This window comes from Cupriavidus sp. a3, assembly GCF_051015765.1.
GTDB classification, from domain to species: domain Bacteria; phylum Pseudomonadota; class Gammaproteobacteria; order Burkholderiales; family Burkholderiaceae; genus Cupriavidus; species Cupriavidus oxalaticus_A.
The window spans coordinates 1-57671 of record NZ_CP170645.1; the positions used below are offsets into that span (position 1 = coordinate 1).

38 protein-coding genes, 1 other RNA gene and 10 pseudogenes (1 of these 49 running past the window's edge) are annotated in these 57671 nt (G+C 63.0%); 11 read left to right on the top strand and 38 right to left on the bottom strand.

Translation table 11 applies throughout. From position 1 onward, the window contains the following. Positions 1 to 64 precede the first annotated feature (64 nt). From ssrA to ACAD63_RS32900, 4 genes are all read right to left on the bottom strand, one after another. Positions 65 to 425: a transfer-messenger RNA gene (gene ssrA / locus ACAD63_RS32885) on the bottom strand. A gap of 4 nt (positions 426 to 429) precedes the next feature. Beyond that, positions 430 to 702: an H-NS histone family protein gene (locus ACAD63_RS32890; RefSeq protein WP_434034914.1), complete on the bottom strand. Its 273-nt coding sequence runs from the start codon at positions 700 to 702 to the stop codon at positions 430 to 432. Between the two features lie 174 nt (positions 703 to 876). Beyond that, on the bottom strand, positions 877 to 1989 hold the full coding sequence (locus tag ACAD63_RS32895; protein WP_434034915.1) for an H-NS family nucleoid-associated regulatory protein: 1113 nt from the start codon (positions 1987 to 1989) through the stop codon (positions 877 to 879). Positions 1990 to 2152: 163 nt separating this feature from the next. Next, the gene (locus ACAD63_RS32900; RefSeq protein ID WP_434034916.1) at positions 2153 to 3367 is read right to left on the bottom strand and encodes a DNA-binding protein; all 1215 of its coding nucleotides are present in this window, start codon (positions 3365 to 3367) and stop codon (positions 2153 to 2155) included. 170 nt (positions 3368 to 3537) lie between these two features. Between ACAD63_RS32900 and ACAD63_RS32905 the strand changes: the two are divergent. Next, positions 3538 to 3981, top strand: a pseudogene (locus tag ACAD63_RS32905) (tyrosine-type recombinase/integrase); the annotation flags it as partial. 90 nt (positions 3982 to 4071) lie between these two features. Here ACAD63_RS32905 and ACAD63_RS32910 read toward each other — a convergent pair. The 4 genes from ACAD63_RS32910 to ACAD63_RS32925 form a co-directional block, all read right to left on the bottom strand. Further along, complete coding sequence (locus tag ACAD63_RS32910; RefSeq protein WP_434034917.1) at positions 4072 to 4716, bottom strand: hypothetical protein; 645 nt, start codon at positions 4714 to 4716, stop codon at positions 4072 to 4074. Positions 4717 to 5809: 1093 nt separating this feature from the next. After that, positions 5810 to 6868 (bottom strand): AAA family ATPase, encoded by a 1059-nt coding sequence (locus ACAD63_RS32915; protein WP_434034918.1) that lies wholly within the window; start codon positions 6866 to 6868, stop codon positions 5810 to 5812. 96 nt (positions 6869 to 6964) lie between these two features. After that, positions 6965 to 8917 (bottom strand): Mu transposase C-terminal domain-containing protein, encoded by a 1953-nt coding sequence (locus tag ACAD63_RS32920; protein ID WP_434034919.1) that lies wholly within the window; start codon positions 8915 to 8917, stop codon positions 6965 to 6967. Between the two features lie 10 nt (positions 8918 to 8927). Next, a complete protein-coding gene (locus ACAD63_RS32925; RefSeq protein ID WP_434034920.1) occupies positions 8928 to 9434 on the bottom strand; it encodes a hypothetical protein in 507 nt (168 codons plus the stop codon). A gap of 428 nt (positions 9435 to 9862) precedes the next feature. Here ACAD63_RS32925 and ACAD63_RS32930 point away from each other — a divergent pair. Further along, positions 9863 to 10099, top strand: a pseudogene (locus ACAD63_RS32930) (NAD(P)(+) transhydrogenase (Re/Si-specific) subunit beta); the annotation flags it as partial. Positions 10100 to 10247: 148 nt separating this feature from the next. Here ACAD63_RS32930 and ACAD63_RS32935 read toward each other — a convergent pair. From ACAD63_RS32935 to ACAD63_RS32970, 8 genes are all read right to left on the bottom strand, one after another. Next, positions 10248 to 11240: a Bug family tripartite tricarboxylate transporter substrate binding protein gene (locus tag ACAD63_RS32935; protein WP_434034921.1), complete on the bottom strand. Its 993-nt coding sequence runs from the start codon at positions 11238 to 11240 to the stop codon at positions 10248 to 10250. Positions 11241 to 11293: 53 nt separating this feature from the next. Beyond that, positions 11294 to 12055, bottom strand: coding sequence for a cupin domain-containing protein (locus tag ACAD63_RS32940; protein ID WP_434034922.1), 762 nt, complete (start codon positions 12053 to 12055; stop codon positions 11294 to 11296). A gap of 32 nt (positions 12056 to 12087) precedes the next feature. After that, entirely contained in the window at positions 12088 to 12903 is an 816-nt protein-coding gene (locus tag ACAD63_RS32945; protein ID WP_434034923.1) for a GntR family transcriptional regulator, read from the bottom strand. Then, positions 12900 to 14702 carry an acyclic terpene utilization AtuA family protein gene (locus ACAD63_RS32950; protein WP_434035071.1) on the bottom strand — a complete coding sequence of 601 codons (1803 nt, stop codon included), beginning with the start codon at positions 14700 to 14702 and terminating at the stop codon, positions 12900 to 12902. Before ACAD63_RS32950 ends, ACAD63_RS32945 begins: the two co-directional genes overlap by 4 nt. 10 nt (positions 14703 to 14712) lie before the next feature. Continuing rightward, entirely contained in the window at positions 14713 to 15480 is a 768-nt protein-coding gene (locus ACAD63_RS32955) for an enoyl-CoA hydratase/isomerase family protein (RefSeq protein WP_434034924.1), read from the bottom strand. Then, positions 15473 to 16726, bottom strand: a complete 1254-nt coding sequence (locus ACAD63_RS32960) for a CaiB/BaiF CoA transferase family protein (RefSeq protein WP_434034925.1) — start codon at positions 16724 to 16726, stop codon at positions 15473 to 15475. Before ACAD63_RS32960 ends, ACAD63_RS32955 begins: the two co-directional genes overlap by 8 nt. A 45-nt stretch (positions 16727 to 16771) precedes the next feature. Next, a complete protein-coding gene (locus tag ACAD63_RS32965; protein WP_434034926.1) occupies positions 16772 to 17593 on the bottom strand; it encodes an SDR family oxidoreductase in 822 nt (273 codons plus the stop codon). 866 nt (positions 17594 to 18459) lie between these two features. Further along, positions 18460 to 19194, bottom strand: a complete 735-nt coding sequence (locus ACAD63_RS32970) for a GntR family transcriptional regulator (RefSeq protein WP_434034927.1) — start codon at positions 19192 to 19194, stop codon at positions 18460 to 18462. Between the two features lie 143 nt (positions 19195 to 19337). On the opposite strand from ACAD63_RS32970, the gene ACAD63_RS32975 reads away from it, so the two are divergent. The 5 genes from ACAD63_RS32975 (at position 19338) to ACAD63_RS32995 (ending at position 25445) form a co-directional block, all read left to right on the top strand. Continuing rightward, positions 19338 to 20723: a class-II fumarase/aspartase family protein gene (locus ACAD63_RS32975; RefSeq protein ID WP_434034928.1), complete on the top strand. Its 1386-nt coding sequence runs from the start codon at positions 19338 to 19340 to the stop codon at positions 20721 to 20723. 27 nt (positions 20724 to 20750) lie between these two features. After that, a complete protein-coding gene (locus tag ACAD63_RS32980) occupies positions 20751 to 22172 on the top strand; it encodes a cation:dicarboxylate symporter family transporter (RefSeq protein WP_434034929.1) in 1422 nt (473 codons plus the stop codon). Between the two features lie 36 nt (positions 22173 to 22208). Next, complete coding sequence (locus ACAD63_RS32985) at positions 22209 to 23195, top strand: tripartite tricarboxylate transporter substrate binding protein BugD (RefSeq protein ID WP_434034930.1); 987 nt, start codon at positions 22209 to 22211, stop codon at positions 23193 to 23195. A 5-nt stretch (positions 23196 to 23200) separates the two neighbouring features. Continuing rightward, positions 23201 to 24595, top strand: coding sequence for a class II fumarate hydratase (locus tag ACAD63_RS32990; RefSeq protein WP_434034931.1), 1395 nt, complete (start codon positions 23201 to 23203; stop codon positions 24593 to 24595). Positions 24596 to 24734: 139 nt separating this feature from the next. Continuing rightward, positions 24735 to 25445, top strand: a complete 711-nt coding sequence (locus ACAD63_RS32995; protein WP_434034932.1) for a Bug family tripartite tricarboxylate transporter substrate binding protein — start codon at positions 24735 to 24737, stop codon at positions 25443 to 25445. Positions 25446 to 25793: 348 nt separating this feature from the next. Here the strand turns inward: ACAD63_RS32995 and ACAD63_RS33000 are convergent, their stop codons facing one another. Together ACAD63_RS33000 and ACAD63_RS33005 are read right to left on the bottom strand one after the other, a co-directional pair. Continuing rightward, positions 25794 to 26027, bottom strand: coding sequence for a DUF6429 family protein (locus tag ACAD63_RS33000; protein WP_434034933.1), 234 nt, complete (start codon positions 26025 to 26027; stop codon positions 25794 to 25796). A 23-nt stretch (positions 26028 to 26050) separates the two neighbouring features. After that, positions 26051 to 28985: pseudogene (locus tag ACAD63_RS33005) on the bottom strand (Tn3 family transposase). 159 nt (positions 28986 to 29144) lie between these two features. Here ACAD63_RS33005 and ACAD63_RS33010 point away from each other — a divergent pair. Both ACAD63_RS33010 and tnpC read left to right on the top strand, forming a co-directional pair. After that, positions 29145 to 31973 (top strand): annotated as a pseudogene (locus ACAD63_RS33010) (Tn3 family transposase); the annotation flags it as partial. After that, positions 31966 to 32310, top strand: a complete 345-nt coding sequence (gene tnpC, locus ACAD63_RS33015; RefSeq protein ID WP_116322789.1) for a Tn3 family transposase post-transcriptional regulator TnpC — start codon at positions 31966 to 31968, stop codon at positions 32308 to 32310. The pseudogene ACAD63_RS33010 and the gene tnpC, both read left to right, overlap by 8 nt. Before the next feature lie 113 nt (positions 32311 to 32423). Here the strand turns inward: tnpC and ACAD63_RS33020 are convergent. The 4 genes and pseudogenes from ACAD63_RS33020 to ACAD63_RS33035 all read right to left on the bottom strand — a co-directional run. Beyond that, positions 32424 to 33178: pseudogene (locus ACAD63_RS33020) on the bottom strand (DUF4158 domain-containing protein); the annotation flags it as partial. Positions 33179 to 33918: 740 nt separating this feature from the next. Then, positions 33919 to 34155 (bottom strand): hypothetical protein, encoded by a 237-nt coding sequence (locus ACAD63_RS33025; protein WP_135707100.1) that lies wholly within the window; start codon positions 34153 to 34155, stop codon positions 33919 to 33921. A 725-nt stretch (positions 34156 to 34880) separates the two neighbouring features. Further along, on the bottom strand, positions 34881 to 35399 hold the full coding sequence (locus tag ACAD63_RS33030; protein ID WP_135706617.1) for a hypothetical protein: 519 nt from the start codon (positions 35397 to 35399) through the stop codon (positions 34881 to 34883). A gap of 1371 nt (positions 35400 to 36770) precedes the next feature. Continuing rightward, positions 36771 to 36859 (bottom strand): annotated as a pseudogene (locus ACAD63_RS33035) (H-NS histone family protein); the annotation flags it as partial. On the opposite strand from ACAD63_RS33035, the pseudogene ACAD63_RS33040 reads away from it, so the two are divergent. After that, positions 36859 to 36990: pseudogene (locus tag ACAD63_RS33040) on the top strand (M23 family metallopeptidase); the annotation flags it as partial. The pseudogenes ACAD63_RS33035 and ACAD63_RS33040 overlap by 1 nt on opposite strands. Positions 36991 to 37828: 838 nt before the next feature. Here the strand turns inward: ACAD63_RS33040 and ACAD63_RS33045 are convergent. The 14 genes and pseudogenes from ACAD63_RS33045 to ACAD63_RS33110 form a co-directional block, all read right to left on the bottom strand. Next, positions 37829 to 38307, bottom strand: a pseudogene (locus ACAD63_RS33045) (DUF1016 N-terminal domain-containing protein); the annotation flags it as partial. A 314-nt stretch (positions 38308 to 38621) separates the two neighbouring features. Further along, positions 38622 to 39665: a 4-hydroxy-2-oxovalerate aldolase gene (gene dmpG / locus ACAD63_RS33050; RefSeq protein ID WP_434034934.1), complete on the bottom strand. Its 1044-nt coding sequence runs from the start codon at positions 39663 to 39665 to the stop codon at positions 38622 to 38624. Positions 39666 to 39682: 17 nt separating this feature from the next. Continuing rightward, positions 39683 to 40627: an acetaldehyde dehydrogenase (acetylating) gene (locus tag ACAD63_RS33055; protein ID WP_434035072.1), complete on the bottom strand. Its 945-nt coding sequence runs from the start codon at positions 40625 to 40627 to the stop codon at positions 39683 to 39685. Positions 40628 to 40643: 16 nt separating this feature from the next. Next, positions 40644 to 41441, bottom strand: coding sequence for a 2-keto-4-pentenoate hydratase (locus ACAD63_RS33060; RefSeq protein WP_434034935.1), 798 nt, complete (start codon positions 41439 to 41441; stop codon positions 40644 to 40646). Positions 41442 to 41477: 36 nt separating this feature from the next. Then, the gene (locus ACAD63_RS33065) at positions 41478 to 42038 is read right to left on the bottom strand and encodes a flavin reductase family protein (protein WP_434034936.1); all 561 of its coding nucleotides are present in this window, start codon (positions 42036 to 42038) and stop codon (positions 41478 to 41480) included. An 18-nt stretch (positions 42039 to 42056) separates the two neighbouring features. Continuing rightward, positions 42057 to 44504 (bottom strand): efflux RND transporter permease subunit, encoded by a 2448-nt coding sequence (locus ACAD63_RS33070; RefSeq protein WP_434034937.1) that lies wholly within the window; start codon positions 44502 to 44504, stop codon positions 42057 to 42059. Continuing rightward, entirely contained in the window at positions 44501 to 45574 is a 1074-nt protein-coding gene (locus ACAD63_RS33075; protein WP_434034938.1) for a WD40/YVTN/BNR-like repeat-containing protein, read from the bottom strand. Before ACAD63_RS33075 ends, ACAD63_RS33070 begins: the two co-directional genes overlap by 4 nt. 80 nt (positions 45575 to 45654) lie before the next feature. After that, the gene (locus tag ACAD63_RS33080; RefSeq protein WP_434034939.1) at positions 45655 to 46998 is read right to left on the bottom strand and encodes a DUF1329 domain-containing protein; all 1344 of its coding nucleotides are present in this window, start codon (positions 46996 to 46998) and stop codon (positions 45655 to 45657) included. A gap of 34 nt (positions 46999 to 47032) precedes the next feature. Beyond that, positions 47033 to 48763 carry a DUF1302 domain-containing protein gene (locus tag ACAD63_RS33085; protein WP_434034940.1) on the bottom strand — a complete coding sequence of 577 codons (1731 nt, stop codon included), beginning with the start codon at positions 48761 to 48763 and terminating at the stop codon, positions 47033 to 47035. A gap of 142 nt (positions 48764 to 48905) precedes the next feature. Further along, positions 48906 to 50120: an acyl-CoA dehydrogenase family protein gene (locus ACAD63_RS33090; protein ID WP_434034941.1), complete on the bottom strand. Its 1215-nt coding sequence runs from the start codon at positions 50118 to 50120 to the stop codon at positions 48906 to 48908. A 37-nt stretch (positions 50121 to 50157) separates the two neighbouring features. After that, positions 50158 to 51036, bottom strand: coding sequence for an alpha/beta fold hydrolase (locus tag ACAD63_RS33095; protein ID WP_434034942.1), 879 nt, complete (start codon positions 51034 to 51036; stop codon positions 50158 to 50160). 66 nt (positions 51037 to 51102) lie between these two features. Continuing rightward, positions 51103 to 52005, bottom strand: a complete 903-nt coding sequence (locus ACAD63_RS33100; protein ID WP_434034943.1) for a VOC family protein — start codon at positions 52003 to 52005, stop codon at positions 51103 to 51105. Between the two features lie 375 nt (positions 52006 to 52380). Next, the gene (locus ACAD63_RS33105) at positions 52381 to 54177 is read right to left on the bottom strand and encodes a sigma 54-interacting transcriptional regulator (RefSeq protein WP_434034944.1); all 1797 of its coding nucleotides are present in this window, start codon (positions 54175 to 54177) and stop codon (positions 52381 to 52383) included. A gap of 217 nt (positions 54178 to 54394) precedes the next feature. Next, positions 54395 to 54922, bottom strand: a pseudogene (locus ACAD63_RS33110) (efflux RND transporter permease subunit); the annotation flags it as partial. 6 nt (positions 54923 to 54928) lie between these two features. Between ACAD63_RS33110 and ACAD63_RS33115 the strand changes: the two are divergent. Next, a pseudogene (locus ACAD63_RS33115) lies at positions 54929 to 55072 on the top strand (tyrosine-type recombinase/integrase); the annotation flags it as partial. 229 nt (positions 55073 to 55301) lie between these two features. On the opposite strand, the gene ACAD63_RS33120 reads toward ACAD63_RS33115, so the two are convergent. Further along, positions 55302 to 57038: a dipeptide ABC transporter ATP-binding protein gene (locus tag ACAD63_RS33120; protein ID WP_434034945.1), complete on the bottom strand. Its 1737-nt coding sequence runs from the start codon at positions 57036 to 57038 to the stop codon at positions 55302 to 55304. Continuing rightward, positions 57032 to 57671 carry the 3' portion of an ABC transporter permease gene (locus ACAD63_RS33125; protein ID WP_434034946.1) on the bottom strand. 320 nt of this gene lie beyond the right edge of the window, so the window shows 640 of its 960 coding nt (coding positions 321-960); its start codon lies off the right edge, out of view; its stop codon occupies positions 57032 to 57034. Before ACAD63_RS33125 ends, ACAD63_RS33120 begins: the two co-directional genes overlap by 7 nt.

The window sequence follows — 57671 nt, forward strand, 5'->3', positions numbered from 1 at the left end:
CCCCCGTGAAGTCAAAGCCCTGCCTAAGCGCTACACCGTCCGGTTCCTCAGAAAGGACCTTAACTGAACGGCATTACCCCCGAAGGAGCCCTTGTCAGTAACTTTTCTGTTTCGAGGTCAGTTACAACCCAAGGCGGCTGTTAGGCGGCCAATGCGAACTTTTCGTCGTTAGCATTTACTTCGATTTAGTTTTAACGTCTTCTCTGACGGGTTGCCTCACGACCCTATCTCCCCCTGTCGAAACCAAGTCAGGCCCATCAGAAGCGCACTACCAGTGCAATGTGCTTCTGGTGGACCTGGGCGGAATCGAACCGCCGTCCAGAAGGCCTTCAAGAAGAAGGTTCACAACCATTATCGGGAACCTTGCGGCCCCAACGCTCCAGATTCTACGCCCCCTGCCCGCAGCGTCAAGGCAGTTTGCGTGCGGCTCTATAAGGACCCGACCCGGTAAAACTCCACGCTTTGCCCCGCATTGACCGCCCGCTTGAGCCACGACGGCATCTCGCCCTGCCCGTCCCAGGTCAGCCCTTCCGCGTTGCGGTAGCAGACCACCGGAGGCGGAGGCGGCGGTGGGGGTGGCTCGGGTGGGGCCGGCGGCGCGAAGCACCCCGCCGCGTCGAGCTCTTCGAGGGTGAGCCCGTAGTCGTCCATCTGCGTCTGGATCCAGCGGATTGCGTCCGCCCGCTCAGTCTTTGCTGTCATCGCTGCCGTCACTGCTGTCGTTGCCTTCGTCCTGATTGCCAGGCAGCGCCGCCGCCCCCTGCTCGTTGCCCAGCTCTTCCCCTTGGTCTTCCTACGCAGTGGCCGCCGAACTTCGGCCTGCCGAGTTTGCTAGTCAGAAGGGGGGCGGACCGGCCGCGCCCGCCAACCTGTCGTTCAGTACAAGAGATCGATTAGGAAACGCTCGGGCTTCTTGCCAATCCACGCGGGAGCCCGACCGCGCCCCGACCAGGTCTGGCCCGTCTTGGGATTGCGGTACCTTGGAGGCGGCGCGGCCTTCTTCTTGGTCGGAACAGCACGGGGAGCGGGCTCAACACTGGGCTTGCCCGCAATGTCCTCAATGCTGAGGTCGTACTCCTGCATCAACTGCTGAATTTCCTCCACGACCTTTGGCACTTCCGTGGCTCGCAACTGCTCAAGTTGCGCATTGACAGATGCCAGTTGAGCGAGCAGTGAGGATTGGGACGGGCTTTGAGTTGCGGTAGGCGCTTTTTGCTCCTGTCGCGGCTTCCGGGTTGGGGTCTCTTGAGTCGTGACTTCCGGGGCGGCAACTTCAGCTAGGATTTTCGGCTTCCGACCGCGCTTCGGGGTCCGCCTCTCTTCCGGCGCGGCTTCCGGAGCGGCGGTTTCGGTGAGCGCTTTCGGCTTCCGACCGCGCTTCGGGGCCCGCGTCTCTTCCGGCGCAGCTTCCGCAGCGGCAGTTTCGGTGAGCGCTTTCGGCTTCCGACCGCGCTTCGGGGCCTGCATCTCTTCAGGCGCAGCTTCCGGAGCTGGGGCGTAAAGCGGTGCTACCGGGGCAGCCGTTTCGGTCAGTTCGTCCTGGGTGGCAGCTTCCGTCGGTTCGTCCGTGGCCAGGACTTCAACCGGAGCTTCGGCCACGGCTTCAGTGGTCGCTTCCGAGGGCATGGCTTTAATGGGCGCTTCCGGCGCGTCAGAATCAGTCAACGCTTCCGAGGCGGTGGCTTCCACCGATTTTTCCGGTGCCACGTCTTCCGTTGAAGCGTCCGGGGCTGTGTAAGGCCGCCGGCGCCGATATGACACCGTCGCCGTCGGGCCGCTGACCAGGCTTGTGGACCAGAAGTCCATGCGTCGGGCCTGAGTGTCATTGCTGCCACTACCGACGCCTGCACCACTGGCTTCACCACTGACGGGATCCGCGTCGCGCATCGCCTCAGCGATGGGAAGCTCCATCTGACCAAGTCCGTCCGTCGCATTGCTCGCGACAACGGGTTCAACCACTTGCTTCGGGGCCAATTCGCTCTCCTTCATTGAAGACACTGCAGGTGCAGACGCTTCCTTATTCCATGGACGGTGAGACCTTGTCTCTTGCGTGTCGTTCGAACTTACCCATCGGCGTTTATGTGATGCAAGGTTGGGGGATTGCCCGTCGTCGTCCATCTGCGCCTGGATCCAGCGGATCGCGTTCGCCCGCTCAGCCTTTGCTGTCAGCGCTGCCGTCACTGCTGTCGTTGCCTTCGTCCTGATTGTTGGGTAGCGCCGCCCCCGGCTCGTCGCCCTGTTCTTCGCCCAGCTCTTCCTGCTGAGCTTCCCCCTGACCGTCGCCCTGCTCTTCCGGCGCGGTCGCCACCGAACTGCCGCCCTTGCGCCGCCTTCCACCACCGCCGCCGCCACCGCCGTCGCGTTCGCGCGGCGCGACGCGCAGGGTGGCCAGCAACTGGCGCGCGAGCGCCGCTTCCGCTTCGCCGCGCTCGGCCCGGCGCAATGCCGCGGCGAGTTCCGCCTGCACTGCCTCCAGGTCGCCCGCCGCCTTGCGTTGCGCCTGTTCGGCTACCGCGAGCCGATCGGCCAGCGCCGCAGCCTGCGCTTCGAGCTTGGCGCGGCCCTCCGCCTGCGCCACGGCCGCATCGCGCGCTTCGCTGCGTGACGCCGCCAGTTCGGCGCGCAGGTCTTCGGCCGTGCGCTCGCTCTTCTGGCGCGCGGTGCGCTCCTGGTCCAGTTCGCGCAGGCTGCGCCGCTCGCTGGCTTCCGCCCGTTCCTGCGCGAGCGTCACGGCCTCGCGCGCCCGCTCCAGCTCCGTCGAGAATTGGGTACGCAGTTCCGCCAGTTGCCGGCGCGCGGCGTCCAGTTCCGCCCGCCCCGCCTCCAGCCGGGCCTGGGTCGCCGCGTGCCCCTGCCGCTCCGCCGCCAGCGTCGCCTGACCCTCCTCGATGGTTTGGCGCGCGGTGTCCAGTTGCGCGACGAGCGCCGCGGCGTCCTCGCGCGCGGCAGCCGTCTCCGCGCGCGCCGCATCGCGCTCGGCTTCCGCTTCGCTCGCGGCGTGACGCGCCTCCGCGCGCAACGTGGCCAGCTCGGCGGACGCGGCCTCGTTGGCCGCCTGCCAGATCGTCTGGACCGCCCCGGCCGCAATGTCCTTCAACGCCTCCGGCAGGTCGGGATGGTCGATGGTGACGCGCGTACGCCCGCGCAGTTCCTGCCAGAACGCCTGCAGCACCTCGGCCGGCGTGCCCATGCTGCCCTTGCGCACCAGGCTGTAGAGCTTGTTGGCGGTGGGCGTGACGCCGTAGCGGAAGAACAGCAGGCCGCAGACCTCGCGGTAGAGCGCGCGGGTCTCGGGGAAGCGCCCGCGCAGCTCGGCCAAATCAGCCTGTAGCGCAGTGTCGGTCAGATCCAGGTCGGCAGCGGCCATCGGGAGAAAAACGGAAAAGTGATGACAAATATTACATCGTAATACGTAATAAAGCTAATTTCTCCGACAATAGTTTAGACATAACTGCGCTTATGTCTATAATAACAGCTCGAACCGCCTCCCACGCTGACCCGACCTTGGAATCGCCCGCCCATCCGCCCTGCCCGCCTGTGTCCGGCCTCCTCACCGCATTGCCCACGCCACTGGAGCAGCTGCGGCTGCCGTTGGCGCTGTCCGGCGCGGCCGGCAGCAACCGCGCACCGGCCACGGCCACCCGCATTGCCGCGACCGACGACCTCGCCGCCGTCACCGCCTGGCTCGCGCGCTATACCGACAGCGCGGCGACGCTCTCCGCCTACCGCCGCGAGGTCGAGCGACTGATCCTGTGGGCCGTGCTGCAACTGGGCAAGCCACTGTCTTCACTGACGCACGAAGACCTGCTCGTTTATGAACGCTTCCTGGCCGCCCCCCAGCCGGCCGCGCGCTGGGTCCTGACCGGCAGCAAGAAGCTCGCGCGCAGCCACCCCGACTGGCGCCCGTTTGCCGGGCCACTGTCGCCCGCCAGCGTGCGACACGCCCTGGTCATCCTGAATGCGCTCTTTGCCTGGCTGACCGTGAACTGTAGTAATCGCAGTACGTTTACGTAGTAATTTCGCTCCGCACCATGGGCTGTGCAGGTTTCGTCTCTCACGACTCAAGTTTTCTCACTGCAGCAGCTCAGGCAGCAACGCGACAACTTGCCTTTCGGCCCTCATCGCAACAACGAGTTGGCGGCTATGTCGTTCGACCCGCCCTACCCTTTCCGCCAGCTTCGTTAGGATCTCTCGCGAACGCTCATGCTGTTCGACAATGTCAAAGCCGCTGAGCCAACGCACCACTCCAGTCAGCGGATGCAGGGGCTTGCACCAGAGAGCGCTGGGATGCCGACAGCCGTTCCAGTGCATCGCGGCGAGCAGCCACGCCGTCGCGTTGACCTGAGTGGCTGCCACCTTGATGGCGGGATTGTTCGGATCGAAACATCGAACGGCGAGACGAAGCAGCCGCTGTTGGCGACGCGGCACGTTTGCCCACGCCCGGCGCAGCAATAATCTTGTCAAATGCTCGCTGTCGTGCAGCAACGCACTCGATTCGCCGCCGGCCATCGCCTCGTATGTCCAGTCGCACGATGCGCGGGTCCGATAGCGCCCGCTGTTGGTCATAGACGCTCGGCTGCCCAGGATCTGGCGCCATTGACGGATGAGCTTATCGCGCTTACTCGTTGGCGGTGGAACAGCCTTGCGTTTGTGCGGTATCGGCTCGTACGCGGGGTTGGGCTCAGACAGCTCCAACACGAGGATCGGCAAGACCATGATCTATACCTCCAGCCTTACTCTCTGTCACGGGGCGACGTACCCGGACTCTCGCACTGCTTTGGGCCTCCGCTTTCCGACGGGCGGCCCAGCGCCGCGAAATCGTAGGTCTGCTTGGCGGATTAACACTTGCTCCTGCGCATCGCTTCCGGATCTCGACACAGAGCTCGAGAAGCGGATAGGCAAGATGACGCTGCCGCGGCAGCCAATCGGTAAGCACCTCACTCACGATCTCCTCGACCGTCTCCGCTAGACGCAAACTACCCACTTTGGGACCCCGGTTGTGAGGTATCAACGCGCTCGCCACAGGATCTGCGAGGAAGCGCCGGCGCAAGCGATACACCGTAGACCAATGGATTCCAAGCAGCTCGCCAACCTTCGTAGCCTGCTGACGCGAGAGGGGCCCCATCCCCAGCGGACGTAGGACCTTCACGATCGCCCGTTCGCGCTCCGTTGCAATCCCCACCGCCGAGTTCAGAACCGTGGTCTTACACAGCCGAGACGATTGTCTGAGCGGACGCTTGACTCTCGCACTGCTCGCCGCCTCCGCTTTCAGATGGGCAGCCCAGCGTCGCGAAATGGTAGCTCTACTTGGCGGATTAACATTTGCTCCTGCGCATCGCTTCTGGATTTCGGCGCAGAGCTCGAGAAGCGGATGCGCGAGACGACCCTGTCGCGGCAACCAATCGGTAAGCACCTCACTCACAATATTCTCGACCGTAGCTGTTAGACGCAGATCTCCCACCTTGGGACCCCGGTCATGAGGTATCAGCGCGCTCGCTACAGGATCCGCGAGGAAGCGCCGGCGCAAGCGATAGACCGTAGACCAATGGAGACCAAGCCGTTCGCCAGCCTTCTTAGCTTGCTTCTGCGAGAGGGGCCCAATTCCCAGCGGACGTAAGACCCTCACAATCGCTCGTTCGCGCTCCGTTGCAATCTTCACCGCTATGTTCGAGTCCGTCGTCGTACGCACCCGAGGCGATCGATTGAGCGGAGCAACCGGCGTGGCGGAATCAGTAGACGGGCGCGGTATCCACACCTTCGCTGGGCTGGGCTCAGCCAGGTCCGGCACAAGGATCGGCAAGACCATGGTCTATACCTCCGGCTGGACGGTCTGTTGCGCGGCGACGTACCCCGACTCCCGCACTGCTCGCTCCCAATGCGCCGAATCTAGTACTAGTCCTGCACTGTCCCACTGAGGACCGTTCAGTAGCACCGACTCAACGGCACGGGTGAAGTAGTCCATATGCAACTCTACCGGTCCAGCCAGTTGCGCGACCGTGTGGGCGTTCACGAAGCCATTCCACAGCGCCGCGGCCGATTGCTCCAGTCTTAAGCCGGCGGCGTACGCGTCGGGATAGAAAAAGGCCGTGAAGGTGCTCCCGGTGTCCTCTGGATAGCGAGTCATATCGTAACTAGCCAGGCAGGTTGCTGCTTCAACGGCGCCTGTAATGCCTCTGAAGTGCATTTGCTCGATCATGAAGCGAGCGACGATTTGCTCGTCACCGGACAGCTGATATTGCGCCTTCTGCTCCATCAGCTGCGGCTGCCCTACCAGAAAGGTGATCAGGCGCACGCCGTGGTGGGCAAGCTGATCATGGACATCGCGCAGCCATTCCAGTGCATGCTTGGACAGTCGCTGTGCTTCGTCGCAAAAGAGCACCACAATGTGACCCGAGCGCTTTTGTAGTTGCTCGTTAATCCGACGCATCAAGGCGAAGCGCTTGTCGGCAATGCACCTGGGCTGTGGGTCCCTGATACCAGCGGCGCTCAACAATGCACTGAAGAACGCCCCCTCGTAGTCGCTGCGATGATATTCGCAAGACATCCTCATCACGAGAATGTCACCCCGATTCCTGCCAAGATGCAATGCCAAGTAATCAATGGCGTGAGTCTTGCCCATACGAGGACGGGCGTAGATTAGCGCGCCCGGGATCAATACGCGCACGCAGTGTTCGACGAGGTCGACGAAACCTTCGATCGCTGCCGTCGCCACCCGATAGTGACGGCGAGCGAGCGGGTGATTGTGTACCGTCAGGTCTGCCGGATTCACCGTCGTTGCGTGAGGCGTGCGGCTGGCTGAGCGGACTCGGGTCGCCCTGACGCGTGCACGCGGTGCGCCTTTCGGAGCCGTGGTGGTCTTCTCGTTCATGCCTGCTCCTTGCCGGCGAGATCAGTTCCTCCTCGCCCTTCATGGCCGGCAACAGTCGGGCCCGGCCAGCGCCCGTTTTCGCGCGTGCCCCAACGATCAGCGGGTGTACCCCCTGGTAATGCGCAACGCCTTGCCTTTAACGGGTCCCGTGGCCAGCGGCGAAGATGGCTGTGCCGTTGTCACCGTTTCATTTTCGGCAGCTGAGGGAGGAGGCTTTGCTGTCCGGCGCTCGCGCTGCACCTGCGCGATATCGCTGGCCGCCCTCCTGCGCTTTGCGGCCTGCTTGCGTCTGAGGGCAAGGAAGACCTCGATGGGATTGTCGCCTGGGCCGAAGTCGAGCTCGCGCGCCCGCTTGGCCTTGAAGATCTGCTGGCGCACCCGCAGCGAATGCGGTTCGTCGCGCCACTTGCCGCTAGCGAACAGACTGCCCAACATGTGACCGTCTTCAGTACTGGCCCACAGCTGTCGCAAGTCTGACGGATCATAGTGGATGCGCAGCCGCTGGCCGATCAATCCACTGCTTCGGGCAAGCTTCTCGCTCGTGTAGCGCACGTGATAGAAGGTTATGTATGGTCGTTCACCGCGGCCGAGGTTTCCATGGACGCGGCACGTTACCGGGTCATGCAGCTGTTCGGGATGTTCCCGTAGCGGCTTGGGGATCAGACGCAATCGGATCGCGTCGCGACCGATGCCAAGCACGTGCCGGTGCATCATCTCCAATGGGGTGAGACCACCCAGGCCAGCGTGAGGCGAGCCGTGGTAGTTCCACACCGTCACATGCAGCAGCTCCTCCAGTTCCTGAGAGGTGACGAGCAGCCGCAGAGTGTCGTCCGGGTCGCGCAGACGTTTCAGCATGGCCTTTGCCGCATCCTTTCCTCGTATCGCCCCCGGGAGCCGCCGCGAAAGTGTTGCGGCGACCGTGCCAAAGTAGCGCTCGATGAATGGTCGGTCATCGGGCTGATACGCCGGACCGAAATCGGCTGCGCAACCCAACGCCTCGCAGACGACATCGAGGCTGGTGGCCGCCAAGTGCGCTCGCGCATTGTCTAGCCGGATCTGTCGCCAGCAGGCGTAGCTGGTTTGCTCCAAGGCCTGCGAGACGAACCCACCGGTAGGCAGCAGGCGTAGGCCCGGCAACGTGAGTTCGGGGACCTTCGCCGGTGTCACGGCGCGCTTGAAGGTTTCGATGGCGTCAAAGCGATTACATTCCCGACCCAACGACATGGTGTAGCCCAGGAGACAGCGCGTGGCAACATCGATGATGGCCAGCAACCAGACGCGCTCGATCTCATAGCTTTGTTCGCCGCCCAGTGGATCGTTATCGATTACCTTCAGGCGAACGTCCATCTTATGGGCGTCAAATTCGACCGTATCGAACGCGTCTGCGCTACCCCGCTCAGGCAGCTGCCGCAGCGCCGATGCGGGCTTGATCCTTTGGCCGGCAGCGCGCGCAGCTAAGTCGAAATCATCCTGAAGCCACTCCCTGAGTGTGCGGGCCAGTGAACGAACAGCTTTGTCATGCTGGTTCAGCGGATAGTCGCCAGCGCCGAGACCCAATTCACGGCAGGACTGGTGGAAGCGTTGTATCACTGCCTTGAGGCCAACCAGACGGCCCTTCTCACCGGGCTGCAAATGGACCTTTCTCGTTTCGATCTCTTTCCGCAACTGCGTGGCCAGATTACGGTGACGCCGCAGCAACTGTCCGAAGGCCCCTGCGTTTCCCGCTTTTCCGTGCGCAATCGCATGAGGCGCCTTGCTTCGTTCATAGGTCTGTACGTGGACATGCGGCACCAATGCGCGATAGCCCCACAGGCGACCGTCCGGGTGTGCGCTCAGTGCTCGACGGACCAAACGGTGTAGCGTGGAACGGTGGATGCCCCAGGTCTTGTAGATATGCAGAAGGGAGCTACCGCTGGTATAGGCCTCAATCGCGTCGCGACGCTGTCCAAACGTCGTCCGCGCTTCGTCGTTGAGAGCTCGGTCGTCCAATTGGGGCCAATCCGACAAACGAATTGCGTTCGGATCGATTCGGCGAAACGGCTCGACCATTTGCACCCCCCTATGCCCTTTGAAACGAAGTCGCTCCGCTCAGTGCCGCTACCACCAAGTCAGGACTGACTACGCGGCCGGATGCCAACAAGGCAAAAAGTGAAGCCTCCACGCTCGCCGGGTCGTGTTCGGGGAAGCGCTCAAGGATCGCATCCAACTCCCTCGGCTTATTCAGGTAGACCACGATGGCCTGCTCGAGCACAGGGGCGCGAAATTGCCGGTAGCTGACGAGGTACGGGACAATGCGCGACCAGTTGGCGATCGGCACAGACAAGGTTTGCAGTTCAGATTGATGAATGACGCGGACAGGGAGACCATGCAAGGTATTGGTCTCAAACAAGAGTTCATCAGGTTCTGGCTCGCTACCATCCTCGGCACGACGGCGCTCTATCAGCCAGAACTCCCCGGCCGTCGCGTCTCGGGATCGAACCCAAAAATCAATCACTGCGCTACCGTCATCGCCGACCCGGGCCGGACGCTCTGTGAACGTTTCGATTGCAGGATTGGCTTCGATCATCAACCAGGTCCGATAAGCGTCATAGCTGCCGAGGCTCAACCGACGCCCAAGCTTTGGGCTAAACACCTCAATGCGCCGCCGCCATCCATTGCGGGCGAAGGCTAGTGGACGGCTGTACTGGCGTGAGGGATCCGGGTCGACATCGGACACAGTAGTAAAGATGCTACGAAGCAAGCGACGAGCGAGAGTTTCAACATTACTCCGCGAAGTCAGAGAGGACCAAGATTGCTACTCGCAAAATCGTCGCAATGTTGGTACGCACGCCCACACAAGAAACGCGAACTCATTGATTTAATTAGTCTTGTGACCGGCTTCGGAGGTACTACTCCTACTACACTTCACGAAATCGCTTATGGATCAATCAGTTAGATCGATGATCATTGGCGGATTTAGTGGTCACCGTTTGCCGAATTAATGGTCGGCAACAGCTGGGCTTCGGCATCGTCTTCTTCATGTCGCTGGACTGGCAGCCATTCCTGGTCACGCTGGCGATCGTCTTGGTGCTGGGCGCGCTGATCATCATCCCGATCGGCAGCGCCGACACGCCGGTGGTGTAGTCGATGGTGAACTCGTGCTCGGGCGGGGCGGCAGCGGGCGTCAACTTCTCGCTGAAATACCCGATGCTGTTCATCGCCGGTTCGCTGGTCGGCTCCTCCGGTGTGATCCGGCTGGCAATGCAGTATCAGCGTGTCCCTCTGTCGCGCATGAAGGGGGACTGAACGCAAGTTGATGCCGACTCAAGCACCGCCGACTATGGCTATGTTTCTTGAGGAGTCATTTAGTATCAGCGCAGGTCTACCGCCCTGGGAACATTTATTCTGGTTGAATGCCCGCGGCCTTGATCGTCTTGGCCCATTTCAAGGTCTCGCTGCGAACGAATGCCGTCAGTTCTTCTGGTGTCGAAGAGAGAGCCTGCCCGCCGGTTCTGGCGAAATGATCGACCGCGGCGCGATTGCCCACGGCTTTCTGGATCAGGTGACTCATCTGCTCGACAATCGGCTTGGGCGTGCCTGCGGGGAAGAACGCTGCGACCCACGCGGTTAACTCGTAATCCGGCAACCCGCTCTCTGCCATGGTCGGCACATCCTTGAACAGCGGATGGCGCTGCGCGGTGGTCACGGCGATCGCACGCAGTTTGCCGGCCTGGATGAGCGGGCGGGCCGGGGAGATGTCAGTGATCATGAAGTCGATCTGGTGCCCCATCAGGTCGGTCAGCGCCTGCGGCACGCCCTTGTAGGGCACGTGTAGCGCCGGTGCTCCGCTCATGATCTTGTAAAGCTCGCTGGAGATTCGGGTAGAGGAACTGCCGCTCGCGAACGTCAGTTTCCCTTCCTTCTTCTTGGCCAAGGCCGTTAGCTCTGCCACCGTGCGCACAGGGCTGTCCAACGGCACTACCAATACCAGACCGCTCTTTGCGATCAGCGAGACCGGAGCGAAGTCCTTGGTGGGGTCGTAGGGCAGCTTCTTGAACAGCGAGGCATTGGCCGCGTGCGTGGTGTTGGTGGTTACCAACATCGTGTAGCCGTCGACCGGCGCGGTGGCGGCAGCCTTGGCCGCGATGAATCCGTTGGCACCAGGTCGGTTATCGATCACGACAGACTGGCCCGTCTGGGCGGTGATGCTTTGGGCAATGAAGCGCGCGCTATCATCGGTACCGCTGCCGGCCGGGAACGGTACGATTACGCGGATGGGCTTCTCCGGATAGTCATTGATGCCGGCCGCTGAGGCCAACTCCGGTGCTGCCGCCGATACGGCCAAGGCGGGAAGCAGTCCGAGAAAGCGCCGCCGGTTAATCTGCTGTGTCATCGTGTCTCCTCTTGTGTTCCTTGCATTTGTCTTTCGGTGAATTCCTGCGCGTGTCAGGTCGCGGCATCGTGTGCGCGGATGACAACGAGTGCGCATGGCGTGCGAACTGCCTCGAGGCTCAGTTCCTTGTTCTCGGGCACAAAGATCCATTCGCCAGCGATTGCTTGGAACGGCTGACCGTCGATCTGCCCGTCTATGGCGCCGCAGCGCACGAAAAGCACTTGTTCCACATCCGGCAGGGCATGTGGCGCAACGCAACCGTCGGCGGCGAGTTCCACCATGTAGATGTCGAGAAACCTGGAGTCAACCGTCTGGCGCGAAATTACCGGTCTGACCTGCGCGCGCTGGTAGTGGGGCAAGTCGATCGGCGACGCATCCACTGGCACGTCGCGTGCCTCGATTGCGCCGGCGCGGAAGCGCGGGTCGTCCATCCCGTCTGCGACCACGGCCGCATTCGGGTTCTCGCTGTAAGGCGGTGCATAAACCACCATGACCTGAACAGGCTCGTCGCTCACGACTTCAAAACGGTGGAATACACCCGCCGCGTTGAAGCTCCAGTCGCCGGCGCGCAGGCTGCGACGCTTGCCTGGCAATTCGCTGACGCCTTCGCCAGCGAGCAGATATCCCGCCTGCTCGAGATTCGGGTGGGCGTGAGGCAAGGCGCCATGGCCCCGCGAGATGGTGCCGAGCAGGACCTCGACCCGCCGCGCGCCAACCGTTTCCTTGCCGATGATGCGCTGATTGGCAGTGCCGGTATGGTTCGCGGGCGAATATGCCGCTACATCGGCGGCACGCAACACAAAGGGTGATGTCATCGTCGTTCTCCTCTGTTCTATCGCTGGGTCCGCTAGCGACGCGTTTCGGGGATCGTCAAGGCCGGATAGTGTTCGGTCAGCGTGGCTGGCAGCGCGACATCGAGGACGAAGCGGTCACCGCGGTACCAGAAGGTACCCGCCATCAGCACATTGCCGTCGATATCCAGGATTGTCCTGGCCATCTTCGCAACGGGCGCCCCAAAGATGTAGCCCAAATCGCGCACCAGGACATAGTCGGCGGGCTCGACCGTCAACGTCTGGCGCATTATGCCCAGCCGCTCGCCCGCGGCGCGGCGCAGAAGGTGGACAAGCTTATGCCGCTTCTCGCCACCGCGCGGAAACTTGGCATACACCGAGGTAGCCACGAACATCTCAATCAGGCAGAACGGTGCACCGTCGTGGACATGGAGCTTGCGCACCATCACATAGCTGTCCAGCGGCTTGCCATGCCTGGAAAGCTCCGGGGGCAGGCTGACGTCCTCGCGCTTGTCGAGGATGCGGATTTCGAGATCGGTCGCGGCAACCGAATCATCATTGATTGCCGCGCGCAGACGCTCGTCCAGTCCGGAAGGCACCTGCATGACGTGCGTGCCGCGCCCGCGCTGACTACTGATCAGGCCCTCTTCGGCCAGCAGGGCGAAGGCCTGTCGTACCGTGACCTTGGCGATGCCATAGGTCTGCGCCATCGCGTCCACAGTCGGCAATTGCTGGCCGACCGGGTATTCGCCAGAGACGATCTTGTGCCGAATTACGCTGGCGAGTTGCCGGTAGCGGGTCACGCCGTCGCTGCCGTCTTCGCCCAGTACGAGGCTGTCATTGGCGGAACTGTGTGCCGTGCCGCGCGTCATTGCAGCAGTCCTCCCGTTACGCGCACCGGCATCGCCAGGAGGATCTGTGCCATGCCCTTGCCAAGCGGGTCATTGCGCAGCGAGGCCATGCCACCGCCATCCAGGGCCGATTCGCACACGAAGTTCATCGCGTCGAAGCCCGGCAGCTCATAGCGCGTCACTGGGCCTTTTACAAGATGGGCCAGCCAGTCTGCCACGCGTGCCGTGGTGACCTCCGCGCGCAACATCGGCAGGTATTCAGGCTTGCGCGCGATGAGGCCGATGTTGGAGATATCGCCCTTGTCGCCGCTGCGCCCGTAGGCGAGCTGGATGAGCGGCACTTCAATGGTGTCCTGCGCCGGCGTAACCGCCGTCGCGTTCTCCTCGCACCGGGGCAGCGCGGCCACAGCAGTCACATCTGTGGCCAACGCGTCGCCCGCCGGGATTACCACCGCACTGCGGACACCGTCCATCACCACCGCCGGGGCCAGCGCGGCCTTGTCCAGCAGGAAAGCATACTGCCGGATCGATGGCGACGGGCTGGGGCGTCCACCCCCGCCCGAACCCGTCGTGCCGGGGGCCCAACTCGTTCCTGCCGCGGCGATTTCCCGTGCGAATAGCTCCAGCGCAGCCTTTTCTGGATGCATGACGGCCAGCCGCATCACCGCCTCGCGGGTGTGGCGTGTCGCAGCATGCGGCCCGAAGCAGGACTCTGCCCCAAGCACTTCGATCCGGGTGCGGCTGTAGTCTCCCCAGCCGTTCTCTTCGAAAATCCGTCGCGTGCGCGCGAGGATTGCCTCCGCCGTGCGCTCCGCCTTTGCGACCGCATCGACACCGATGATCGAAATCTGGGCATTGCAGCGGAAGCCATCGACGTAGGTGGCGCTGACCTTGTAGGCGCCGCTAGGCGCGCGTCCGCGCGCACCGGCTACCTCGACCAGGTCCGAGTCGACCTGCCGCAGATTGACCTGAGTGAAATCGCAGGTCACGTCTGGCAACAGGTAGGCCGAGGGATCTCCGATCTCGTACAGAACTTGCTCACCAACCGTGGCGGTGTTTACCAGGCCGCCAGTCGCGGGGGGCTTGCCCACCAGGAAGCTGCCATCTTCGCGGCATTCCACCACGGGGTAACCGATGTTGTGCCAATCCGGTACGCTTTCCCAGTCGGTATGCAGGCCCCCTGTAGCCTGGCATCCGCACTCGATGATGTGGCCGGCCAAGCTGCCTTGGGCCAGTCGATCATAGTCGTCCGGCTTCCAACCGAATTCATGCATCAGCACGCCCAAGGTGACCGCGCTGTCCACGCAGCGCCCGGTAATGACGATCTGGGCGCCCTGATCCAGCGCCTGTCGGATCGGCAGCGCGCCCAAGTAGGCATTGGCGCTGACGACTTTCTCCGGCAGGGGGCGGCCCTTCTGAATATCGCGCACGCCGGCTTCTCGCAGCCCGGGCAGCAGTGGCATCACGTCGTCGCCTTCCACCACGGCGATGCGCAGCGTCAGGCCATGTTCCGCCGCCAGCGCGGCAATCGCCTCGGCACACCCATGAGGATTCATGCCGCCGGCATTGCTGATCACGCGGATTCCGCGCTCGGCGATTTCCCGGAGCAGGCTCTTCATCGTCACCGTCACGAAATCGGTGGCGTAGCCAAGCTCCGGCTTGCGCAGCCGCGCGGAGGCCAGGATCGACATGGTTAGCTCGGCCAGGTAGTCGAACACCAGGTAATCGATATTGCCGTGGCGCACCAGTTGCGGAGCACCCACGCTGCTGTCGCCCCAGAAGCCGGAGGCGCCGCCGATGCGAACTGTTTTTGCTGTCATGCTTGTTCTCCTATCTGCCAGTCCAGCCGGGCTGGCGCTTCTCGCGGAAGGCGACCTGGCCCTCGCGCGCATCCTCCGTCATGGCAAGCAGGCCGATCTGGCTTTCCGTGAAGGCCATGGATTGTTCGAAGGGCATGCCTTCCACGTGCTTGAGGGTATAGAGGCCACGGCGGATGGCCGCGGGCGACTTGTTCAGTAGGCGGCTAAGCAACCAGTCGAGCCTACCGTCGAGGTCGGTGTCGACGTAGTTGACGAGGCCCGCTGCGAGTGCCTCGGCGGCGGAGATTGGTTCGCCGCACAGGCACAGTTCGTTGAGCACCCGGCGCGGCACCAGGGACTGCAGGACGCTCAGTACCTGTGCGGGAAACAGGCCGACCTTGACCTCAGGCAGGCCGAAGATCGCGTGCTCGCTGGCCACCGCCATGTCGCACATCGCCATCAGCCCCATGCCGCCGGCCATACAGGCGCCGTTGACACGGCCGATCAGCGGCACCGTCGAGAGGCGCGCGATGCGGAAGAGGTCGGCCAGCCCGAGGTAGGGATCGGCGTAGTCGAATGCAAAGGCCTTGCCGGTCTGCAGGTCGGCACCCGCGCAAAAAGCCTGCTCGCCCACGCCGGTAATGACGATAGCGCGGATTGCGGAGTCGCGGTTGGCACGCAGAATGCCGTCACGCAGTCCTTGCACCACTGCCGGGCTCATGGCGTTACGGCGCTCCGGCCGGTTGATGGTCAGGGTGAGAACGACTCCCCGGACCTCGCTCTTAAGCTCATCAGCCATTGTCGGTCTCCATGGGTCGCAACTCAGCAGGGCCGCCCTCCTTCGAGACGCCCGACGCGATCAGGCGATCAATGGCGGCATCATCGTAGCCCGCTTCGCGCAGGATTTCCCGGCTGTGCTCGCCCAGCCTCGGTGCATGGCGGCGGTTGACCGGAGGCGTGCCATGCCATTCGCTCGGCACCGCCATCTCGCGGATACGGCCAACCGTGGGATGATCAGACTCGCTGAAGAAGCCAATATCACGCAGATGGGGATCGTCGAGCAGCGACTCGAACGTATGCATCGGGAAGACGGGAATATCAGCCTCCTTGAGCAAGGCGCGCCACTCCTCTGTCGTACGTTTGGTCATCTCGTCGCTGACCATGCCATAGAGTTCGGTGATATGCGCTGTGCGGGTGGTGATGTTGGAGAAGCGGGGGTCGGCATCGTATAGCTCTGGCTTGCCGATGACCTTTAGGAAGGTCCGCCAGTGATGATCGTGATAGATCAGGCAGCAGACGTACCCATCCTTGGTCTTGTAAGGGCGTCGCTCGGGAGACAGAAGGCGTGGGTAGCCAAAGCCGCCCTTTGACGGAACGAATGTCTCGCCATACAGATGGTCGCCCATCACGTAGGGCACCATCGTCTCAAACATGGGGACGTCGACGCGCTGCCCCTTTCCGGTGCGTGCCTGCGAGTAGAGGGCTGCGCAGATTACGCCAAAGGCGTACAGGCCCACAGAGCGGTCGGCGATGGTAATTGGCAGATAACGGGGGATGTCACCGGCGCCCAGGGAAACCGCCAGCGGCAGTCCGGTCGCGGCCTGGATCAGATCGTCGAACGCAGCCTGCGGCGCGTAGCGCCCGCGCTGCGAGAAGCCAAACATGCCCACGTAGACCAGGCGTGGATTGATTGCGGAGATCGACTCATAGTCCAGCCCAAGGCGCTGCATGGCCTGCGGGCGCACGTTGTAGGCCAGCACGTCGGCATCCTCGACCAGGCGAAGCAGAGCCTCCTTGCCAGCCGGGGTTTTCAGGTCCAGCACGAGGCTGCGCTTGTTGCGGTTCAGCCCGAGGAAGAGCGGCCCCAGCTTCTCATCGCCGCAAGGGCCGATGCCGCGCGTGCTGTCTCCGTTCGGTGACTCCACCTTGATCACGTCGGCGCCCAGGTCAGCAAGCATCTGCGTAGCTGACGGGCCCATGAACACCGACGTGATGTCCACCACTTTCACGCCGGCCAGTGGGCCGGCTGTCTCCTCGTTCTTCATATCTCTATCATCCCTGTAAGCCAATGACGGCCGTCGGCCTGGTCGTCAAGCGTCGACGAACAGATCCAGCATCGGTTCGACGCCTGGCTTGACCTGGTACTTGCTGAAATCCTGCAGGCCGGCGTCGCGCAACACTGATTCGTCGAGGAAGAACTGGCCCGTCACGTGCGGGCTGGGCTGTGTGAGAATCTGGTAGGCGGCGTCTGCCATGATGTCCGGCATCCTGGCCCGCCCTGCCCCATCGGCATCCGTCACGTTCACCAGCGCCGACGTACCGATGAGAGTCTTCGGCCACAGTGCATTCACGGCAATGCCCTCGTTGCGCAACTCGTGAGCCAGGCCATAGGTGATCATGCTCATGGCGTACTTGGAAGTGGTATAGGCTGCGTGATCAGCGAACCAATTTGGTCGCATGTTCAGCGGCGGAGAGAGCGTCAGGATGTGGGGATTGTCGGCGCGGCGCAAATGCGGCAGGCAGATCTGCGCGCAGACGAAACTGCCGCGGACATTGATGTCCATCATCAGGTCGTAGCGTTTCATCGGCGTGTCCGGCGTGCGTGTGAGGCTGATCGCGCTGGCATTGTTGACCAGGATATCGAGCCCGCCAAACTTGCCGACTGCTTGCGCGACGGCCTCGGCGACCTGCCCCTCGTCGCGCACGTCCACCACCACGGGCAGCGCCTTGCCGCCTGCCGCCTCGATTTCCTTGGCCGCGCTGTAGACCGTGCCGGGCAGCCGAGGATCCGGGACGGCAGTCTTGGCGGCGATGACGATGTTCGCGCCATCCCTTGCGGCGCGAAGTGCGATGGCCTTACCGATGCCCCGGCTGGCACCTGTGATGAATAGCGTCTTACCTTGCAACGTCATGCTTTTCCTTGAGTGAACGAGTGCGAGTGATCCTGCGCGCACCGCTTTTAGTTCTATTATTAGAACTATAGACGAAATGGCGTATGGACTCAAAGGTGGCGTTTACCCGAGAAGGAGGCACACCGACCGGAGCAACGGCGGCGGGCGCGGAGCTTGAGGTGGTGCACTGGCGGTAATCTTGACCTTGAGGCCCCGCCATGCCCGTTCAGTTCAAGGCAATGCCAAATAGCCGCTTCGCTTCCAGAAGCTCGGCAATCATGCCCCCACGAAGCCGGGGTCAGACAAGCACGTCGCATCTCGGCGGCAGATCTCTACCCAGCGCTACTTCGCGGGCAGAGCAGATGATTTGCGCCCGCCACGATGCGGAGGGATCGCCGGTAACAAATACATAGCTGTCCGCCCGCTTACCGACGGATGTGACCCCACGAATGACCGTTCGATCTTGGGAGCAGCCGTAGGGGTTGCCCCGGGTCGAAGGGCAGCTCAGGTCGTTCTGAGCCATCTGGTTTTGGGTCAGCGACACGGCACCCGCCAGCGTAGCTGCCTCTTGAAATCGGTGGACTGTCGCGACACCAGCCGTTCAGGAAGCCTTGGAGAAACCGGCCATACTTCCTGCGGGTGCCATTCGCCAAGCCCTTGGCGCACCCAGATACGCGTCAAACACGCTGAGGAATTCGGCTGCGCACGTAATTGGCAGTACAAGTCAAGTGTCGCGGAGCCCTCCTTGCCGCGAGCCAGTCGCGCCCGCTTGGACTCCGCTCCAATCCTCCGGGTTTCGGAATCACCCGATATGAAACGCCGACGAAGCGGGACAACGTGGCTGGCTGCGCGAGAGCGGCTACCCGTCGTGCACATAAAAGCCGCGTTCAACCCGCCGAGCGCTTCATGCGCGTAGTCACTGAAAAGGTCTCCGCCCTGTGGGTGGTCACGGACACTTCGAACGTCTCGCCCGCCTCGTCGATGTAGCGTCGGACGATCTTTAGCACCGACGTCCCTAGCTCGAGCCCCAGGGCGCGACCGACGCGCGGGTCCATCAGCGACGAGGCACGCACGTCCTGTTCGATCTCGGCGACCCGCCGTCCATGGCGCGACTCAATCAGGGAACTGACCAGCATGTCGGGCGTGTCGCGAACGATTCGGCCAATATCGTCGTAGGCCGGGTCGATATAGATGTCGAGCCATGCCATAGGCGCAGCGCTCGCTTCGTCGTTAAGCCGCACGCTGGAGATGCGCAACCATTGAGCATCGGGAGCTCCGCCTAGGGCAGCGGCTACTTCCGGCGGCGCGGTCACCGTCTCCACCGACTGCAACACGCGCCGGTGCGCCTCGCCGAACTGTATCAAATCTTCCACCGATGCCAGCGCCGGCTTGAATACGGTCTTGGGCCGCGCGGCCTCCACGCGGGTGCCCACGTTCTTGCGGCGCGATACCAACCCCATGTCTTGCAATTCCTGGAGCACCGCACGAATCGTGTAGCGGGTAGCCTGGAACTGCTCGCACAGCTCGAATTCTGTCGGCAGCAGTGCGCCCACCGGGTATCGCCCGGTCGTAATACCGTCCAGCAACTGCCGGCTGATCTGTGCAGCGTCTCTCTTACTCATATTGATTTTGAATCACATTTCGAAGTTGCCATGGGCGCATGACTAAAGGGTTAACACCGATTCCGCAAATATATTCGAACATATTTAATGCCGATATGTTCGAATATATTAGGACTTCCGTCGAATTGCCACAAGGTAGGACCATGCCCAACTACACGATCCCCGCCGCTAGCACCGTTGTCGACTCCGCCCTGTTCCGTGATGCCTTTGGCACGAAACAGATGCGACAGATTTTCTCGGACGGTGCGCTGGTCCAGCGCTACATCGACGTCGAGATCGCGCTGGCCAAGGCGGAAGCCCGCGCCGGCGTGATCCCGGCCGACGCCGCCACCACCATCGCTCGCGAATGCCGTATCGAGCGTATCGACTTCGACCACATGCGCGAGGAAACCGACATTGTCGGCTATCCGATCCTGCCCCTGGTACACCAGCTGGTGGCAATGTGCGGCGACGCCGGCCGCTACGTGCATTGGGGCGCCACCACGCAGGACATCATGGACACCGCGGTCGCGCTGCAGGTGCGCGATGCGCTCGACAGCATCGACGCCGATCTCCGCGCGCTACGCGGCATCCTGGCCGACCTCGCGGTCAGGCACCGTGACACGCCGATGGCCGGCCGCACCCACCTGCAGCAGGCGCTGCCGGTGACCTTCGGCTACAAGGCGGCGATCTGGCTGGCGATGTTCGACCGCCACCAGCAGCGCCTGGCCGAACTGCGCCCGCGCGTGGCCGTGGTCGAGTTCGCGGGCGCGGCCGGCACGCTGGCCTCGCTGGGCAGACAAGGCGGCAACAAGGGCTTCGCGGTGCAGGAGGCGCTGGCGCAGGAACTGGGGCTGGGCGTGCCGGCCACCACCTGGCACGTGGCGCGCGACGGCTTTGCCGAAGCGGTGAACCTGCTCGCGCTGATCACCGGTTCGCTGGGCAAGCTCGCGCTCGACATCATGATCATGGCGTCGACCGAGTTCGCCGAAGTCTATGAGCCCTTCGTCAAGGGGCGCGGCGCCAGCAGCACCATGCCGCAGAAGCGCAACCCGATCTCGAGCGAACTGATGCTCGCCGCCTCGAAGGCGGTGCGCCAGCATGCGGGCCTGATGGTCGACGCAATGGTGCAGGACTTCGAGCGTGCCACCGGTCCCTGGCACGCCGAATGGATCGCCATTCCGGAGAGCTTCATCCTCACCTCGGGCGCACTGCACCAGGCGAAGTTCGCGCTGGGCGGGCTGATCGTCGACGAAGCCCGCATGCAACACAACCTCGGCATCACGCGCGGCCTGATCGTGGCCGAGGCCGTGATGATGGGCATGGCCCCGCATATCGGCCGCCAGCAGGCGCACGACGTGGTCTACGACGCCTGCCGCACGGTCAACGAGCACGGCGGCACGCTGGCCGACGCGCTGGCCGCGCTGCCGGCCGTCACGAAGCACTTCGACCGCGCCGCCATCGACCGGATGACCGATCCGGCCAACTACCTCGGCCTCGCGCCGCAAATGGTCGACCGCGCCCTCGAACTGTCCCGCAAGGTGGCCTGACACAGGCCCCCGGTGGAGGAAGACATCATGCACAACGAAACCATCCAGACTCCCGCTGTTCCGCCCGCACCGTCTGCGGCCCCGCGACTGCCCTGGTACCGCAAGCTCGGCATGCAGGTGCTCGTCTCGCTGATCCTCGGCATCGCCGTCGGCTTCGCGTTTCCGAAGTTCGCCTCGCAGCTCAAGCTGCTGGGCGACATGTTCCTGTCGCTGATCAAGGCCGGCGTAGCGCCGCTGGTGTTTCTGACGATCGTCCACGGCATCGCCTCGGCGGGCGACGTGAAGAGCGCCGGGCGCGTAGGCTGGCGGTCGATTCTGTACTTCGAGGTGATCTCCACCATCGCGCTGGTGGTCGGCATGTTCGCCGGCAACCTTCTGGAGATCGGCAAGGGCATGTCGCACGTCGCCGGCAGCGCCGCCACGCCGGCCGCGGCCAAGGGCGCCGCACCGCAGGGTTTCCTCGAGTTCATGATGCACATTGTCCCCGACAACTTCGTTGGCGCCTTCGCCAAGGGCGAACTGCTGCAGGTGGTGGTGCTGGCGGTGATGGTTGGCATCGGTATCCTCGCCATTCCCGAGACCCGTCGGGCGAAGATCAACGACGGCCTCGACAGCATCTCGGAAGTCCTGTTCTCGTTCATCAACCTCGTGATGAAGCTGGCGCCGATCGGCACCTTCGGCGCGGTGGCGTACTCCGTGGGCAGCAACGGCGCCGCCGTGCTGATCGCGCTGGCGCAGTTCGTGCTGAGCTTCTATGCGGTGGTGGTGCTGTTTATCGCCGTGGTGCTCGGCGTCGTCGCGAAGGTGGCGGGCTTCAGCCTGTGGCGCTTCCTGCGCTACATCAAGGACGAGATCCTGATCGTGCTGGGCACAGCATCGTCGGAAAGCGCGCTGCCGCGCCTGTTGATCAAGCTTCAGCGGCTTGGATGCGCCAAGCAGACCGTTGGGCTGGTACTTCCAACCGGCTATGCGTTCAATCTCGACGGCACATCGATCTTCATGGCGATGGGCGTGCTGTTCATCTCGCACGCCTACGGGGTGCCGCTGACGCTCGACCACCAGATCGGCATCCTGCTGTTGATGCTGCTCACCTCCAAAGGCGCGGCCACGGTATCGGGCGGGTCGTTCGTGGTGTTCGCCGCCACCGTGACCTCCACGGGCATGCTGCCGGTCGAAGGGCTGGCCGTGATCTTCGGCGTCTACCGTTTCCTGTCGATGGCCATTTCGACGTGCAACACGATCGGCAACAGCGTGGCGACCGTGGTTGTGGCCAAGTGGTCTGGCACGTTCGACGCCGAAACAGCCCGTCGCCACCTCTACCCCGAGCTGTATCCCGACGCCGCGCAGGCTGATGCGGCGCTCGACGACGGCAACCTGCTTGGCGAGGATGCGGATGCATCCAATCCCCATCCGGGCGGGATACCGCTCAAAAGCGCAACGGCGAGCTGATCGCAACGATATACAAAGTTAGACAAGAGACAACCCATGCAAACCTTAAAAGCCTTTGTGCGCGGCGCACTGACCGTCGCCGCTCTTACCACCGCACTGTCGGCCCATGCTCAAGCCTGGCCGAGTAAGCCTATCACCTGGATTGTGCCATTTGCAGCCGGAGGACCCACCGACGCGTTGGCGCGCAACATCGCTGAGCGCGTGTCGCGTGAGGTCGGGCAGTCGATCATCATTGACAACTCGCCTGGCGCCGGTGGCACGGTTGGGGCCGCCAAGGCTGCGCGCGCGGCGGCTGACGGCTATACGATGCTGGTAGGACACATGGGGTATATGGGTGCGGCCCCGGCGCTGTACAAGAAGCTTCCGTATGACCCGGTCAAGGATTTCGCGCCGGTGTTCAGATTCCCGGACACGCCGATGGTGCTAATGGTGCGCAAGGATCATCCGGCCAAGGACGTGAAGGCGTTTGTCGAGTACGGCAAGCGGAACCCTGGGAAGCTGTTCATCAGCAATGCGGGCATGGGCTCCACATCGCACCTGATCGCCGTGATGTTCGCATCGGCGGCGGGCATCAAGGTCTCGCTTGTGCCTTACAAAGGGGCCGGGCCGGCGCTGATTGATGTGATTGGCGGCCAGGTTGATGGCATGTTTGACCAGACCAATACGGCGTTGCCGCAGATCACGGAGTCGAAGGTACGGCCGCTGGCTGTGACCTCCGCATCGCGCGTGAGCCAGCTCAAGGACGTGCCGACGCTAGCCGAAACTGTGGTGCCCGGTTTTGAGGCCGCCACCTGGTATGGTATTTACGCGCCGAAGGGAACGCCGCAGCCGATCATCGAGAAGATGCAGGCAGCCTACCTGAAGGTGATGAAGGACAAGGCATTCACGGATCGGCTGTCGGCGCAAGCCATCCAGATGCTGCCGGCCGACAAGTACACGGCCAGCGCGCTTGGAAAATACACTGAGGCCGAAGTGGCGCGTTGGAAGGTGGTCGCCGCCAAGGCCAACATCTCGCTGGACTGATGACGATGGCAACGATCCGTATTGAGCAAGACGCGTTCGGTCCCGTGGAAATTTCCGCCGACCGCTACTGGGGCGCGCAGACGCAACGTGCATTGGTTGTGTTCGACATCGGCAGCGAGCGCTTTCCCGATTGCCTGATCCATGCGTTCGGTTTGCACAAGATGGCAGCAGCCAAGGCCAATCTGCAGTGTGGAGAACTAGATCCGGACATGGCGCAGGCCATCATCACGGCGGCGGCCGAGGTACGCAGCGGTGCATTTGATGCGCACTTCCCGCTGACTGTCTGGCAGACTGGCTCCGGCACGCAGACCAACATGAACGCGAACGAGGTCATCGCCAACCGTGCCAACGAGCGGCTCGGCGAGGCGCTGGGCACGAAGCGGCCAGTGCATCCCAATGACCATGTGAACCGCTCGCAATCGTCGAACGACAGTTTCCCAACGGTGATGCATCTGAGCGCGGCCTTGGAACTGGAAGACCGGTTGCTACCGGCCTTGGCGACACTGCGCGATGCCCTCCAGGCGCGCGCCGTCAGCTTTGCCGGAATCCTTAAGCTGGCCCGTACCCACCTGATGGATGCCGTGCCGACCACGCTGAGTCGGAGCTTCGAAAGCTTCAGCGCCCAGGTCGAGCACGCCATCGCGCGCCTCGAAGGTGCCCTGCCGCGCTTGCTGGTGCTGCCGCAGGGCGGCACGGCGGCGGGCACGGGCCTCAACGCTCCCGTCGGCTTCGCCGAGGCGTTCTGCGCTGAGGTGAGCCGCCTGACCGGGCTGCCGTTCACGGCGAATCCATGCAAGGTCGAAGGCATGGCCGCGCATGACGCCCTACTGGAACTCTCCGGTGTGTTGAACGTAATTGCGACATCGTTCATTAAGATCGCCAACGACCTGCGCTGGATGAGTTCGGGCCCCCACTGCGGCATCGGCGAACTGGTCATGCCAGACGACGGGCTCACGTCGTCTATTATGCCGGGCAAGCGCAACCCGACTATCGCTGAGGTCATGGTGCAGGCTGGCATGCAGGTAGCCGGCAATCACGTCACCGCGACAATGGCGAATGCATCGGGCAGCTTTGAACTGAACGTCGCCAAGCCGGTGCTGATCTACAACGTACTGCAGTCGATCCGGCTGCTCGCCGATAGCGCTCGCACCGTGGCTGAACGTGTGGTCCCGGGCCTGGAAGCGGATCGCGCAAGGCTGGCTCGACAGCTCGATAGCCCGCTCCTCGCGGCCACTGCCCTGAATCCGGTAATCGGTTACGACCAGGCGGCGCGCATTGTGCGCCATGCAATGGCACGCGGAATTTCATCGCGTGAGGCAGCCATCGAACTGGGCGTGTTGAACGGCGAGGAATTCGACCGCCTCGTCGACCTGGAACGTATGGCCTTCGGCGTGCGCTAGTTGCTGGGATATGAGCTCAGCGATGGGTGGCACTACTATTGATGGTTCCGGAATTCACGACAACGCTTCTTGCTTGTCGTTCCCGCGCAGGCGGGGAACCCAGTGACTTTAACGACGCTGGATTCCCGCCTGCGCGGGAATGACAGTGGGTGTTTTTGCGTTGTCGCGAATTTGGGAAAGCTCAATAATCAGTTTGTATCGACGATTACCGTACGATCCCGTGCGGGATTCTGTCCCGGTTGGGATGTTCGGCACGTTCGCGACGATTCTGATCGTGCCACAGAACAGTCCATTCAAGTCGGTACCAGAGCTGCTCCGATATGCCAAGAGCCATCCGGGACGCATGACCTTCGGCTACTACAGCTCATCGTCGCGCGTGCCGCCCGAATTGCTGCGCGCGCGCGCGGGGCTCGACTTCACAGGTGCGCCATACCGGAATATCACGCAGATCATGACTGACCTGATCGGCGGTCAGATCCAGTTCGCCTTCCTGGACTCCCTGTCGGCCGCGCCCGCGCTGCAAAACAAACAACTGACGGCGATCGCAGTGACATCGCCCCAACGCATGCGCCAGCTTGCCGGTGTACCTGCCGTGGCCGAGCACCTGCCCGGATTCGACGTGCAAGGATGGCTTGGTCTGACGGCGCCAGCCGGTACACCGGACGAAGTGGTCAAGCGGATGAGCGCACTGGTGGCCGACGCGGTCACCGACCAGGACGTGCGGGGGGCACTGGAGCGACAAGGCATGACTCCGCAAGTGATGTCGCCATCAGTCCTGCGCACGCACATGGTGGCAGATCGGGCCCGCTGGGCCGAATGGGTCAAGACGGCTGGGATCGAACCAGAGTAGAAGTTCGGGGTGGGCGGGCTCTGGTGCAAATTACGGGCGCGAGCGAAAAACGGCGTATTCGCCGTTACATCATCGTACTGAAAGGACTGCCTTCCAAACAGCAGGCGCAGTGGTATCTTGGGGTAATCGTACTTTCCGTGCAAAATCTGGCGGTAAGATACGAATTATCTTTACAAATCAAAGCGTTAAGAAATCATCAAGTTCACTTGCTTGCTGCCTTTCGATGCAAAATCTGGCGCCAGCCTTGCCAGCCTTGCCAGCAAACGCAGCCCGAGAGCCCTTGGACTATGCAGAAAGGCGGATTGCAAGCTTGTGTGCCATAGAGCACATGCACCTGCTAACCACTTGCTAGTCGCCAGCGCGGACGAAGTATTTCGTGAACATCCGCTCGGCCTCGCCGAGGCCCTCGTCGGTTAGCCACACCGACTTCGCCCGGTTCACCGGATCCCCGATGAGCCCTTTGTCGTGCAAGCGATTCAGCGCGTCCCAGTCAAAACTCCGCCAGGCGCGATTCTCGCCGCATAGATTGAGGTAGAGCAGCGCGAGGACGACCTCGTCGACTGCGTCGGTATTGATGTCCATCTCCTCCTCCTTGAAGGTGGCCCTCACGAGCCTGCCGCACGCTGCCAGGGCGCCGCTTCGAGCAGCATGTCCTGGTACTGCTCAAGGGGAAATTGCAACGTGCCCCGAAAGTTCACATGCGCCGAATGCGCCGGCCCCATTCGACGCAGCCAATCGTCGTCGACTCGCTGTCCCTTGCCGCGCCACGCGTCGACTGTCGCTTGCATGCGCTGCGTGTTCCAGGCAATCACCAGGTTCGTCAGCAGGGTCAAGGAGCCAGAAATCGCGATCATTTCGTCACGACGACGGCCGCGCTCCGGCGTGACCTTTCCCGTATAAATCGTACGCTGGAGTTCGTGCACCGACTCACCGCGACTGAGTAGTGCATGTAGTTCTCGGCGAAACTCGACGTTGCTGAAATAGTCGCACAGGAACAGGGTGCGCAGCAGCTTGCCAAGTTGTTCTGCCGCCCGATAAATCGGATCTCCTTGGGCTGCGCTGCCGAATCGCTGCAACGCGACGACAGCGCTGACACGCCCTGACTTGATTGATGCAACAAGCCGCAGCAGCCCGTCCCAGCCGTCGCGAATAGCCTTCAGGGAGATACCATGATCCACTATGGGAGCAAGATCTTTGGCTATCTCCATACCCCGCGGCAGATAGAGCTTGCGCTCCAACAAATTGCGCAGCCGCGGGCATAGATCGAAGCCGAGCAGCTTCGATACGGCCATCCCCACATTCGTATATCCATGCGTATCAACGGCAAGTGCGAGGAGGCCGGCCGTCTTCGCGCGTGTCGCTGTGGCGCACTGCCCCTTCAATTGCGACCCCCGCCTGGCGCTCGTTAAGGACGATCGGCTGGTTGTACACAATGCCATGCTGGTCCAGGACATGCGTGTAGATACCGACTGCATGCGTGCGCCTACGCGGATCGACACGAGCGTAAAACAGATGAGGTGAAGTATCCAGGCTCATCGAGTCGCTCGAGGCTCGCTGCCCGCTTCCCCACAACTCTGTGATGGGGTGCGTACGTTGAAACTCAACCACGCGCGAGTTGGCTCGCGACAGCCGTCCCGACATCTCAAGCACACGCATTGTGTTCGAAATCGCCGCAGCATCGACTTGCTGAATCATAGCGGCAACGCCTTTCGCGTCGACCTCGGTGCCGTGTGCCATCAGTGCACCGTAGAGCGAGACAAGTTCGTTGGCATCGCGTGCCTTCCGTGCCAGCAGTACTTCGCTAAAGCCCGTGTGGACATCCACTTCCATCATCAGATCCGCAAACTGAGCTGTGCCGATCGCCTTGAACAGCAGGTCGCGTGTGCGCCTCGGTACCCCGTCCGCCGGTAGCGCCTCAAGTGCCGAGAGGTGCAGAGCGCCATCCCTGCCGATTGTCACGCGGCCGGCTTCGCGAGCTTCCTCCAGCGCCGCGAGGCCGGCCTTCAGGTTTTCAGTCAATCGCTCGAGAAAGGGTTCCGCTGTAGCTGGTAGACCCAATAACGATAGGTGTCGGCCTCGCTCGGACTCCCAATCTGACGGCGAAATCAGCATCTGGTCACGTTCACGAAAGGACAGACTGTGGTTGATCCACACCGATCCGCGGCGCAGATCTTTGCGCAAGCTCGTGATCGCGGCGGCTTCCAAAGCGCGCAGTGCACGTTTACGATCGTCGCAGTCGACCATGGCGCGCCAGTTGGCGCTAATCGGCACTCCGTGGTCAATGGGCAACTCCGTCGCGCCGCTATCGCGTAGCCTGGCGATAAGCTCGAGTTGCTGCAGGCTTGGTTCTGCGTCTCGGCCCGATAATTCCAGTTCACATAGGGGTGCAAGGAGACTACGGATGCGCCGGTTATCATCAGTCAGCGTTTCGCGCACGCTGGCTGCATGGCTGGCGGGAGGCTTGTCCGGTAGTTCCCCAAGCAGTGCTTCAATCTCTGCAAGTCGGGCTTCCGCCGGGCGCGTATTGTCACGAACGAGCGCTTTGATCGCAACCAGTTGTTGTCGGTATTCAACTGCCGAGCGAGCCTGTTTCGTTATGGTCTTGTTGTAAGCGTGCCGAACCAGATCGGAAACGCGACGTCCGATTTGATAGAGCAGCGAATCGGTCAACTCGAGCAGCGTCACGCGTAGGAAAAACACCACCTCAAGCGTGCGCGTCGACACCTTGAGCTCGCGGGTCTTCACCGGACGGCGCGCCTGAATCCGCTGCGCCCAGGCACGCTGCTTATCGATCGGCACGGTGTCCAGCGTCCACGTGTGTACCCCGATCTCCTTGAGATACTGAACCTTCTCCACGGTTTCCGTGAGCGTCGTCGGACTGTGCCTGGCCGGCGGCGTCTTGAGCCACTCGAGAACGGTCATGCCTGCGGGCTCGCGTTGGCTCGATAGTTCTGCATCGGCGCGCACCAGTTGCGTCTCAGGAATGGTCGCCCCGACCAGGGCGAGCGTGTCGCGCTCGATCTCCGCCCAGATCGATCGTCCAAGATCCCGCAGGGTTCGGTCGGCGGGAATCAGAATCTTGCGCTCGTACAGCCAGTAGTGCGCGTGTTGAAGCAGTTCGTCGAGCGTGAGCGATTCTTTGGTATCCTGGCGCATCCATGCTTCGAGCTCCGCCCACTGGTCCGGGCTGATCGACTTCAAGCCCAGATACCCGCAGGCCCAGATCAGGTGGTCATAGAGCGTCTTGTACCGGCGATATAGAGTCCGAAGCGATGCGATCGTCGGCGTCGGTAGGCCGAGCCGCTGGCCGACATAGTGAAGCAACTGGCGCGGCAGCGTACTTACCTGGCCGAGGCTATGCCCACTTGCGCGCAGAAATACCAGTTGGATGGCCGCGCCAGCGCGCCGATCGGTCCGAAAGCGCTCATTGAGCACTGCGACGTCACTGTCGGTCAATGCAAAGTACCGCTCGACATCGAATTCCGACAGCCGCATCGGCAGCCGGTCACTTCCCACATAGCGAAATCCCAAGCCCGGCATCTCTTGCCCCTATCGAGACGGCGCGATCCGAATCGCGGGCGGATATGTTACGCCCTCTCCGCATTCGCAGCGGCTAACGAGTGTGGGCTTGTAGGAAAGCCTTGTCGACAAAGGCTTTCAGGGAAACCGCCAGATCTTGCACGAAAAGTACGATTACCCCAGCTACACCACTTCCCGAACCTTGACACGATTCCTGCCAGCGTGCCGGAACTGGTGCGCATCAGCGCCGGCCTGAACCCAGGTACGAAGTTTGGCTACGACCGAAAGGTGTCGCCGACCTTGTTCCGACACTACACGGCCGTGCGAGAGTTCCTTGGCATCCAGGCCTACCTCGGCACCGATGCCAACGAGGTCACTATCCGCGCTGCGCGCGACGCCGCCGAAACGATGGACCAGCCGGTTGACATCATCAACGCCACGATCGATGCGCTGGTCCTGCGTCAGATCGAACTGCCATCCTTCTCCACGTTAGATGCCATCGTCGAGCAGGTCCACGCTCGCACGCAAACGGCCCTGTTTCGCCGCATCAGACGACGCCTGTCCGAGGACGAGCAGCACCGGCTTGACCGGTTGCTGACCCGAGACCTAGCAAGCCGTCAGACCGCTTATCACAACATCAAGCGCCACGCGCTGCGTCCCTCGCGCAAGCACCTGACTCTGCTGATCGAGCATCTAACCTGGCTGGACACCATCGGAGACTTTTCCAAGACCGTGGCAGGCGTGCCGGCTTCCAAGCTGCGGTCCTTGGCGAGCCAGGCCATGAGCCTGGACGCGGCCAATCTCAAGGAGCTCTTGCCGGAGAAGCGCTATACGCTGATGGTGGCGCTCCTCAATCAAATGCGGGTACGGGTGCGGGACGATCTCGCCGAAATGTTTATCCGGCGCATGAGCGCCATCCACAAGCGGGCACGGGAGGAGTTGGAGCAAATCCAGTCCCGCCGGCGCGCGCAAATGGAAAAGCTCGTCGCGCTGCTCGACGGCGTGGTCGAGATCGTCGCCGAGGGCGAGGATGATGCTCAGATCGGCGTAGAGGTAAGGCGCCTTCTTGCCCCCTCAGGCGATTTGGAGCCTCTACGCGAGAGCTGCGCCGAGGTCCGCGCCTTCAGCGGGAACAACTACTTACCTCTTTTGTGGCGGCATTTTCGCCCGCACCGCTCGGTAATGTTGCGCCTGGCCGCGGTGCTGAAGTGGCAGTCAACCAGCCAGTCGTGCACCCTGCTGGCCGCACTGGCAGTCGTGTTGAAAAATGCGGCCCTGCACCGTGAATGGTTTGCCGCCGACGTCGATCTGAGCTTCGCCTCGGAGCGCTGGCGCAAGCTCGTACATCGCTCTGACAATCTGGGGCCTGGCATCAATCGGCGCTATCTGGAGCTCTGCGTGCTTTCGCATATGGTCGGCGAACTGCGCTCTGGCGACCTCTGCGTCGTCGGCTCTGACGCGTTTGCCGACTACCGGCTGCATCTGTTGCCCTGGCGTGAATGCGAGCGCCGCCTCCCTGACTACTGCGCCAAGCTGGAGATGCCCACCAACGCGCAGGATTTCGTTGCTCACCTACGTCAGTGGTTGGCCGCGACGGCACAGAACCTGGACGATAGTTTTCCGGATAAGCGTCAGCACGTCACCATTGGCCGCAACGGCGAACCGGTACTACGCCGGACCGTCGCCAAGGAAATCCCCGCCAGCGCGCTTGCGCTTCAGCAGACGCTGATCCGCCACATGCCGAACCGCAACCTGCTGGATGTCCTGGCCAACATCGAGCATTGGACCCACTTCACGCGCCACTTCGGCCCGCTTTCAGGCAGCGATCCCAAGATCCGCCATGCAGCCGACCGCTACTTGCTGACGATCTTCGCGATGGGCTGCAATCTCGGACGCAAGCAGCTCGCCACATGGGCGAACGGGTGACACCGCACATGATGTCGTTCGTCAATCGGCGGCATATGAGTCTCGAACGGCTTGAAACCGCGCAGCGCGAACTGATCGAGTTGTATCTCCAACTCGACCTGCCCAAGCATTGGGGGGACGGTAAGACCGTGGCGGCTGACGGCACGCAATACGACTTCTACGACAATAACCTTCTCACGGGCTACCACTTCCGCTACCGCAAGAAGGGCGCGGTGGCCTACCGGCATGTTGCAGACCACTACATCGCCGTATTCCGACACTTCATCCCGCCCGGCGTGTGGGAGGCTGTCTACGTTATCGAGGGCTTGCTCAAGGCAGGCTTGAGGCGTGGAGGCAGACACGGTGCATGCCGACACCCAGGGCCAGTCAGCTGCCGTTTTTGCCTTTACCTACCTGCTTGGCATCAACCTGATGCCGCGGATTCGTAATTGGCAGGATCTGAAACTTTACCGAGCCGATCCCACCTCCAAGTATCGTCATATTGAGCGCCTTTTCTCGGGCGCGGTGGACTGGGACCTGATCACTCTTCACTGGCAGGACCTGATGCAGGTCGCATTGTCGATCCAGGCCGGAACCATATCCTCTCCCCTACTGCTGCGCCGCTTGGGATCGGATAGCCGCAAGAATCGCCTCCTGCTGGCCGCCCAGGAACTCGGTAAGGTTGTCCGCACCGTGTTTCTGCTGGAATGGATCGGTAGCCGCGAACTGCGCCAGGAAATCACAGCGACGACCAACAAGATCGAGTCCTACAATGGCTTTGCCAAGTGGTTCTCGTTCGGCGGCGATGTGCTGCCTGTGAACGATCCCGATGAGCAGCAAAAGCGATTGCGCTACAACGATCTGATCGCCTCCGCAGTGATCCTTCAGAACACCGCCGACATGATGCAGGCGCTTCGTGCCATGGAGAAGGACGGTATCAAGGTCGACGTGGACGACATCGGCTTCCTCAGCCCATATCTCACCAGCAACATCAAGCGCTTTGGCGACTACAAGCTAAACCTTGAGCGGACTCCGGAGGCCTGGATCCACGACAGTCTTTTCGCTGCCCCCGCATTCTCCGTTCGGAAACCACGCCATGCCTAACACCCAGACCCCTTATGGCCCGGTTGACACCGATGCCTTGCATCGCCTGCAGGACAGTTTCGACACCCGCGAGATCCTGCGCATTGTGGACCTCGTCGATACGATACGAACCCGAGTCAGTGAGCCAGCAGGTATTCGCGACGACTTACTCCAGTTACATGGCATGGCCCATTCGGTTCTCAATGGTGCCGGTCTCGTCTCGGGAGCAACGAATCCAGCCTTGGTCGAGCAGGCCGAGACCATTGTGGAGGAACTAGAAGACTTGATACGGGTGCTCCAACGCGCTGTGCACGCGCTGCGCCCACTAGAACTTCTCCGACCTTCCAGCGACGCGTGACAGGCTTGCCGCGCCTCGAGCGCTCGCCTTATATCGAAAATACTCAGTTAGACGGATTCATCATAACTAGACGGCTTATGGTAGTGGATTTGGCGTATCTTTGTCGTAGGCCGTTTAGGCAAAGCGATGTCATCCAGATTCCACTCATGCACAGCGAGGGACTTCAGGTAGCGGATCTTGTCCAGCGTTTCAGCGAGGTTCTTGGGGCCGTTGCGTCTGGAAGGCGCCTTGATCCACTCGAGGTGCGTTGCAGAGTCGTCAGCCCGTGGACTGCGGACGGATTCCATGCATTGCTGCAGCGTGGCCGCCGACACTGCGCGGTTGACCGCTGCGAGCATTTGCGCCTCGTAGCTGGAAAATGCATGCCGTGCCAAGTTGGTGATCTGGCGCTGGCCGGGAATGAGGTGGCAGCGATCGTATAGCCATCGCTGAGCGGTGGTGACAAGCTCATCCACGTCTGCCGCAGCGGCAGCTTGTACGCGGAGCATCTCTTGCAAAGCGGTCTGGCTGGTGACATCGAACGGCTTGATGCCAAGGTGCTCCTTGACCCATTGCTGATGCTCGTACAACGTCGGACGTCGTTGGTACAGTGACTTCAGGCTGGCAATCGACAGCAACGGCGCGGAGAAAGCTTCGCACACGTACTGAAGGAGATTGCGCGGAACGACAGCAAACCGGTCCAACGGCCGACCGAAGGCCCGGAGGCAAACGAGCTGCAGGCCGACCGCGGCGAATCTGTCGGCCCGAAACCGCTCCCGTATTGCCGCGATGTCAGCACTGGTGAGCTGAAAGAACTGCTGCAGGTCAAATTCTGTCAAGCGGGCAGGCAACCTTCCCTGCCAACGTAGCGATACGCAAATGCCGACATCTGCACTTTTTTGGGTGTCGTTCGGGTCGTACGACAAGTGCTCGGATGGCCGCAATAACGTCAATGAATGGGCTGCAACGCCACGCCAACAGGGGACTCGGGGCTGATTGTGATAACCGTATCAATCGGCAAGAAAAGGACGATTACCCCGCCTTCCACGACGTCACAATCGGTCCGGGAGGATTGCAGGTCGCGAACCGGTTGATCATGCCAGGAGATGCGGGCGACCGAGAGCCGCAACCGCAAGCGCTATCTAAGTCCCAAAGTGGTGCCGTTTACTTATATGTATGTTTGGCGACGTGGGAAATAGTAAAAAGATGCACGCAACGGGTTAGTTATTGACCGACCTAACCTCTCTGCTACGTGTTCGACTACTTGAGGACGTAGGCGAGGCGCTTCCACCAGTATCGAAGCGAGTACTTCGCCTTGTAGGGCGCCGGCCTTTGTCGGATTCCCACTGTAATGATGTAAGCATACAGCGCAATCAACACTACAAGGAGGGCGAGCACCAAAATGATCATGGAATCCTCGTTTCAAAGTGAATAATCCAATCCATTGCAAGTCCTCTCAGAGGTGGATGGATCAGGACGCCCCGCTGCGACAACGAACGATTGAATCGCGTACCACATTGCCCAAAGCAGGACTGATTGGGGTGGGGAACTGTTGCTCAGCTTGAATCGACACGTCGCATGCCTAGATCGTGAACGGCTTGGCATGTCTGCCCCGCGACCGGCTGCGGTTCACTCATCCGCTTCGAGAATCATGTCCACAGAGTCCCTTCCTGCCAGCTCGGCCACGAGGTAAGCCCAACGTCGAGAGTATGGCCCGCCAAAGACTTCAATTCGCTTACCAAAGGCAGCGATGCCTGGCGAACTCATTGGTTCCTCGACCTGAAACCAGACGTCGAACATGTCTTTGGATGCCATATTGAGTTCGACATGGATGTTGAACCCACGATATTCCGTCACCCGTTCCATAGTCGTCCCCCCATCTTCGGGTAAGTTTTCTCAACGCGGTGTCCATCGACTTTCCCGCATCAAAGGGGGGCTCTTCCCATGTTTGGGTAGCCCAGTGCACCGTTCCCGTTCCTATCGTCATCCCGAGGGAATCCATTGAGAGAGTGACAACTCGCGGATGGGCGCGCGCCAGGCGCCCACCTCGCTGCTTCTAAGCGCTATTTAGAATGATGATTAAAATCGCGAATCGTCAATCCTATTACGGTTGGTGATTTACGCTCCGTCGGAAAACAAATCGCGTCTATCCGTGACTTTTGCACCATCGGTGAACACATCGCGGCCTTCCGTGACTCTCGCACCATCGGAGTAGACGTCAAACTTCGTGGTTTTCCCTCCATCTGTATAGGGGTCACGCGTCCCCATTGTGCCGGCGCCATCAGTATAGACATCGCGCATACCCGTCCTGGAGTATGCCGCCCCAGCGCCAAGCGCGGTGCCCATCACAGCGATTAATAGGATGCTTCGCACCATATTCCACCTCCTTCAGGTGGTTATTCGTCCCCGGCTCGTAAGAATTACCCGGTAGCAATTTATGTTGATTTGTGTCCAGCGCATTCGCCTCCCACCATATTCATCTCGCGATGGAATCGTCAAAATTCCTGGAGATAATTCGGGCTGCTCCTTCTTTCAGGCAGGGCAACGTAGAGTTGCGGAACCGTATCGGCATCGTGGATCCGGCGCTGCAATCATAGCCACCTGAGATTCGGCATCAGGTCACTATGACCGTCGATCCCTACGCCGCCCAGTTCGTTGATGATCTGCTTCACGACTTCCTTCGATTGCGAATCGCAGCCGGCAATCATCAGCAACTCACCCGGTTCTGCTTGCGCATTGTGCCGCCTCAGCCCAAGGCGCCCGATCTTGCCGCCCACCAATCCGCCGATCCACCAGCCGACCATCGCGCTAAGCACGACAGCACCAACATACGCCACGGCGGTGGCGCCGGCGCCGACGGAGGTTCCGTAGCTGAAGATTACCAGCGCGCCGACGATCCCGCCGACGAAAATCCCTGTAATCGCCGCCTCCTCGCAGTATGTAGTCTGGCTGACGTCAATCGTCGGCAATCCGTCGACTGGCTGGTTGTCGGGATGGCCAAACCATGGCCCTGCCACGCGTGCTGGGGTGCGCGCCAACTCGCCTAATCGCGTTTGGGCTAATTGTGCCGAGGCGGCGTCTTTTAGTTTGAAATACAGCAGCGTACGCATAACGTTACCTCATGCGATCTCATTTCCCTCTTCCGGCGAGCCGGAGGATGGTTCTTGATGACTGCGGCCCACGCTCCGGAGTACCTTGGCATTGGGGCAGGATGTTGACCGCAGGTTTGGCCAACCTTCGTTGACAGCGCGATCCCAGTCAATTGTCAGTGTGATTTCCGCATGGCATCGGGTTGCCCCCACTCGTATGAATCCAAATCGATGGATGTTTCCCTTCGCGGGCTGGCCGATCCGGCCGTCGGGCAACAGAGCTTGGTGTGCAGGGGGCGAGCTCGGTAGCTGATCATTGCAGAGGTATTAGGCATGTTTGTCCTGTGTTGATCACCCGGCTGGCAAAGTGCCGATAGTTGTAACGACGCGTCGCCGGTGTTGGCCCCGATCTTCCATCGCGAACGGGTCATCTTTTCCACCCGTATCGCGTTGCCAAGGACCATTACGGCATTTTCGTCACGATGAGAGTACGACTTTGCCAACCGGAAACGCGGAAGAGCAGCAATCAAGGTGGAAGCCAACTTTGCGTTCGGCCTGGCAGAGAAAAATCTCGCTCGCCAGATATCGATTGCATCGATATTTGCGAAAAACCGGCTTACTGAGTGATGGGCGACTGGACGAAACAATTGTCGCCGAGTTGGCATGTCGCATGAATTTTCCTGGGATCCCCATGAGTGACTTCAGGAGTCACCAGTCCTAAGACGTCGTCGAGGGGGAAGGCCCGGAAACGAGTGATTGGCGGAGCAAAAGCGCTTAGCTTTCGGGACGCGTCAACTTGCAGTATAGGGGGCGATGCACGATGTCCCTAACCCCCTTACAACTTGGCCACGCAGGTGTCGCGCACCTGCTGTGGCCACTATGGCATTGGCTGTTCGGGCTCGGGAAACTGAGGCTGGCGGCCGGCGCTACGAGTAAGTGAACCGCTGTCCCGACCAAGAGAATGCTGAACAGCAGAAGACCTTGTGCCAAGCCAACGCCAGAGCCTCTCAGGACTAAGGACGTCGGCGAGGAACAGGCCAAGTTGAGTCAGGAACGCTCCGGAAAATCCGATGACACGCTGGGCATAGGTCCATCCACCTCCCCACGTCAACGGCGACCAAAAATCAGCACCGAGGCCAGCCAACGTGCGGCCAACCCCCGCCAGGTGCGCTGCGACTCAGTCCGGATGAACCACGGATACAACGTATTGAAGCTTCACAACTATTGACCAATGAGCATGCAGACGAGAAGTGCCGAAAATCTTCTTCTGCATGATATTGAGTGGTCGACGTCGAAGCCTCACAAACGGGACTCCGTGAGGAAATCCTCCGTAAGTAGGGGCCGCAGGCACCCGCTCCTTCCCCAAGGCGCAGCGCCATTCCGGCGATGCCACTATCCAATTCGGAAAAACTCCACACCCTGCCCCGCATTGACCGCCCGTCGCAGCCAGTCGGGATGTCGCCCTGCCCGTCCCAGCTCTCGCGGCGACACGATCGCGACGTTGCTCAGACGGCTTGGCATGGAAGATCCCGACGCACAACAGTTTATTTCCAGCGATCCGGCGGCGCGCACCCTGTTCAACCTTCAGCCGGACCAGGTCGTCCAGGCCGACAGCGGCGGCAGAATGCCCGTCATTTGAAATGACGCGGAAACGTTGAAACAGGTTTTGCCTGCTGACGCATGCGCAATTGAACAAGCCCGCTCACTCGATCTGCACCGCCATCTGTGCTTCCGTCGCCGTCCATGGCGGGGAGTGGTAGGAGTATCGGGGAATGTGTCTTGGTTGCACATCAGGAGCTGCCGTACTTCTCCATCGTGTCCGCGCCCGCGAACGACCACCTCAATCGATAATTTCCTGACGCCGCTCAAAGGCGGACAGCGCTCGTCAGCGGCGTGGGCGCATGCAAAGGTCTCCGGCATCAGCAGCCGCGCCTGCCGCCCGTCGTGTCACGCGCCATCGGCACCCATGCTGCGCGCAGTCAACGGGAAATATCATGAAAAGGTTCGTTCTTACTATTGCCGCCGCCCTCGCCGCTCCCTTGCCTGCCGCCAAGGCGGCAGGCGCCGACTTGTATTTGATCGAGAAGGCGCGAGCCGCCAAGCAGGCAGCAGCCCGGAAACAAGCGCTTCAACAGCCGATGATGAAGGCGCGTAGCAGAGTACCCCGACGCCCGCGGCTTAGCCATCGGCCGTCGGGATACTGGCATGACTGAAGGCGGGCGGGGATTCCTGATGTGCAAAAAAACTGCCAAAAGAGGAATGCGCCCCTAAAAAAAACCAGTCATCCGTGTCCAGAACGCTGGCCGACACGCTGATCATTTCCGACATTGGCTCGCAGCGTAAATTCGTCGCAGGGTGGGCAGATTTCTCACGCGGCGGTATTACGGCCGCTTCTGTGAGTGGCCCACGAGTGGCAAGCTAGGAACGGCATTTGCATGGTGCCAATTACTATGCTGAGTGAGGGCCCGTTCGATCTCGGGTTCCTGCGCATTAGCGGATAGACCCAGAAAGTCGAAGATGTAGGGATCCTTCAGGGCAGGACGGCATACCATTCGCGGAGCGGCGTATTCTTCACCTTGTCTAGCAACGTGCAGATGTGAAACCACGGCAATTGTGCAGCAGGCTGCTGCACAAATGCGACGTCCGGCCATGTCTCAGCGAGGGCTCGCATGTATTTAAGGTTGCGCGGCGAGAATCCCTTCATATCGGGAAAGCTGGCTCGGAGGTCGCGAGCAAGCCGGTCAATCACCTGAGCTCCCCAACCCTGATGCTGTTGGCGCTCTCGAATGTCGCGCCCGATCTGCCAGTAAAGATGAATCAATTCCCGGTTCGCCGAGTTCAGCGCGCGTTGGCGCGCCAGTTCCACGCGGCGCTTCAGTTCAGCGAGCCAGAGGGCGTAATCGGAGGTATGCGAAACGGGATTGGCCATCTGAAGGACTGACTAATGGGGTCGGCCGATCATTATCGCCGTGGCCGCGGCCATAAGCAATGTGTCACATGGCGCACACGGAAACGTCTGCGCGCGACTAGGACCCGCCCTTGATCACCCGGTCGGCCGGTTGCCCGCCGTACCCCGACAAGCTGAAGGAACTGATCGCCCACTACGAAACATTGGAGCAGGATATTCGGCCGCGGGTCCACGCCGCGCGGGACGTCTGCCGCGGACGCCCCGCTGTGGATGCCAGTCGCCAGCACACCGCCAGCAGTATTGCTACCTCCAACTTACTCCGGAACGTCCTTGGTTCAATGCGCTACGGCGTCACCGACATCCCCCCGCTGCAGCAGATCCAGCGCCACATCCACAATCATGTCCTCCTGCCCGCCAACCATGCGCCGCTGGCCCAGTTCGACCAGGATGTCGAACGCCGACAGCCCATACTTCTGGGCGGCGGCTTCGGTATGCCGCAGGAAGCTCGAATACACGCCGGCATAACCAAGCGCCAGCGTCTCGCGGTCCACGCGCACCGGGCGCTCCTGCAGCGGACGCACGATGTCCTCTGCTGCGTCGATCAGCGTCTTGACGTTGCAGCCATGGTTCAGGCCCATGCGGTCCGCCGCGGCGATGAACACCTCCAGCGGCGCGTTGCCCGCGCCCGCGCCCATGCCGGTCAGGCTGGCGTCGATGCGGTCGCAGCCATGCTCGAGCGCCACGATCGAGTTGGCCACGCCGAGCGACAGGTTGTGGTGGGCGTGCATGCCCGTCTGCGTCTCGGGCTTCAGCGTATCCCTGAATGCCCTGAAGCGGTCGGCAACGTCGTACATGTTCAGCGCGCCGCCCGAGTCCACAACGTACACGCATTGCGCCCCATAGCTCTCCATAAGCTTTGCCTGTTCGGCCAGATGTTGGGGCGTGGTCATGTGGCTCATCATCAGGAAGCCCACGGTGTCCATGCCCAAGTGACGCGCGTACTCAATATGCTGCTTCGAGATGTCGGCTTCTGTGCAGTGCGTGGCCACTCGCACGATGCGGGCGCCGGCTTCGTAGGCATGCTTCAGGTCATGGATGGTGCCGATGCCTGGCAGCAGCAGCGTGGCCACTTTCGCGTGCGTCAGCACATCCGCCACCGCCGCGATCCATTCGAGGTCGGTGTGGGCGCCGAAGCCATAGTTGAAGCTCGAACCCTGCAGGCCGTCGCCGTGGGCGACTTCGATGCTGTCGACGCCGGCGACATCCAGCGCACGCGCAATGCGCACGGCCTGTTCCAGCGAGTACTGATGGCGGATGGCGTGCATGCCGTCCCGCAGCGTGACGTCGGAGACGTAGATCTTCTTGGTCTTGTCGAACATGGGAATTCCTCCGGGGCTCACAGGCCGAGCTTCGCGGCGGCCAGCCGGTCCGCGGCCGCCAGCGCCGCGCTGGTCATGATGTCGAGATTGCCGGCATAGGCCGGCAGGTAGTGCGCCGCGCCTTCGACCTCCAGGAAGATCGACACCTTCAGGCCGGCCTGCCAGCCGATGCCCGGCACGTTCAGCGCCCGCTCCACCTCATAGCGCTCGAACTGGACGGCCTGCTTCAGGCGGTAGCCCGGCACGTACTCGGCTACGCTGGCCGCCATGTCGCGCACCGAGTCACGGATCGCGTCCTGGTCGGCGTCGAGCTCGGCCAGGCAGTAGACCGTGTCGCGCATGATGAGCGGCGGCTCGGCCGGGTTCAGCACGATGATGGCCTTGCCGTGGCTCGCGCCGCCGACTTCGACGATGGCCCGGGAAGTCGTCTCGGTGAACTCGTCGATGTTGGCGCGCGTGCCGGGACCGGCCGACTTGCTGGCAATGGACGCAACAATCTCCGCGTAATGGACCGGGGCGACGCGCGAGACAGCGCGCACCATCGGGATGGTCGCCTGCCCGCCGCAGGTGACCATGTTGATGTTCGGAGCATCCAGATGCGCGTCAAGGTTGACGACTGGGATGACATAGGGACCGATGGCCGCTGGTGTCAGGTCGATCACGCGCACGCCGCGCTCCTGCAGCAGCGCGTTGTTGCGCGCATGCGCGCCAGCGGAAGTGGCGTCGAAGGCGATGCCGATGTCTCCAAAGTCCGGCATGGCGAGCAGCCCGTCAAGGCCTTGCGCCGTGACCGACACGCCCATGCGCGAGGCCCGCGCGAGGCCGTCCGAAGCGGGGTCGATACCGACCATGGCCCCCATCGTCAGATGCCGCCCGTGGCGCATGACCTTGATCATCAGGTCCGTGCCGATATTGCCCGAGCCGATGATGGCAACCGGGATCTTCTTGCTGTCTGGCTTCATCATGGTTCCTGGTGTCTTATTCCGCGAAGACGGCGCACACTTCGCCGAGGCCTTCGATGCGGGCCACTAGGCGGTCGCCGGCGCTAACCGGAACCATGGGGCCAAGGGCACCGCTCATCAGCACATCCCCGGCCTTCAGCGGCGAGCCCATCCTGACCATCATGTCCGCCAACCAGGCTGCCGCATTGAGCGGATTGCCCAGGCAGGCCGTGCCCGTGCCGGCGGACACCTGCTTGCCGGCGCGATCCATCGTCATGGCGCAGTTCACCAGGTCCAGTTCGTGCAGGCGCACCGGGCGGGAACCCATCACGAACAGCCCGCTGGAGGCGTTGTCGGCAATGGTGTCCGCGAGCGTGATGTCCCAGTTGGCGATGCGGCTGCCGACGATCTCGATTGCGGCAACGGCATAGGCGGTCGCGCCGATGATATCGGCGAAGGTGTGCTTCTCATGCGTCAAGTCGCGCTCCAGCACCAGTGCGATCTCGGCTTCGGCCTTGGGTTGGAGCGTGCGCGACAAAGCGATCTCCTCGCCGTCGCCGACCGCCATGTCGGCAAACAGCATGCCGAAATCGGGGGCATCCACGCCCAGCTGCTTCTGCACGGCAAGCGACGTCAGGCCGATCTTACGGCCGACCAGGCGGGTAACCTCCAGCCGCTGTCGTGTGTTGTGCGCCTGCACTGCATAGGCTGCGCCCACGACGTCGGCGCCGGTCGCTGCTTCCCGAATCAGTTCGCGGACCGGCGGGCACGGCGTGCGCGTGGCCTCCGCCTCCCGCAGGCGGCGCGCGATATCGGCAATCAGTTCTTGGTTCAAGTCGGACTCCTTCTTCTTGAAAATGGTTGACGGCATTCAGTGCGGGATCTGCCTGAAGCCGCCATTGAGGTAGACCAGGGCATCCTGCCCGGCGCCGTTGGCGCAGCCCCTGGTCGCGAGCACTTCGCACAGGAAGGCGTGATGCGTACTTTCGTCATAGACCTTGACCACGCGGCAGTCGAAGTTGACGAGCGCGTCGTCAAGCGCCGGCGAACAGGTCACCATCGTGCTCCAGCCGCCATGCCGGAAGCGCTCGTCGCCGTGCACACCTTCGATCATGCCGGCGAAGGCCCTGGCTACGCCTTCCTGGCGGCTCGACAGCACGTTCACGCACAGCGCGCCGCTGTCCATGATGATGTTGGCCGCCACGACGTTCTTGTTGACGAACACGGCCAGGCGCGGCGGCTCGGCGGTGACCGAGACTACTGCCGTGGCGGTCAGCCCGGCCCGCGCCTGCTCATGTCGGGCGGTAACGATGCTGACGGCTGCGGCGAAGTTGCGCAGACCGCCGCGGTGCTCCTGTGCGCTGACGGCAGGCAGCGCGAGCAGCTCGGGGTTGGGCGTCCAGTCAAGACGCTGGTTGATTGGCTGGTTCATCGAAACTCTCCTTGTTCCTTACGATGCCGGCGTCGACGGCTCGGCCCTTTGCAGCGGCGTGACGCCCGGCTCCGGCACGCTGCGCTTGCCCGGCGGAAACAGGAAGCACGACAGGGCCGGCAGCAGGATCAGCGCCCCCAGCATGTTCCAGAGGAACATGAAGGCCAGCAGGATGCCCATGTCCGCCTGGAACCTGATCGGCGAAAAGCTCCACGTGGCCACCGCCAGTCCCAGCGTGACGCCGGTCAGCACCACCACGCGGCCGGTGAACAGCAGCGCCTGGTAATAGGCCCGCGACAGGCTTTCCCCTTTGCGCAGGAACGACAGCATCACGGTCAGCATGTAGAGTGCGTAGTCGACGCCGATGCCCACGCCAAGCGCGATCACCGGCAGCGTTGCCACCTTCACGCCGATGCCGAGCGCCACCATCATGGCTTCGCACAGCACCGAGGTCAGCATCAGCGGCAGCACCGCGCAGATCACCGCGCGCCACGAGCGGAAGGTGATGAAGGCCAGCAGGATCACGGCCGCGTACACCAGCAGCAGCATCTGCGTGTTGGCGGTCCTCACCACGATATTGGTCGCCGCCTCGATGCCGGAGTTGCCGGCCGCCTGCACCACCTTCACGTCCTTGTCGTCGTTGCGCCGGGCAAAGTCCTCGACCGCGGCCACCACGGACGCCAGCGTGTCCGCCTTGTGGTCCTTCAGGTACGCGTAGACCGACAGCAGGTCGCAGCGCTGGTTGAAGATCTCGCGCGGGGCGCGCGTGACGATCGCGTTGATCATGCTCTGCGCGCGCGGGATCTCGTACCAGAGCATGCTGCCCTCGTTCATGCCGACCGCCATTTTCCTGGCCACCGCTGCCAGCGAGTTGGTGGATTCCACGCCGGGAAGCTGCTGCAGCTCCCACTCCAGCGCGTCCACCCTGGCCAGGTTGGCGTAGCTCGCGCATTCTCCCGGCGGCGTCTTCAGCATGGCCACGAAGATGTCGCTGCTGGCGGCATAGCTCTGCGTCATGAAGGAGTTGTCGCGGTTGTAGCGCGAGTCCTGGCGCAACTCTGCCGCACCCGGATCGAGGTCGCCGATCTTGAGGTGCAGGCTGGCAGCGAAGCCGGCGGCGCCCAGCACGACGGCCACGGCCAGTGCCACGGCAGCCCACCGGCGCTGCGTGAAACGGTCGAGAAACGCCCACAGTGCATGCTTGCCGTGACCGTCCTGCATGCCTGCGGTGTCCGCCTTCAGGCTGCGCTGCGCCGCCCCGGCCCTGACGCCCGTGAAGGACAACAGGATCGGCAGCAGGACCAGGTTGGTGAAGATCAGCGCCGCCATGCCGATGCTCGCGGTGATGGCCAGGTCCTGGATCACGCGGATATCGATGACCATCAGCACCGCGAAACCGACGGCGTCGGCCAGCAGCGCGGTCAGCCCGGCCAGGACCAGGCGGCGGAAGGTATAGCGCGCGGCCACCAGGCGGTGCGTGCCGCGCCCGATGTCCTGCATGATGCCGTTCATCTTCTGCGCGCCGTGGCTCATGCCGATCGCGAAGACCAGGAACGGGACCAGGATGGAGTACGGGTCGAGCTCGAAGCCGATGGTCGGCAGCACGCCGAGCAGCCAGACCACCGCCACCAGCGAGCACGACACCACCAGCAAGGTGCTGCGCCAGCAGCGCGTATACCAGAACAGTACGGCCGTGCAGAAGGCAATCGCCACGGCAAAAAACAGCAGCACCTGCTGCAGGCCGCTGATCAGGTCGCCGACGATCTTGGCGAAGCCAGTGACGTGGATCCGGATCCGGTCGCTCTCATAGCGTGCGCGGATCTGTTCGAGCCGGTCGCCCAGTTGGTGGTAGTCCAGCCGCTCACCCGCGCCGTGGCTACCTTCCATCAGTGGCACCAGCACGATGCTCGAGCGGAAGTCGGCGGCGACCAGGCTGCCGATCTCGCCGGAGCGCTCGACGTTGGCGCGCAGCTTGCGCATCGCATCGGGCGATCCGTCGTAGCTGTCCTCGATCACGGGGCCGCCGTCCAGCCCGTCTTCCGTCACGCCGATCCAGCGCACCGCGGGCGTCCACAGCGACTTCATGAACGGTCGGTCCACGCCCGGCAGCAGGAACACCTCGTCGTTGATCTTGCGCAGCGTTTCCAGGTACTCCGCGTCATAGATGGTGCCCTGCGTGTTCTCCACCGCGATGCGCACCACGTTGCCCAGGCCGGCCAGGTCCGCCTTGTGCGCCAGGTAGTTGACGATATACGGGTGCCGGGCCGGAATCATCTTCTCGAAGCTTGCGCCGAGTGTGAGCCGGGTGGCCTGGAAGCCGAGGATGGCGGTGACGAGCAGGCACAGCGCGACCACCACCCCGCGATGGTTGAACAGCAGCCGTTCGATGAAGGAGCCGGATTGCCGGTCGAAGTCGCTGAGGTCCCGGATCACCGGCGGCTCGTACCCTGTCGGAACATGGCTCATGGCTTGCCTGCCTCTTTCCCGTTGCCGGCGGCGAACCGTACCGGCCCCCGCACGGTGCTGCCCACCAGCGCGCCATCCGCGGCCAGTGCGATGTCCGTCATAGGCTGGCCGCGCGCCGCCGCGCGGAACTGGCGGCCGTCGTCGTCGCTGCGATAGGTCTGGCCCGATTCGTCGACCAGCAGGAAGCCGCTCGCGCCGAGCCGCGTGCCGGCCGTGATCGAAACCGGCGGCAGCTCCACCCGTTCCCAATGCATGCCTGCGTCCGCGCTGCGATAGACGTTGCCCTTCAGGCCATAGGCAAGAATGGTCTGGCCCGAGGCCGAGGACACCGCGCCGAAGAGCGTGCCGTTGCCAGGGAAGTCAATACGGCGGAACTGGCGGCCACCGTCTGTGGACGCCAGCACCGTGCCCTGCTCGCCGAGCAGCAACAGGGCGTCGCGCGTCGGCACGATGGCATACATATGGCGCGCATCGGCGGCGGCCAGGCTGCCCATGAACGACAGCCAGCTGCGGCCGCCGTCCTCGGTGCGGAATGCCATGCCATAGGCACCCACGGCCATGCCGTGCTGCGCGTCGGAGAAGCGCACGTCGAGGAAAGGCTTGTCAGCGCCGTCCTCGACAAGCTGGCGGGCATCGGCCGTGCGGCGCGATGCATCGCCCTCCTCGCGCTTGGCGGCGGCCAACTCTGTCCTCGCCGCCCTGGTGCCGTCGAGCTGCATGCTCCAGCTCTCGCCGCCGTCGCGCGTGGCCAGCACCACGCCGCTGTGGCCGACGGCCCAGCCGTTCCTGGCGTCGACAAAGCGCACGCGCGTCAGCGCCACGGAGACAGGCACCTTCGCCTGCCGCCAGCGGTTGCCGTTGTCGTCGGACAGCAGGATGACGCCACGCTCGCCAACGGAAACCAGGCGGTTGCCAGCGCGGGCCACTGACAGCTGCAGTAGCGTTGCCGCTTTCTCCGAGGTCACGGCGGGCTTGTCGAGTACGTCGGCATTAGCGCTGCCAAGGCAGCACGCGAACGCCAGCGGTAGCAGCCAGCCGTTCCGGCTGGCGGCGATGTTCAATACGATCATGGGATCACGCATCTGGGGGCTTTCAATATGGCATTGCAGAATGTTGCCCGCCGGATTCTCCGGCAGGCAGCACGCGCGCGTCAGCGTGCGCCGGCGTTGCTCAAGGCATCGCCGGTGAAGTAGCTGACCGAGCGCGGCGTGACCAGCTTCAGGCTGTCCATGTACTGGATCACCGACATGCTGTTGGCCTGCAGGTTGTAGACCACGGAGCAGCTGGAATCGAGCGCGCCGCCGGCCTCCGGGACGACCTGGTTCATCACGTGAGAGACGCGCCACAGCTTGCCTTCGGCGTCATAGCCGTCCATCGTCAGCACGCCCCAGCTGTCCTCGTCGATATAGAGCCGGCGCTTCGGCACCGCATGGCGCTTGCCCTGCGCCAGCGTGGCCTCGACCACCCACACGCGGTGCAGCTCCCAGCGCACGGCATCTGGGTTGGTGTGGAACGGCACAATGGCCTTCTCCTCGCCCGCGGCAAAGAACCGGTTGTTGTTGTACGGAACGTAGATTTCCTGCTTGCCGACCAGCTTCCAGTTGTAGCGGTCAAGGCGGCCCATGAAGCCGTAGACCTCGTCGAAGTAGTTGGCGCCCGACGCGATGAAGTCGGGGGTGTCGTAGCCGATGGTCGGGGCGCGGCGCACGCGCCGCTGGCCGACCAGGTACTGCCAGGCCGGCGGCTCCTGCGACACGTCGAGCGAGCCATGCGACACCACGGCTTCGCCCGCCTTGAAGGTCGGCGCCACGGTCTCCAGGCGCACATAGCGGTAGACCTTGCCGTACTTGTCGGCATTGCCATCCTTCTGCCAGTACGATGACAGGTTGGCCAGCTGCGTCTTGGACACCATGCTGTACTTGCCATCCGACGTGCCGACGAAGTTGCGCGACACGCTGTCGAAGGCCACCGGCGTCGGGTGGACGAGGTGGTTCATCATGACTTCGTTGCCGTTCTTCGGGATTGGAAATGGAACGCCACCCCACGCACCCTCGAAGCTCAGGCCGTTGTCGGTGAGCCTGGCCGTGGTTGCCGCCTTGAACGTGTTGTCGTAGACCCATTGCGGCGCGCCAGCCGTGCGATGCGTCGGGTAGATGTCAAGCCGGAAAGACGGGTATCTCCTGAGCAGCGCCATCGTGCCTTCTGTCAGCTTGCCGGCGTGCTGGCCCATGTTCTGCGCGGTGATCTGCAGCACTGGCTTCTCCGCGGCGAACGGGTCCGGGTACTTGCCGTTGCCGGCGCCGGGAAGCGCCGCCGAGTAGGCGCCGGTCCAGGCCGGGATCGTGCCCTCCTTGTTGCCCGCCTTCTCGGCCCCGAGCGGGGTCAGCGTGGACTTCAACTGCGCCGCTTCGTCGGGCGGAACGGCGGCCCATGCGATGTTCGCCGCGAGCGTGGCGATGGCGATGGCCGCGGCCATCTGCTTGTACTGCGTCATGCGGGTCTCCTGGAGTGGTGGTGCTGGCTGGGCTTCAGAACGTGGTCTGCACGGTGAGTGCGACGAAGTCCCGGTCCTTGTAGAACTGCTTGTAGGAGGCGTAGGACGGCGTCGACCCGTCAGACGGGGACGGTGCCGTACCGCTGCCGCCAAAGAAGTGGGTGTAGTTCAGGCTTACCTTCACGTTGCGATGGATGGTCGCGACCATGCCGAGCGACAGGTCGCCGCCGCGCTCCGGCGCCATGTGCACGACCGCCGAGCGGCCGAACAGGCCATAGCCGATACCGATCGGCATATCGATATCGACGTTGGGCCAGACCTGGAAGAAGGTCGGCGTGAACACCAGGCGCACCGCGGCCGCGTCGCGGGTGCTGGTGGTGCTGACCGGGTCCGGCACGCCAGGCACGCCAGGCGCGACGGTCGGCCGGTAGGTGATGTCGAGCAGCCGGTTGTAGGCAAGCTCGCCGACGAGGCTGGCGCCGCCCCACAGCGCGTTGCCGCCGAAGACGCTGATCGCCGACAGGTTCAGGTGCAGGGAATTGCCGCGCGCGTACGGCGTGTTCCGGTCATTGTCGGCCGCCGGGCTGCCGCTCATGATCAGGTCGCCCGGGACCGCCAGCGGTGCATTGCGCCGGGTGGAGATCTCACCGGCGATGTTGGTCTCGCCGACAACCGTGGAGAAGCTCGCCCCGTACACATCGATCTTGCGCGCGTACATCAGGTTGTACGAGCCGCTACCGAAGTTGCCACCGCCCGTCGCGACCGACGGCACGTTCAGCACGGCGATCGGCGCCTTGTCGTCATAGCGCGCCGCGTACAGGCCATAGTCGACGTCCCCGGCCTTGAAGCGGAACTGCATGCCGAACTGGCCATTGTTGCGACCCTTCGCATCCGCGCCACGCGAGGCGAACGGCGTCGGTGCTCCCAGCGCCTGCTGCATTGCGGGAGGCAGCAGCAACAGATCCGCACCATCGCCGACGAAGTCGGCCGCGCTGAAATAGCTGCCGGCGGCGGGAATCCGGCTGGCGCGCCAGCCAAACTGATAGTACGCGCCAACGCTCACGTCCGGCGCGATCGTGAAACTGCCCGATACCTGTGGCACCGGCAGCGCAATCTCCTTGAACTGCGTATTGGGCAACGACAGCGCCTTGATCGCATCGACCGGCCCCTGGGCGGCGGCGATGCCGTTCATGCCGAGGAACAGGGACTCGCCGTACAGAAGAGTGTGCTGGCCCGCACGCAGCGTCAGGCTGCGGTCGGCAATATCGAACTGCCCGAAGATGAACGCGTCCATCAGTTCGGCGCGCTCACCCATGGTCCGCTTCGTGCCATGGGGAATCGCGTTGTTAGCGCCGCCAAGCACCGCCGCCTGCGTGTTCGGCACCGGGGTGTTGAAATCGTTGTGGTCGCGCGTGTAACGGCTGTCGTTCCAGTACGCGCCGGATACGCGGAACCCGACGTCCTGGTACTTCAGGTCGAACTCGGACAGCACGTCGAAGCGGCTGTTGATCAGGCCATTGCGGTTGCCCAGGTCGCCGAAGTCGACGTTGGGCTGCATGCCGTTCTGGTTGGCCACGTACGGATCCGGGTCTTTGAGACGACCCGCGGCGGTGTACTTCACCGTGTTGTCCCACCGCGCCTTCACGTCCGACCACCCTTCCAGCTCGAACGCGTGAGCACGGCCGCTGCCGACCAGCGCCGCCAGATACGCGAGAAACAGGGGGCTCACGGCGTGGGCGTTGCGCCATGCCTTGGACTTCTTCATGTCTTCCTCCGCCAGTCTTCTGGTTCTGCTTATGGACCTGGTTATGGGTCCGTGATCCCGGACCTTCGTCATGCTTGCGGGCCGCCGCGACGGACGGCGGCCGTGGCGCCTCTTCCCTCCCCGGGAAAGGCGCCCGTGCCGGTCAGGCCTGCGCAGGCGCGGGCACGCCGAACACGCCGGGCGGAACCGGCTCGCCGAGCAGGTGGGCGCCAAGGACGGCGGAGAAGTCGTCCTCGTTCTGGGTGATGTGGTTGCATCCGGCCAGAAGGGAGCGCAGCTGGCGCTGCATTGGCGTGTTCAGGAAAATGCCGCGTGCACCGCTCTTCTTGAACAGCATGTGGCCCGCGCCGAAGCAGTCCTTGCCGGTCGCCTGCACGTCCAGGAATTGCTGCACGCGCACTTCCAGCGGCACCAGCTCGCCGCGCCGCGCGTAGACCGAGGCTTCCTGCGTGCATTGGAGGATGCGCGCTCGCGCCGAGCGGATCTGCAGCATGGCCGTGCCGAGCTTTTCCTGGATAAACGGGTTCTTGGCCGGGTTGGGTCCGAGCGCGAACTGGTTCTGCTTGGGCCTGGTGTGCTCGATGAACAGATCGGCCATGCCCTGCGCAAAGCCGACGAGCGCCGAAGAAATCACGCCCGAGAACACCTGGTTGAACGGCAACTGGTAGGTTGCCGCAGCGCCCGGGACCAACTGATAGTCAAGGAAGCTGTGCGAACGGTGATCCGGCACGAAGGCTTTGGTCTTGATCTTCAGGCTCTTGCTGCCGGTGCCGCACAGGCCCACTACGTGCCAGTCGTCGATCAGCTCATAGTCCTCGCGATTGACCAGGAACGAGCGCAGGTCGCGGAAGTTGCCCGAGTCGTCGTACACGCGTGCGCCAAGGAAGGCGCCGCCGGGTGCATGCTCGGAGCCGCTCGACGTGGGCCACTTGCCGGACAGCATCCAGCCGCCCTCGACCTTGCGGGCCTTGCCGAGCGGCGCGTAAGACGAGCTGACCAGCACCTCTTGGTCTTTTCCCCACATTTCTTCGCCAACGCGCGGGTCCATCTTGCCGAATTCCCACTGGTGGATGCCCAGGATCGCAAGCGTCCACCCGCTCGACGGACAGCCGCGGCCGATCTCCATCACCACGCGGTAGAACGCTTCGGGGTTCATCTCGTAGCCGCCCCAGGCGGCCGGCTGCAGGATCCTGAAGAAGCCGGCCTGGCGAAAGGCTTCCACGGTAGACGGCGGCACGGCGCGGTTCTCTTCCACGCTTTCGGCCTGCTCGCGCAGCCAGGGAATCATGGCCTGCGCGCGCTGCACCAGCTCTTCCGTGCCCGGCACAGCAATGTTCTTTTCCACAATGACGCCCACTTTGTCTTCTCCTTGGTTCTCTTGGGTTCCCTTCGGCTCAGCACTGGCCCGTCGTCAGGAAGTTGCGCATGACGGTGTTGAATTCGTCGGGCGCTTCGTACTGCGGCCAGTGCGCCGCGTCGGCCTTCATCACGTAGAGCTGGCCCCTGGGCGTGCGGGCGCAGGCGGCCTCGGCGGCGGCGACGTCGTGGACCGGGTTGTAGCGCGTCCACAGGTAAAGGGTTTCGCACTGGATGTCCTGCGGCTGCATCATGGCGCCCGCCTCCGCCATCTCGTGGTGGCGGCGGACCAGCGCGAACACCAGCGGCGCGGTCTTCTGGAAATCGGGGCGGCTGTACAGCGCAAGCCGGCTCCCGATCAGCTCGTCGTCGAGCAGGTGCCAGTTCGACTCGTGCATCAGCCATTGCATGCGCAGGCGGATGGTCTCCATCGAAGGCGGCTTGCCGAAGTTCTTGCGGTTCAGCTCGTCCAGGTCACGCAGATCCTGCCGGCCCTTTTCCGTGACCACGGGAATGCCCGCTGCGGTGTTCAGCACCAGGCGCTTGACGCGATCCGGGTGCATGGCCGCGAAGACACCGGCGACGAACCCGCCCAGCGATTCGCCGGAGATATGGGCCGAACGGATGCCCATCACGTCCATCAGTTCGGCGAGCAGCCTGGCGTACGTGACGGGCGTGTATTCGACGTCTTCGCGCTTCTCCGACAGGCCATGGCCGATGAAGTCGAGCGCGATCACGTGGAACGTGTCGGACAGCGCCATCACGTTCTTCGCATAGGCTTCGATATGCCCGCCGATGCCGTGCATCAGGAACAGCGCTTCGGCATTGCCCTTGCCGGCTTCCGCGATGCGGATGGCGCCGAAGCTGGTCTTCACATAGCGGATCTCCGCGCCGAGGAAATCAAGCCACAAGCTCATATGGGTCTCCCTTTCGGATTGGTTGTGTCTGGCTGGGTTGGGGAAATGGTTGATGGCGGCGTGCGCTCACGCCTGCTGCGGCATCGGGGGACGATGGCCCCAGTCGCTGAGCTGGGTGTAGTTGCGGACGTTCCACTGCCCATCGTCGATGACGATGCCGCCCCAGCCGAATTCGATCGCGAAGCCGGACGGCGTGACGCAGTAGAAGGACACCATGCCGTCATTCGGGTGATGGCCGATTTCCATCATCACCGGCACGCCGGCCTTGCGCACGCGGTCATAGGCAAGGCCGACGTCGTCAAGCGATTGCACCTGCAGCAGCAGATGGTGCATCTTCTTCGGGAACGGCATGCCCGCCGTGGCGAAGGAATGGTGGCGGCCCGTGGCAACGTGGAAGAAGGTGGAGTCCACCGTCACGCCGGGAATCGTCTCCGAGTCACGGATGTAATCGGAAATCTTTAGGCCAAGCACGTCGGTGCAGAATTTGACTGCGCCAGCGTAGTCGCGCGACACGCCGAAGACATGGCCCACGCCAAGGCGGCCGGTCTCGAAACCCTTGCCAACGAGAACCGGGGAACGGAACGGCTGGGACATCGGCGCATGGGTCGGGCCGCAAAAGAACTCGTGGCGGAAGCCTTCCGGGTCGATGCAGTAGTAGACGGCCTCGGCCTGGCGCAACTGCGCAAGCTGGCGGTCGCCCTGGACGACTTCGACATGGCGTGCGCGCAGGCCCGTCACGTAGTGCTGCAATGCTTCCGGGGTATCGAGGTGCCAGCCGAGCGCGACCAGGTCATCGTCCTCGCCGCGTTCCAGCAGGATGCGCTGCGCCCACTCGTCCATGCGCAGCGACAGCGCGCCGCTGGTGCGGCGGCCGGCCTGCAGACCCATGATGTTGGTGGCAAACGATTCCCACAGGTCCAGGTCGCTCACGTTGAGGACGACGTAACCCAGGGCGGAAATATCCGACATGCTGTCTCCTTGCTTGCCCGCCATGCGGGTGATGACGGGCGGAATTCTTTGGTTGAGAAAATCTGCCGTTTTTGTTCGGCGTCACTACCTATCTGCAATCGGCGTGCCAGTGCCGCTCGCGGGCGTCTCGGGACGCGCGGGGAAAAGGCTCATGTCATTGATATTTCTGAAGTTTCTTGGAACGCAAGGGTGTGAGGGGCGCGCGTCAGAACGCGGCGTCGGGGCGGGTCACCTAATAATTTTCCGCAGATGCGGGGAGTTCGGCGTTGCGCCGCTTGCGAATTTTCGCAGGCGCAGTTTCGTGCGCAAAAAAGAATGCCCGGCAGGCATGGAAGCCTCCGGGCATGGTCGGGGGTGGGCCGGCGTACCGGCCGGTTAGTGCAGCGAAACGCCGTCCTCTTCCATCTTCTTGATCCGATAGGACAGTTGCGCGCGCGTCAGGCCAAGCAGGCTGGCCGCCCGGGTGAAGTTGCCCTGCGCCGCCTTGAATGCAGCCTTGACCAGCGTGTTCTCGATCACGTCCATCGATACCTGCGAGCGGGCGACAATGCCTTCAGCCCACACGGCCAGGGCCTCCGCCTCGTGGCTGGCTTCGGGCGAGGCAGCGTCCAGGTGATAGTCGCGCTTCTCCGCGAGCAGGCCCAGTTCATTGAGCGCCATCGGACCCTGCGCGCCCATCTCGCTGTCTATCGTGACGAGCTGATGGTAGCCCAGCGGCTGGTCGTCCTCGCCCAGGATGATGCCGCGCTCGATCACGTTCTCGAACTCACGCACGTTCCCGGGCCAGCGATAGTTGAGCAGGATCTGCAACGCCTGCGCCGTCACGCCGCGGATGCGGCGGCCATAGCGTTCGCTGTACTTGCGCAGCAGGTGCTCGAGCAGCAGCGGAATGTCGTCGCGCCGCTCGCGCAGTGGCGGAACCTGGATCGGAAAGACATTGAGGCGATAGAACAGGTCTTCCCGGAAGCGGCCTTCGTTCACGGCGGCCCAAAGGTTCTCGTTGGTAGCGGCGATGATCCGGACGTCGACCTTGCGGGTCGCCGCGCTGCCCAGCGCCTCGAACTCGCCGGTCTGGAGCACACGGAGCAGCTTGCCTTGCGCGGTCATCGGCAAGCTGCCGACCTCGTCGAGGAAGAGCGTGCCGCCATCCGCTACCAGGAAGCGCCCGGGCCGCGCCTCGCCGGCGCCGGTGTACGCGCCGCGCTCTACGCCGAAGAGTTCCGCCTCCATCAGCGACTCGGGAATTGCCGCGCAGTTCAGCTCGACGAACGGCTTGTCGGCCCGCGCGCTGAGGCGCTGTATCTGCCTCGCGAAGGCGCTCTTGCCGACGCCGCTCTCCCCAAGCAACAGCACCGTCGCCGTAGTCGATGCCACGCGCTGGATCTTGTGCATGACGTTGTTGAAGGCGACGGAGGCGCCAATCACCCCCTCGGCATTGCCGGGGCGCGAGCCGCTCTCCATCTTGACCGACATTGCCTGCGCTGCGGGGCGCTCCGACGGTTCTTTTGGCGCGAGGCTGAAGGGCCTGGGCTCGTAGTAGGCCAAGTCAAGCTCGGCATCGGGCCAGTCCTCGACCGGCCGTGCGATGCAGTGGCAAACGTCCGCGCCCATGGCCCGGCATTCGACTTCACGTACAAGAATGCGTCGGCCCAGGCACGTGCTGAGAAAGCCGGAGGCATAGCCGGTCTCCATCCAACATGCGGGGGAACCGCCAATGCCGAATGCCTCGATATGCAGCTGGTCTTCGTAGCTGTTCTTCCAATAGAAGTCGATATGGCAGGAGCCCTTTTCGATATTGACCTCCTGGGTCAGCACGACCGGCGGGCTGACAATGCCCTGCAGGGCGTGGAAATATCCGCCGGTGATCAGAAGCTGCTCGACGGACGTGCCGGGTGGCTGCAGCTTCAGCGCAAGCTCCGCATCGCGACATCCGGCCGAGTAGCCGAAGCGCGTCAGCAGGCCGCGCGTCGCTTCCATGCCGACTCCCAAGACAAACTCCTGCCGCAAGGCGCCCAGGGACTCCACATGGAGAAGGACCATACGGCGGTCTTCCAGCCAGATGAGGCCCTCCGCCGGATTGAAATGCAGATGCTTCAGTACATCGGCCGGTTCAAGGCTCGAGGTGGCGCGCACCACCGCACCGTCACTCTTCTTGGTTGACGCCCTTTTCATTGTCTGACTCCAGCCTGCCGGCGGCCAACACCGCCGAATCGCTTCATTTTTTGGCCGTAGAGTATCAGAGCAGGACGCACAGGACTTTCGCGTCGATACGACTCGATAGTCAGCTGCCGCGGATGCCCTGCATATATGCTTTATAGATCACAACGTTCCTGCATTCAATGCAGTACATAACACAAGGCAACGTTATCGTGCCTTATCGCGTCCAGGTACCCGGCAGCGCAAACCAGCGGCACGAACACCAGCACCACCCGCGTGGCATAGAAGATGCCGGAGCGGACTTCGACCGAGGCGCGCCAGATAGCTCCAGCACGGACGGCGGGTCCTCCATGCTTGCGCGCTGCCTGAGCCGGCGCAGGATGTTCTCCACGTCAACCACCGCGTCGTCGATCAGCTCGCCGATGGCGGCTAGTCCACCCAGCGTCATCACGTTGATGGACTGGCCCAGCAGGTGGAAGGCCAGCGCGGTGACGGCCAGCGACAGCGGGATCGCCACCAGCGAGATCGCGGTGGCGCGCGCGCTCAGCAGGAAGGCGAACGGCTTGCCATTGAATCCGGCATCCCCGCGCTTGAGCGCCGCGGCATAGCGCACGCCGGCCACCTGCTCCAGCAGCACCGGCGCGCAGTCCGTATAGGCGACTGGCAGCCCCGTCAGGTCGTCGAGCCGGTTGGTGCGCCCCAGGTTGCGGATCAGGTATTCGCGGCCGTTCAGGTCGATGAAGCCACCGCTGGTATTGGCGGGGCCTTGTCACGTGGGGCGCTGCATCTGGTTGTGAAAGAGGTGTACAGCATGGCCGCGGTGCTGGCCAACGCCTCGGCCCACTGGCTGCGTCGCACCGCCGGCTCCCACATGACGGACCGGCAAGTCGATCTGCGCTTCGTGCGCGACATCAATCGCACCTGATGCGACAGAGGCTTTGCGCGGCTGAAGCCACAGGAGACGTCGGAGCTTGCGGAGCGGGTGGCGCGCTTGTGGGTGGGTGACGTAACCGTCTGTCAGACGGCCGACGTCCGGATGCCGCCCACCCCTGGGTGGGCGGAACGTGATGATTCCCGCCCAGGGATTTATTGCGCAAGCGGCGACAGTGACGTCGTCGCAATCTCGTCTCGGCGCGCTTTCAGGCGTTGACGATGCGTCGTGCCCGGCGGACGTCGGGCACCGCTGCCATCAGCTCTCGCGTGTAGGCATGCACGGGTGCGGCAAACACTGACTCCGCAGCCCCGCATTCGACCAGCCGCCCTTGTCGCATGACACCCACCTGGTCACACATCTGTCGAATCACCGCTAGGTTGTGGCTGATCAGCAGATAGGTCAGTCCGAACTCGTCCTGCAGATCCCGCATCAGATTCAGCACCTGGGCCTGCACCGAAACATCGAGCGAGGAGGTCGGCTCATCGCAGATCAGGAAGGCCGGCCGGCTGACCAGCGCTCGGGCGATGGCAATCCGCTGCCGTTGGCCACCGGAGAACTGGTGTGGGTAACGCCGTCCATCGTCCGGCGACATCCGCACCAACCGCAGGGCCTGGGCCACGCGCTCGTCGCGCTCGTTGGCATCCGGAGTGAGCCCCATCACTTCAAGCGGCTCGGCAATAATCCGGTCGATGCGCCAGCGCGGGTTCAGGCTGGCATAGGGATCCTGGAAGATCATCTGGAAGCGGCCTGTCAGCGCGGCCTCCGTGTTGTGGCCCGCGCCACGCTCGATGCCGTCCAGCACGATCCTGCCGGCATCGGGCCGCACAAGTCCGGCGATCATCCGTGCAACCGTCGATTTGCCCGAGCCGGACTCGCCGACCAGGCCGAAGGTGGAACCACGCGGGATCTCAAAGCCGACATCGCTTACCGCGTGCAGTACGTGGCGCGGCTCGCGCGTCAGGGCGCGCACCAGCCAGCCCGATGAAAGATCGTAGGATCGCGACAGGCCTTGCACGCGCAAAAGTGGCGCGGCGCCGGTACAGGCGCTTGCCTGCTCGGAGGGAGCAACCTGCGCCGGGACGTCGGCCACGCCCGCTTCCGGCACCGGCAGCCGCTTCAGCCGCAGGTGAACCGACGGAATGGCCGCCATCAAAGTCCGTGTGTAGGGTGCCTGCGGGTGGGCCAGGATATCATCCACCGGGCCGTGTTCCAGTACGCGACCCTGATACATCACCATCACCCGGTCCGCGGCCTCGGCAATCACGCCCATGTCGTGGGTGATCAGCATGGCAGCGGTATTCCGCTCCCGGCACACGCGGCGCAGCATCGTGATCACCTGATCCTGCACGAGCACGTCCAGCGCCGTGGTGGGCTCGTCGGCGATCAGCAGTGCCGGCTCGCAACTCAGGGCTAGGGCAATCGCCACGCGCTGCCGCATGCCGCCGGACAGCTGGTGGGGATACTGGTTGAAGCGAGCGGCGGGATCAGGAATCTCCACGTCGGCCAGGAGCGCCAGCGCACGCTTGCGCGCCTGCACCGCATCGAGCGGCAGATGGGTACGGATGGCCTCGGTGAGGTGGCGGCCGATGGTGTGGACGGGGTTCAGACTCGTGAGCGGGTCCTGGAACACCATCCCTATGTGCCTGCCACGGAGGCGGCGCATGTCTTCGCCGCGCAGTGTGTCGATACGCTCGCCGTGCAGTTCGACGCGGCCTGCCGCCAGGCGGCCGGGTTTCTCGATGAGGCCGGTGATCGCATTCCCGGTCATGGACTTGCCGGCGCCGGATTCGCCGACCACGCCGAGGATCTCGCCGGGGGCGATTTCGAAGGACACGCTGTCCAGCACACGCACCGTGCCGCGATGGGTGTCGAACTCCACGGAGAGATCACGTACGCGCAGCACGGGCGGCCCGAGCGCCGTGGAAGGCAGGGAAGTCACCATTCGGGTGATTGCAGTTTCGGGTTTAGGGCGTCGCGGAGCCAGTCACCCACCAGATTGACCGAGAGCGCCAGTGCCAGGAGCGCCAGCACGGGGAAGAGCAGGATCCACCACTCCCCGGAAAAGAGGAAGCCCTGGCCCACGCGGATGAGCGTGCCAAGCGACGGCTCCGTTGGCGGCAGGCCCACGCCGAGGTACGACAGCGTGGATTCCGCTACCACGGCCAGTGCAAAGCTGATGGTGCCGATCACTAGCACCGGCGCCAGCAGGTTGGGCAGGATGTGGCGCACCAGGATGCCGCTGCGCGAGCGCCCGCAGATACGCGCCGCCAGCACGTAGTCCTTGTGCTTCTCGACCATCACGGCGCCTCGCAGCGTGCGCGCGTATTGCACCCACTCAGAGAGGCCGATGGCAAGGATGACCACGTAGATGGCCATTTCGTCGCGGTACCCCGCGGGAAGCAGCTCGCGCGCGATGCCGAAGATCAGCAGGGCCACCAGCAGCACCGGAAAGGTCAGCTGAACGTCGGCCAGTCGCATCACGACCGTGTCGAACCAGCCGCCGGCGTAGCCGGCCACCAACCCGAGCACGATCCCGATGGCAAGCGACAGCGCCACCGCCGCCGCGCCCACCAGC

Bases quoted from the DNA above. Each gene is read 5' to 3' on its own strand.
- ACAD63_RS32890 (WP_434034914.1), bottom strand. From the start codon at position 702: ATGACAGCAAAGACTGAGCGGGCGGACGCAATCCGCTGGATCCAGACG.
- ACAD63_RS32895 (WP_434034915.1), bottom strand. From the start codon at position 1,989: ATGAAGGAGAGCGAATTGGCCCCGAAGCAAGTGGTTGAACCCGTTGTC.
- ACAD63_RS32900 (WP_434034916.1), bottom strand. From the start codon at position 3,367: ATGGCCGCTGCCGACCTGGATCTGACCGACACTGCGCTACAGGCTGAT.
- ACAD63_RS32910 (WP_434034917.1), bottom strand. From the start codon at position 4,716: ATGGTCTTGCCGATCCTCGTGTTGGAGCTGTCTGAGCCCAACCCCGCG.
- ACAD63_RS32915 (WP_434034918.1), bottom strand. From the start codon at position 6,868: ATGAACGAGAAGACCACCACGGCTCCGAAAGGCGCACCGCGTGCACGC.
- ACAD63_RS32920 (WP_434034919.1), bottom strand. From the start codon at position 8,917: ATGGTCGAGCCGTTTCGCCGAATCGATCCGAACGCAATTCGTTTGTCG.
- ACAD63_RS32925 (WP_434034920.1), bottom strand. From the start codon at position 9,434: ATGATCGAAGCCAATCCTGCAATCGAAACGTTCACAGAGCGTCCGGCC.
- ACAD63_RS32935 (WP_434034921.1), bottom strand. From the start codon at position 11,240: ATGACACAGCAGATTAACCGGCGGCGCTTTCTCGGACTGCTTCCCGCC.
- ACAD63_RS32940 (WP_434034922.1), bottom strand. From the start codon at position 12,055: ATGACATCACCCTTTGTGTTGCGTGCCGCCGATGTAGCGGCATATTCG.
- ACAD63_RS32945 (WP_434034923.1), bottom strand. From the start codon at position 12,903: ATGACGCGCGGCACGGCACACAGTTCCGCCAATGACAGCCTCGTACTG.
- ACAD63_RS32950 (WP_434035071.1), bottom strand. From the start codon at position 14,702: ATGACAGCAAAAACAGTTCGCATCGGCGGCGCCTCCGGCTTCTGGGGC.
- ACAD63_RS32955 (WP_434034924.1), bottom strand. From the start codon at position 15,480: ATGGCTGATGAGCTTAAGAGCGAGGTCCGGGGAGTCGTTCTCACCCTG.
- ACAD63_RS32960 (WP_434034925.1), bottom strand. From the start codon at position 16,726: ATGAAGAACGAGGAGACAGCCGGCCCACTGGCCGGCGTGAAAGTGGTG.
- ACAD63_RS32965 (WP_434034926.1), bottom strand. From the start codon at position 17,593: ATGACGTTGCAAGGTAAGACGCTATTCATCACAGGTGCCAGCCGGGGC.
- ACAD63_RS32970 (WP_434034927.1), bottom strand. From the start codon at position 19,194: ATGAGTAAGAGAGACGCTGCACAGATCAGCCGGCAGTTGCTGGACGGT.
- ACAD63_RS32975 (WP_434034928.1), top strand. From the start codon at position 19,338: ATGCCCAACTACACGATCCCCGCCGCTAGCACCGTTGTCGACTCCGCC.
- ACAD63_RS32980 (WP_434034929.1), top strand. From the start codon at position 20,751: ATGCACAACGAAACCATCCAGACTCCCGCTGTTCCGCCCGCACCGTCT.
- ACAD63_RS32985 (WP_434034930.1), top strand. From the start codon at position 22,209: ATGCAAACCTTAAAAGCCTTTGTGCGCGGCGCACTGACCGTCGCCGCT.
- ACAD63_RS32990 (WP_434034931.1), top strand. From the start codon at position 23,201: ATGGCAACGATCCGTATTGAGCAAGACGCGTTCGGTCCCGTGGAAATT.
- ACAD63_RS32995 (WP_434034932.1), top strand. From the start codon at position 24,735: ATGACAGTGGGTGTTTTTGCGTTGTCGCGAATTTGGGAAAGCTCAATA.
- ACAD63_RS33000 (WP_434034933.1), bottom strand. From the start codon at position 26,027: ATGGACATCAATACCGACGCAGTCGACGAGGTCGTCCTCGCGCTGCTC.
- tnpC (WP_116322789.1), top strand. From the start codon at position 31,966: ATGCCTAACACCCAGACCCCTTATGGCCCGGTTGACACCGATGCCTTG.
- ACAD63_RS33025 (WP_135707100.1), bottom strand. From the start codon at position 34,155: ATGGAACGGGTGACGGAATATCGTGGGTTCAACATCCATGTCGAACTC.
- ACAD63_RS33030 (WP_135706617.1), bottom strand. From the start codon at position 35,399: ATGCGTACGCTGCTGTATTTCAAACTAAAAGACGCCGCCTCGGCACAA.
- dmpG (WP_434034934.1), bottom strand. From the start codon at position 39,665: ATGTTCGACAAGACCAAGAAGATCTACGTCTCCGACGTCACGCTGCGG.
- ACAD63_RS33055 (WP_434035072.1), bottom strand. From the start codon at position 40,627: ATGAAGCCAGACAGCAAGAAGATCCCGGTTGCCATCATCGGCTCGGGC.
- ACAD63_RS33065 (WP_434034936.1), bottom strand. From the start codon at position 42,038: ATGAACCAGCCAATCAACCAGCGTCTTGACTGGACGCCCAACCCCGAG.
- ACAD63_RS33070 (WP_434034937.1), bottom strand. From the start codon at position 44,504: ATGAGCCATGTTCCGACAGGGTACGAGCCGCCGGTGATCCGGGACCTC.
- ACAD63_RS33075 (WP_434034938.1), bottom strand. From the start codon at position 45,574: ATGATCGTATTGAACATCGCCGCCAGCCGGAACGGCTGGCTGCTACCG.
- ACAD63_RS33080 (WP_434034939.1), bottom strand. From the start codon at position 46,998: ATGACGCAGTACAAGCAGATGGCCGCGGCCATCGCCATCGCCACGCTC.
- ACAD63_RS33085 (WP_434034940.1), bottom strand. From the start codon at position 48,763: ATGAAGAAGTCCAAGGCATGGCGCAACGCCCACGCCGTGAGCCCCCTG.
- ACAD63_RS33095 (WP_434034942.1), bottom strand. From the start codon at position 51,036: ATGAGCTTGTGGCTTGATTTCCTCGGCGCGGAGATCCGCTATGTGAAG.
- ACAD63_RS33100 (WP_434034943.1), bottom strand. From the start codon at position 52,005: ATGTCGGATATTTCCGCCCTGGGTTACGTCGTCCTCAACGTGAGCGAC.
- ACAD63_RS33105 (WP_434034944.1), bottom strand. From the start codon at position 54,177: ATGAAAAGGGCGTCAACCAAGAAGAGTGACGGTGCGGTGGTGCGCGCC.
- ACAD63_RS33120 (WP_434034945.1), bottom strand. From the start codon at position 57,038: ATGGTGACTTCCCTGCCTTCCACGGCGCTCGGGCCGCCCGTGCTGCGC.